Raw genomic sequence first — 56,750 nt, 5'->3', positions numbered from 1 at the left:
CCGAGACGAACGAGGGCGAGGGCGACATCCTCACCGTCGGTGACTACGTCCTCGCCGGCACGGGCTTCCGCACCTCCACCGCCTCGCACGCCGAGCTGCAGGAGGTCATCGGCAAGCCCGTCATCACCCTGCGCCTGGTGGACCCGCGGTTCTACCACCTGGACACCGCGCTCATGGTCCTGTCGGACACGGAGATCGCGTACTACCCCGAGGCCTTCAGCGAGGGCAGCCGCCGGGTGCTGGAGCGCCTCTTCCCCGACGCCGTCATCGCCACCGAGGCCGACGCCGTCGTCCTCGGGCTCAACGGGGTGAGCGACGGCCGCCACGTCATCCACAACCCGCGGGCGACGGACCTCGCCGCGGCACTGGCCGAGCGGGGCTTCGAGCCCATCGGCATCGACACCTCCGAGCTGCTCAAGGGCGGCGGCGGCGCCAAGTGCTGCACGCTGGAGATCCGCGCCTGAGCCGCCGTGCCCGTCAGCCCGGCCAGCCGGCCTGACGAGCGCGCTCGAGCCACCCGAGGTCGACGGCGGACGAGGGCGCGTCCGCGACGATGTCGAGCACGCGGCGGGCATCGTCCGTCACCGCGTCGACGACGCCGTCCCACAGGTCGCCGAGGACCGAGCGGGCTTCCTCGGCGGCGGACAGGAGGAAGCCGCGCGCGGCCTCGATCGCGGCGAGGGTCTGCCCCGCGCCGTCGGCGTGCTCCCGGAGTGCCTGGGCGACGTCGTCGACGCGGTCCGCGCCGCGCGTCGTCGCCTCCGCGTGGTCGAGGAGTGCCGCCTGGTACTCCTCGGCGGCGACGGAGCGCCAACCGATCGTCTCGCGCAGGGCCACGAGGTCTGCGCCCAGCTCACGTGCCTGCTCGGCGACGTCGTCCATCTGCCCGGCGAGCGCGCGCAGGTCCTCCGGTGCCTCAGCCAGTCCCACGGTGCTCCTTCCGGTCGGTCACGGTCGCCACGCGGGGTTGGCGGCGGGCGGTCCGAAGCGCTCGTAGAGCCCGGTGGGTCCGGCGCCCTGGTGGGGGAAGCCGAGGTCCCGGGCGTCGAGGACGACGCCGCCGGGAGCGGTGAGGACGGTGCTCACGTCGGTGGGGACAAAGGCCACGGTGTCCCACCCAGCGTGGACGAGCCGGTCGAGGACGGCCAGCTGCTCCCCCGGGTCCGCGCTGGACGTCGCGGCGTCGATGACGACCTGCTGCCCCCACGTGGCGCCCGAGCGCACCTGGACCTCCGCGGAGGTCACGGTGTCCAGGGCGGTGAGCTCGGCGGTGAGCCGCTCGCTCTCGTCGGTGAGGTCAGGGGAGGTGGGCGCGGGCGTGCCGGCGCCGTCGGAGCAGGCGGGCAGGAGGAGCAGGAGCCCGAGGGCGCCGCTCGCGAGCAGCCGCCTCACCGGTGCTCCTGGGTGACGGCGTACTGGAAGACCTGCGCCTCACCGTCGCGCACCTGGGCGAACTGCGCCTCCAGGCCCTGCAGCGCGAGGGCGAGGGCGGGGTCCTCGGCGGCCTGCGCGCTGATGAGCGCGCCGGTGTCGGCGTAGACGCCGCCGCCGTGGGCGGAGATCGGCGAGCCGGCCGTGACGCCGTCGGCGCCGTGGACGTCCCGCGTGACGGTGGTCCAGCCCGGGGCGCCGGGGTTGGGGCTGCCGTCGAGGCGGGGGACCGGGTCCTGGGTGTGCTCGATGGACAGGACGGCGACGTCGTCGGGGACGTCCATGCCGGCGACCGGCGAGCCGCCGGTGACGACCTGCGTGACGTGCAGGCCGTTGCCGGGGTCGGCGGCGAGCGCGGCGGCGACGATCCCGCCCTGGCTGTGCCCCGCCAGCGTGACCGGCTGGGACTGCAGCTCGGCGAGCGGGACGCCCTGCTGGGCGGCGACCTCGCTCATCGACTGGCGCACCGCCTCGAGCACCGCCGCCTCCATCGCGGTGTCGCCGCCCGCCATGAGGTGGAGGTTGGTCGCGAGGTTGGAGGGGTTGCTGCCGGACTCCGGCGCCCAGTCCTGGGTGCCCGGGATCTCGACGATCCAGCTGTGGCCGCCCGCGCCGTCGGGCACGGCGGTGACCCGCACCTCCGAGGCGTCGCCGTCACCGAGCCGGCCGATGTTGCCGAAGAGCGCGGCGAGGCTGTCGGCGGCGGTGCCGTCCGGCGCCGGGTCCGGCGTCACGCTCGGCGTGCCGTCGGTGAAGAAGCCCATGAGCCCACCGGCGCCGATGACGCCCGCCACCACCTGCTCGTAGCTCAGCGGCACCGGCGCGAAGGTCCACGGGGTGAGCGCGCTGAGGACGAGCGGCACCTCGGCGCCGAGGACCCACGGCAGCGCGGCGACGATCGAGTCGGTCACCCACGGCTCGTCGTAGAGCCCGCCGAGCACCGTGTCGAGCGGGTCCTGCCCGACCTCCTCGACCCACGCGGCGAAGGCGTCCGGCGTGAGGGCGTCGGCCACGTCCGCCGGCAGGGCGTCCAGCAGGAGCGCGGACAGCGCGAGCCCACCCGCCGCGAGCAGCCCCGCGTGGAGGACGACGACGCCCGTCACGGTCCGGCCCGCCTCGGCCAGCCGCGCGAGGGCGGCGTCCGTCTCCTCGTAGACGGTGGCCGAGCCCCGCAGGAAGACCGCGGCGGCCTCGTACTCGAGGGCCACCCACGCCAGCCCCTCCGGAGGCAGCTGCGCCTGGGACACCTCGGCGAGCAGCCGACCTCCCGTCATCGGGGAGAGCACCTGGGAGGACAGGACCGCCTCGTGGGTGGCGACGGCGGCCACCCGCAGCGCGAGCTCTCGGGCGGCGTCACCCTTGGCGTCGAGGACCTCGGCGGTGGCCCGCATGTCCTCCACGCGCGCGAGGACGCCCACCGCACCACCGGTGACCGTGAGGGTCACAGCACCTCCTCGGCGTGGAGGAGGCCGGTCAGCGCGGTGAGCAGGCCGTTGCGGACGCGCAGGAGATCGGTGCGGCGCAGGGTGACGCCGTGCGTCGTCGCGTCGACGAGCTCGACGACGTCCGCCTCCGTCCACAGCCACACGCCGTGGAAGGCCAGGGCGCCGTCATCGTGCCGGCGGGCCGCGCTGACGCAGGCCCCTCCGGTGAGGTCGGTGGAGACGGCGCCGAGCACGGACAGGGCCGAGGCGGGAAGGCCCGACAGGTGGAGCGCGACGTCCTCACGGCCCAGCCGCAGCGCCTGGGCGATGGCGGCCGACTCTGGCCAGCCGACGCGTACGGGGGAGCGGTCGGCGGGCCGGCCGCCCACGTGGTGGGGCAGCGCACGCGTCACCTGCGCCAGCAGCCCTCCGGCGGCGGACAGGGAGACCTCGACGACGGGCTCCTGCTCGAGCACCGTCTCCCCTCCCGGTGAGCGCACCATGCGCCGACGGCGGGCGAGCGCGGCGGTACGCCCGGCGCTCCACGCGACGGCCTCGTTGACGACGACGTCCCCGGACCAGGAGGAGACGTCGACGCGGACGTCGGACTCGAGCAGCATGAGCATCCCGAGCACGCACGACGGCGTGAGCCCGGTGACGTCATCGCGCTCGGGGGTGTGGGTAGCCAGGCCGCGCAGCTGGAGGCTCGCCCAGGCGCGTGCGCGCTCGCCGGGGGTGAGCGGCTCGTCAGGGTCCAGGCCGAAGGACTCGGGCGCGAAGCCGGCGGGCGTCACCGCACCGGGGACGCGGGAGAGGAGGGCACGGCGCAGCACCGTCCACTCCGCGACGTCCAGGCGGAAGTGGGCCACCCTGCTGCGGCTCTGGCGCCCCTGCTGAACTGTCTGCGCGGACATCGTGCCCCCCGTTCTGGCACCGGGTGACCACCCATGCCTTCACCGCTCATCCTCACGGGCCGACAGGGCCGTGACCATGGGGAGAAGAGCCCATCGCAGGCGCCATCGGGAGGAGCCGTCGCGCGCGCGGTCCTGCGAAGGAGGGAGCCCGGGAGTCTCATCCCGGGGCCGTGAGGTCGGCCGGTCGTCCGGGTGCTGGGACGGGCGCCGGCGGCGCGGGCCCGGGCGCCCGCGGCGTGGTTAGCATCGCCGGGAACCATCCAGAGCAGCCGAGAGACCTGGCTCGTCGACGCTGCAGCAACCCGGCCCACGGGTGCTCCCGCCAGGACGCGATGGAGGAACCATGACGACCTCGACCACCCGCCCCGCCTGTCCCGGCCCCGGCGGGTACCCCGACCCCGACCCGACGTGGGGCAGCGCGACCCGGGCGGTCCACGCCGGGCACGAGCGCACCGGCTTCCACGAGACCTCCGAGGCCCTCTTCCTCACCCAGGGCTTCGTCTACGCGGCCGCGGCCGACGCCGAGGCGGCCTTTGACGGGGAGGCGGACCGCTTCACCTACAGCCGCTACGAGAACCCCACGGTGCGCACCTTCGAGGAGCGGCTGCGCGCGCTGGAGGGCGCGGAGGCCTGTGCCGCCACGGCCACGGGGATGTCCGCCGTCTTCTCCACGCTCGCGGCGCTCGTGCGCAGCGGGTCCCGGGTGGTCGTGGGCCGGGCGGTCTTCGGCTCGACGATCACGCTCCTCGAGGACATCCTCGCCGGCTGGGGCGTGGTCACCGACTACGTCGACGCGCACGACCTCGAGGACTGGCGTCGGGCGCTGGCCACCCCGGCCGACGTCGTCCTCTTCGAGACGCCGTCCAACCCGATGCAGGACATCGTCGACGTCGCCGGTGTGAGCGCACTCGCCCACGCGGCGGGCGCCGTCGTCGTCGTCGACAACGTCTTCGCCACCCCGGTGCTGCAGCGTGTGCTGCCCCAGGGGGCCGACGTCGTGGTCTACTCGGCCACCAAGCACATCGACGGCCAGGGGCGCACGATGGGCGGGGCCGTCCTCGGCAGCCGAGAGTTCGTCGAGGGGCCGCTGCGGCTCGTGCTGCGGACCACGGGGCCGTCCCTCAGCCCCTTCAACGCGTGGGTGCTCCTCAAGGGCCTGGAGACGCTGCCGCTGCGGATGCGCGCCCAGAGCGACGCCGCCCTCGAGCTGGCGCGATGGCTGGAGACGCTCCCGCGGGTGGGCCGGGTGCGCCACCCCTTCCTCGACTCCCACCCGCAGGCGGAGCTCGCCCGCGCGCAGATGAGCGGCGGGGGCAGCGTCGTCACCTTCGACGTCGCCGTCGGCGGGCGGCCGGCGAGCCGCGAGGAGACCTTCGCGTTCCTCGACGCCCTGCGCCTCGTCCTCATCTCCAACAACCTCGGCGACGCGAAGTCGATGGTCACCCACCCCGCGACGACGACGCACCGGCGCCTGGGCCCCGACGGCCGCGCCCGCGTGGGCATCAGCGACGCGACCGTGCGGCTGTCGGTGGGACTGGAGGAGCTCGCCGACCTGCGCACCGACATCGCCCAAGCGCTCGCCGCCGTCCCCGCCACCGGACGCCCGCCCGCCAGCGCCGCCGCCCGCCCGCACCCCGCCGCAGGAACTGCAGCGGAAAAGCAGGATCAGCCGCGCAGCTTCGATGGGTACCGGCGGCGGCGCTGACGGTGGACGGAGCGATCGATGCGCCACAGCGCGAGGGCGGTCATCGCCTCGAGGGAGGGGCGCAGCAGCGCGGCGGTCAGCCGGCGGGGGAGGGGGCCGCGCAGGTGGACGCCGTCCTCGGCCCAGTCGACGACGGCGCGCGCGGGCCCGTCGGGCCGCACCGTGATGACGACCTCCCCGAGCAGCAGCGGCCCCGTCTTCACCAACCGCAACTCGTGGGGGGCATCGGCGTGGGTGACGCGCATCCGGTCGACGAGCACGAGCGCGGACCTGCCCACCACCTCGTCGCCCGCGCGCAGCGCCCGGGCCGGTGCGTCCACGCGGGTGAGCGGGATCCAGCGGCCGTGGTGCCGGGCGGCGGTGACGACGGCGTAGGCCCACTCCTGCGGCAGGTCGAGCGTGCGGCTGGCCATGCCCCAGAGCCTATGTGCGTCCGGCCCGGCCCGCCGAGTACGCTGGGTCCGCCCCGCCTCCGTAGCTCAGGGGATAGAGCACCGCTCTCCTAAAGCGGGTGTCGGCAGTTCGAATCTGCCCGGAGGCACCGCTCCGCGGCCCCGTGCCGCGACCCTGAGGGGCTGTGACGTACCTCACAAGAAACTGTACGGAGGTTGGGCCTTGCGCTCCGCCCAAAGGTGGAGCAGGATACTGCTCATAGGGCGTGACGCCTGCCCCCCGTGTGCGTCACGCCCTATCTCTATCTCCCGGTGAAGTCGCCCGCTCCGGCGGGTCGCACGGACCGGCGGCGTGGCGCTGGTTAGCGTGGGGTGATGACCCCCTCACCGCTCTTCGCCCGGCCTCCCGCGGGGCCCCGCCGCAGCGGCGGACCGGGTCCTGTCGGCCTCGTCGGCGGCCGCTCCGGGAGCGGCGAGCCAGACTCCGCCACCAGTGCCCGCGGCCGCACCGTCGAGGACGCTGCCCAGCAGTGGCGTGAGCGTCTCGTCGCACTCAGCGGTGCCAGTGCCCTCTCGGACGTCGCCATGCTCGGTGAGGCCGTCATCGACCTCACGGCCGCGCACCCCTCCGGGATCGCCCAGCTCTACTCCGGCCGCGCCACCCGGCTGTCCAACCTCGTGCGCGAGGGTGGCGCGCTCGTCGCGGCCCGCCGCTCGGCCCGCACCGTCGTCGCCCGCACCGACGAGCTCGCCCAGCGCTACGGCGTGGCCCCCACCTACCTCGCGGCCGGCATCGCCACGTGGACCGAGGTGCCGCCCCCCGTGCCCGTCATCGGCGACGACAGCGCCACCCCGGCATCCGTCGCCGGGGGCGAGGGAGCCACCGCGCCCGCCGAGCCGCGCACCGTCCGTGCGCCCGTCCTGCTGCGTCCCGTGCGCCTGACGCCGCGTGGCGGTCAGGTCGCGGACCTCGACCTGGAGCTGGAGCCGGCGGTGGACCTCAACACCGTCCTCGTGCGGGCGCTGCGCTCGCACGGGGTGTCCGCCGACCTCCACGCCATCGCCGCCGGCGCCCTCACCCCCGACGGCTTCTCCCCGCGCGCCACCCTCGGGCGGATCTCCCTGCTCGGCGAGGAGCACCTGCCCGACTTCACCCTCGAGGAGCGGGTCCTCATCGGCCCCTTCGTCCACCCGGGCCAGGTGCTCGTCGAAGACCTCGAGGCCATGCACGACGACCTCGTCGGCCACGACGTCGTCGCCGCGCTCGCCGGCGACGAGGACGCGCGCGCCGCGCTCGACCGCGTCCTGCCCGAGCGGGCGGGCGCCGACCGCCAGCCCCAGGCCGAGCGCGGTGTCGGGGACCTGGACCCCGACCAGCAGCGGGTCATCGACGCCGTTGCCGCCGGCACCGACGTCTTCATCGACGCGCCCCCCGGGGCCGACGTGCCGGCGACGCTCGCCGCCGTCGTCACCGACGCCGTCGCCTCGGGCCGGCGGGTCCTCTACGTGCCCGGGACGCGGCGCGTGGGACGCGCGCTCGTCGAGGAGCTGGACCGCCTCGGGCTGCGCGAGCTCGTCCTCGACCTGTCCACCGACACCGGGTGGCGCGCCAGCGCGCCGCAGGAGCTGCGCGCCGGGCTCGCCGTCGAGGAGCCGCCGAGCGAGGTGGACACGGTCCGTGCCGTCCGCGCCGAGCTCGTTTCCGTGCGTGAGCGGCTCGCTGCCTACGTCACTGCCCTCCACACCTCCCGTCAGCCGTGGGGCTGCTCGGCGCACGCCGCGCTGCTCGCGCTCGCCGAGCTCACGGCGGCCCGGCCGGGGCCCCGGACCGAGGTGCGGCTCTCCGCCGACACCGTCCGCGAGCTCGCCGGTGACCGTCGCGAGCACGCCCGGGAACGCCTCGTTCGGGCGGCCTCCCTCGGTGCCTTCGACCTGCGCCCGCACGACACACCCTGGTACGGCGCCCGGCTCGAGAGCGCGGACGCCGCCCGCCAGGCCCTCGAGCGCACCCAGCGGCTCTCCGGCATCGAGCTGCCCGGCGTCCTGGCCGACGCCGAGCGCACCACCCGCGAGACCGGCCTCATCGCGGCCCGGACCCTGCGCGAGTGGCTCGAGCAGCTCCAGATGCTCGACGGCGTGCGCTCGGCGCTCGACGTCTTCGTCCCGCAGGTCTTCGAGCGCTCGGCCGCCGACATGGTCATCGCCACCTCCACGCGCGCCTGGCGCAAGGAGCAGGGCGTCACGATGTCGTGGGGCACCCGGCGCCGGCTGCGCAAGCAGGCCAAGGACCTCCTGCGTCCCGGCCGTCCCGTGACCGACCTCCACGCCGAGCTCGTCCACGTCCAGGAGCAGCGCGAGGTGTGGCGCCGCCACTGCCCCACCGGAGGCTGGCCCCGGCTCCCCGAGGGCCTGTCGGAGATGACCCGCCACGCGCGCGCCGTCGAGAAGGACGTCCTCGCCCTCCAGGGCGTCGTCGGCGCGGGCGCCGGCAAGCCCGACCTCCTCGACCTGCCCCTTGAGGACCTCGCCGTGCGCATGACCTCCCTCGGCGGGGACGGCGAGGCCGTCCGCCTCATGCCCGAGCGCTCCGCGGTGCTCGCCGACCTCGAGGGCCTCGGCCTCGGCGAGCTCGTCGCCGACCTCACCGAGCGCCGCGTCGTCGCCGCGCTCGCCGGCGCGGAGCTCGAGCTCGCCTGGTGGACCTCCGTGCTCGAGGAGATCCTGCGCACCGACCCGGCGCTCGCCGGCTACGACAGTCCCGGCCTCGTCGCCCTGGCCGAGCGCTTCCGTGAGCTCGACGCCGCCCACGTGCGGACGCTGCCCGGCCCGGTCCGCCGCGCCGTCGTCCGCCGGCTGCGGGCCCTGGTCCGCGACCGCCGCGACGAGGCCGCGCAGCTCGAGGCCGAGCTGGGCACCGGCGTGGACCTGCGGCGCACCTACGCCCGGCACCCCGAGCTCCTCGGCGCGATCCGGCCCGGCTGGATGGTGCCGCCGGTACTCGTGCCCCAGCTCCTGCCGCCCGCACGCTGCGTCGACCTCGTCATCCTCGACGGCGTCCACCACCTGCCGACCGAGCAGGCCGTCGGCGCGATCACGCGCGGCAGCCAGGTCGTGCTCGTCGGGGACTCGCGCCGCGGCGGCGACGGGCTCGTCTCCGAGCTGGCGCCGCTCCTGCCGGTCCTCACCCTGCCCACCGACCGCGCCGAGCGCGAGGAGTCGATCGCGGCCTTCCTCGCGTCCCACGGCTACGAGGACGTCATCCAGCCCGTGCCGGACCCGCCGTCGCCGGGCCGCATCACCCTCGAGCTCGTCGAGGGCTTCGGGATGCCGGCCCCTGGCGCCGACGCCGTCGAGAGCGTCCAGGCGGAGGTGGACCGCGTCGTCGACCTCGTCATCGAGCACGCTCTGACGGCGCCGGACCAGTCGCTCGCCGTCGTCGCCCTCAACGCCCGGCACGCCGACCGGGTGCGCGAGGCAGTCATCTCCGCCGTCTCCGGGTCCTCGGCCGTGGCCCGCTTCTTCGCCGCGGACCGTGAGGAGCCCTTCGTCGTCGTGGACGCGGACGGTGCCGGGGGCCTGCGGCGCGACACGGTCGTCCTCACCCTCGGCTACGCCAAGACTCCCCATGGCCGGGTGCTCCACAGCTTCGGCACCGTCAGCAACCCCGACGGCAAGGCCTGCCTCATCGACGCGCTCGACGCCGTCCGGGAGCGGCTCGTCGTCGTCTCCTGCATCGGACCGGGCGAGATCGACCGCAGCCGGCTCCACACACCGGGCCCGCTCCTCCTCGCCGATCTCGTCGACTGGGCCGCCGACCCGCAGCCCGCGCAGGACGTCGACGCCGTGGGGACGGCGCCCGACCCGCTCCTCGTCGACCTCGCCGAGCGCCTGTGGCGCCTGGGCCTGACGGTCGTGCCGCAGTACGGCGTCGAGGGCGGCGTGCGGATCCCGCTTGCGATCGGGCACCCCGACCTGCCGGGTGAGCTGCTCGTAGCCGTCCTCACCGACGACGCCGCGTACGTCGCCGAGCCCAACCTGCGCCGCCGGGAGCGGCACTGGGTGCAGCGGCTCGTCTCCCGCGGCTGGCGGGTGCACATGGCCTTCTCCACCGCCGTCTTCACCGACCCGCAGCGGGAGGCAGAGGCGATCGTCGCGCTCGCCCTGGACGTCGTCGACTCCCGCCGCCGGGCGGCCGACCCGGTGCGGCCGCCGGCCGCGGCGCTGCCGCTCGAGGTGACGGACACGGACGAGGACGCCGCGCCGCAGGAGCCGGCCGCCGAGGCTGCCGAGCCGAGCGCCGGCACGCCGGAGGCCGCCGAGGCGCCCGTGGCCGAGGAGCCCACTGCGGTGGACGCCCCCGCGGTGCCTGGTGAGTCCGCGGACACCGAGCCGGCAGGTGCCGAGCCGACGGCCGAGCCGACGGCCGAGCCGGCGGATGCCGAGCAGGTGCTCGAGCCCGCGCCGGTCGCCCCTGCGCCCGCCGAGCGCGGCCCGCGCCCGCCGGTGACGCCGGGCCTGCCCGTCGGTGCCTACTCCGACGACGAGCTCGACGACCTCGCCGCGTGGATCGACGCCGACGGCACCGAGCGCGACGAGGACGCCCTCGTCCAGGCCCTGCGCGAGGAGCTCGGGCTCACCCGCCGCGGGCTCGAGGTGGACGCGGTGCTGCGCACCGTCGCCGCTCGCCGCCGCTGATGGGGCGGCGCGGCGGGCACCGCCGGGTGGTGGCCCCACCCACGCGGCTGGGGGCGAGCGAGGAGGGCGCGCTCGTGCCGACCGAGCCGGCGCCCCGGCCCACGCCGCGGGAGCCGGAGGAGCAGCCGGCCGCCCCCGGGCCCCGCGCGGAGGAGCCGGTGCTCCCGAGCCGGGCCGCCGAGGACACCGACGCGGCCTGGGGCGAGCTTCCCGAGGGCTCCGACGACGCCCGCTACCTGCGTGACAAGCCGCCCCACTGGCAGTAGCGCTACGGGCGCCCGCTCTGCGTCTTGAGGAGGTCGCGGATCTCCTGGAGCAGGAGGATGTCCTCGGCCGGCGCCTCCGGCTCGGGCTCCTGCCCGCGCTTGCGTCGCTCCTGGAAGGTGTTCATCGGCAGGACGAAGATGAAGTAGACGACCGCCGCCGTGATGAGGAAGACGATGACGGCGTTGATGATCGCGGCGAGGTCGACGACCGTGTCCTCCCGGCCGGCGATGATCGCGAAACCGAAGCCGTCGACGTGCGAGCCACCGAGCGAGTTGACCACGGGCGTGATGATGCTCGTGACGACGGTGTTGACGATCGTGGTGAACGCCGAGCCGATGACGACCGCGACCGCCAGCTCGATGACGTTCCCGCGGGTGATGAAGTCACGAAATCCCTTGAGCACGGTCTTGCTCCTCCCACCCCGGGGCTCTCCCGGCGCACCGCACCCTAGCCGGTGGCCGCCGGCGGCGAGCGCTCGACGTCGGCACTGCGGCGTCCGTACCCGAAGGGGTCACGGTCGGCGCCCCGACGGTGACGCGTCGAGAGCCCGACCGGGCCCCTACCCGGGGAGGACCACGCGCAGCGGCGCCCATGCGCTCGCCCCCACGACATCCGGCGCCGCCCCGCGCGGGACGGCCACGAAGACGAGCGACGTCGGCTCCTCCCCGCCGAGGAGGCCTCCGCCTCCGTCCTCCTCGAGGGCCACGACGAGTGCCCCCGCGGCCACCACCTCCGCCCCGCCCTCGCTCGCCGCCGCGTCCGCCGTCGCCGCGAGGAGGTCGACCCGGTCCCCGGGCCGCAGCGTCCGGGCCACCGCGGCGTCCGCGAGCCGCACGGGAACGACGACCTCACCCGGGGCGGTGCCCGTCGCGAGCCCCGGACCCACCAGGACCTCCGCCGCCAGCGGGAACCCGGCCGGCAGCCCCACCGCCAGGCGCTGCCCGACCGCCTCCACCGGGGCGCGCAGCATCCGGGCCGCGGTCACCTCCCGTGGCAGCCGCACCGTGTGGACGTCGCTCTCGGCCAGCGGCGTCCCCGCCGGCACGTCCCGCGCCAGCACGACGACGGCTACCGTCGGTGGTGCGGGCGGCCGCACCTCCTGCACCACCACCCCGACGGCGGACACGAGGCCCACGGCCAGCAGGGCGTGCCGCCAGCGCCACAGCAGGCGGCGCACGCGCACCAGGCGGCGTCGCGACGGGGGAACCGGCGGGGAGGGCATGGGGCGACGGTAGGACCGGGCGGGGCCCGGCCCGGGGCGCGTGGACGCCGGCTGTGGACGAGAGACACCGCACCGGCGACAGGGGATGAGCCCCCGGCGCGGACGGCCGCCGTCGTCGGAGGTTCCGGATACCCTCGGCAGGTGCGTGGCTCCCACCTTCTGCAGCGTCTGACGATCGTCGTCGCGGCCGTCCTCGTCGTCATCCTCGTCGCCGGCGTGGCGCTCGCGGCCGTCCTGGTGCGCCGACCGCTGCCCGACTACGGGGGGGAGACCACCCTGCGGATCCTCTCCTCGCAAGTCGAGGTCCTGCGCGACGAGCGGGGAGTGCCGCAGATCTACGCGGACACCGACACCGACCTCATGCGCGGCCAGGGCTACGTCCACGCCCAGGACCGCTTCTTCGAGATGGACTACCGGCGCCACGTCACCGCGGGCCGTGTCTCCGAGCTCGTCGGTGAGAACGAGAACGCGCTGGCCGCGGACCGGGTCATCCGCACCCTGGGTTGGCGCCGCGTCGCCGAGCAGGAGTGGGACCTCCTCAGCGAGGAGAGCCGCGCGCTGTTCGAGGCCTACGCCGAGGGCGTCAACGCCTACCTCGACTCCCGCGAGGCGAGCCAGCTCGGCGTCGAGTACACCGTCCTCGGCCTCGTCACCGAGCTCGGCGAGGTCGCCCCGTGGACCCCGATCGACTCCCTCGCCTGGCTCAAGGCGATGGCCTGGGACCTGGCCGCCAACAACGACCAGGAGCTGGGCCGCGCCACCGCGGTCCGCGCTCTCGGGGGCGACGTCTCCCGCGTCGCGCAGCTCTACCCCGCCTACCCGGAGACGCGGAACCTCCCCATCATCCCGCCACCGGAGGCGACCGAACCAGAGGCGACGGTCGAGGACGCCTCCTGGCCCGCGCCCGCCGGCGCCGTCGACGCCATCGAGAGCGCCTACGCCGCCGTCCAGGCCACCCCGCGCCTCCTCGGTGACGGGGACGGCATCGGCTCGAACTCCTTCGTCGTCTCCGGCGAGCACACGGTCGGGGGCCAGCCGATCCTCGCCAACGACCCGCACCTGGGCATCAGCGCCCCGGGCGTCTGGCACCAGGTGGGCCTGCACTGCCGCGAGCTCACCACCCTGTGCACCTTCGACGTCGCCGGCTTCGACTTCGCCGGCATGCCCGGCATCATCATCGGGCACAACGCCGAGCTCGCGTGGGGACTGACGAACCTCGGCGCCGACGTCGTCGACTTCTTCCTCGAGCGCGTGTACGACGACGGCACCTACCTCCGTGGCGGGGAGCGCGTCCCGCTCACCCGGCGCACCGAGACCATTGCCGTCAACGGTGGCACCGACGACTCCCTCACCGTCGCGGCCACGGCGCACGGGCCGATCGTCTCCGGGGTGCTGCCCGAGACAGCCGCCGCGAACAGCTCCCCGGTGCCCGACGGCTCGCCGTCACCCGGCTTCGGCGGCTACGCCGTCGCGATGTCGTGGACGGCGCTGACCCCGGGCCGCACCGGCGACGCCATCTTCGCGCTCAACCGCGCCGCCACCGCCGAGGACGTCGCCGCGGCGGCCGCGCTCTTCGAGGTGCCGGCGCAGAACATCGTCTTCGCCACGACCGACGGCGACATCGGCTACCAGGCCCCCGGCCGCATCCCGGTGCGCCAGGAGGTGTCCGACGGCCCGGTGCCGTCCGACGGCAGCTGGCCCCGCCCCGGGTGGGACGGGCGCTACGACTGGGCGGGCTACGTGCCCGCCGCGGACATGCCGAGCGTCCTCAACCCCGAGGAGGGCTTCATCGTCGCGGCCAACCAGGCCGTGCTGCCCGCCGGCCAAGGCCCATTCCTCACCGGTGACTGGGACTACGGCTTCCGCTCCCAGCGGCTGCGCGAGCGCCTTACCGCGACCATCGAGCGCGGCGTGAGCGTCGACGCGTCCTTGGCGAACGAGATGATGAACGACGAGGCCAACCCGTACGCGGAGGCCCTCGTCCCTGCCCTGCTCGACGTGACGGTGACCGACGGCTTCGTCCAGGAGGCCGTCGACCTCCTGGCCGAGTGGGAGGCAGAGGGCTACCAGCAGGACGGCGACTCCGCCGCGGCCGCCTACTTCGCGGCGGTGTGGGCCAACCTCCTGGACCTCACCTTCGCCGATGACCTGCCCGCCACGCTGGCGCCGGACGGCGGCAGCCGCTGGCTCGTCGTCGTCGACCGCCTCCTCGAGGACCCGACGAGCGAGTGGTGGGACGACCGGCGCACCATCAACCTCGTCGAGAGCCGCGACGAGATCCTCCTGCAGGCGCTCGTCGCCGCACGCAACGAGCTCACCCAGACGCTCGGCAAGGACCCAGGGGACTGGCGGTGGTCCCAGCTCCACGTCGCCGCCCCCCAGCACCCCGTCCTCGGTGACGGCGTGCCGGCGGTGGTCTCGTGGTTCGCCAACCCCCGGCCCGTGGGCGTCGGGGGTGGCTCGAGCATCGTCAACGCCACCGGCTGGGACGCGAGCGCGGAGGTCGAGGGCCGGCGCGACTACGGCGTCACGAGCGTCCCGTCGATGCGGATGGCCGTGGACCTCGCCGACTTCGACCGGTCCCTGTGGGTGAACTTCACCGGCGTCTCCGGGCACCCGGCCGACGACCACTACGACGACCAGCTGGGCGCGTGGGCCGCGGGGGAGACCTTCGCCTGGCCCTTCAGCCCGGCAGCCGTCGAGGACGCGGCGACGAGCACCCGCACGCTGCGCCACCCCGGCTGACCGGCCGGGGGTCCGCCGGGGTGACGGGTGGGGCCCCGCGCCGGGTCAGGAGGTGCGGTGGGTGAAGGTGGAGCCGCCGATGAGGAACCAACGCTTCTCGGTGATGACGGCGTCCACCGGGATGTCGTGCGCGGCGCGCGGCAGCTGGGCGCCGGTGATGAGCTCGGCCTCGTGGACCATCGCGAGCACCGGGGCGTCGGGCGCGCGGTGGAGCAGCGCACGGTCGTACCAGCCCCCGCCCTGCCCGAGGCGGATCCCGGAGGCGTCGACCGCGAGCGCCGGGGCGATGACGACCTCGGCCTGGGCGAGCGCCTCCGGCGGAAAGACCTCACCGGCCGGCTCGAGGGGCCGGCCGGGTGCGCGCTGGGCAAGCTCCTCACGGCTCGTGTACTCGCCCCAGCAGCGGGCCAGCCCGGGGCCGAGGACCGGCAGGAGGAGGCGCACCCCGCGCTCGTGGAGGGCGTCGATGAGCATGCTCGTGTCCGGCTCGGTGGGCGCGGAGACGTAGGCGGCGACGCAGCGGGCGTCGCCCACCGCCTGCACGCCGTGCTCCGCGAAGGTCGCGGCGGCCTCCTCGCGCTGCCGGTGCGAGCGGGCGGCGCGGGATGAGCGGACGGCCTCTCGCAGCGCGTTCTTGGCGTCCTCCAGCTCCAGTCCGGTCGTTTCGGGGAAGCGGATCGCCGTCGACATGTGGGTAGTGTTCCACGGCCGGGCTGCCGTGTGGCGGTGCCGCGCCTCCCTCCGGCGGACCCGGCCGGTGCTGGGTAGCCTTCGGGCATGACAGAGCAGAGCGTCACCCCGGTTCGTAAGGCCGTCGTCCCGGTTGCCGGGCTCGGCACCCGATTCGTGCCCGCCACCAAGGCCGTGGCCAAGGAGATGCTGCCGGTCGTGGACCGGCCGGCGATCCAGTACGTCGTGGAGGAGGTGGCCGCCGCGGGCATCGAGGACGTCCTGCTCGTCACCGCCCGTGGCAAGTCCGCGATCGAGGACCACTTCGACCGCAACGTCGAGCTCGAGGCGGCCCTGGAGGCCAAGGGCGACGAGGACCGGCTCGCCGAGGTCCGCCGGCCCACGGCGCTCGCGGACATCCACGCCGTGCGCCAGGGCACTCCCAAGGGTCTGGGCCACGCCGTGCTGTGCGGCCGCGAGCACGTGGGCGACGAGCCCTTCGCCGTGCTCCTCGGTGACGACCTCATCGACGCCCGCGACCCGATCCTGCCGACGATGATCGACGTCCAGCAGCGCCTGGGCGGCTCCGTCATCGCGCTGCTCGAGGTCGAGCCCTCCCAGATCAACCTCTACGGCGCGGCGGCCGTCGAGCCGGTCTCCCTCGCGGGCATCCCGGACGGCGACGTCGTCACCGTCACCGAGCTCGTCGAGAAGCCCGCCGTCGAGGAAGCCCCCTCGAACCTTGCCGTCATCGGCCGCTACGTCCTGTCCCCGGCCGTCTTCGACGTCCTCGAGCGCACCGAGCCGGGCCGCGGCAACGAGATCCAGCTGACCGACGCCCTGCAGACCCTCGCCCGGATGCCCGCGAGCGAGGGCGGCGGCGTCCACGGCGTCGTCTTCCGCGGCCGCCGCTACGACACCGGGGACAAGCTCGACTACCTCAAGGCCGTCGTCCAGCTCGCGGTCGACCGCGAGGACCTCGGCCCGGACTTCTCCGCCTGGCTCGAGCAGTTCGTCGCGGGCCGGCACGTCGAGCTCAGCTCCGACCCCTCCGCGAGCCACCCCCGGTGAGGAGCGTCCAGGAGCACCTCGCGGCCTGCCTCGCGGCGGTCGGGCCGCAGCCGCCCCTCGAGGTGGTCCTCGCCGACGCCGTCGGGTGCGTGCTCGCCGAGGACGTCCTCGCGCCGCGCGACCTGCCCCTGGCGGACGTCGCGGCCCTGGACGGCTACGCCCTGCGAGCCGGGGACGTCGCCGCTGCTGCGCCGTCGTCGCCGGTGGTCCTGCGGGTGCTCGACGAGATCCGTGCGGGCAGCGTCGAGCGCACCCGCCTGCCCGCCGGTGCCTGCGTGCGTATCGCCTCGGGTGCGCCGCTGCCGGTGGAGGCCGACGCCGTCGTGCCGGTCGAGCAGACCGATCGCGGCGCCGCGAAGGTCGAGGTCCGTACGGCCGCGGCCGCGGGTGAGAACGTCAACCGGCGGGCGCAGGACGTCCGCGCCGGTGAGGTCGTCCTGCCCGCGGGGGAGCGGGTGGGCGCCCGGCAGGTCGCGCTCCTGTCCGCCGTCGGCCGCGGCCGGGTGACGGTGCACCCGCGACCGCGCGTCGTCGTCATCTCGGTCGGTGACGAGCTCGTCGAGCCGGGCCAGTCGGCCGCCGCCGGGCAGGTGTACGACGCGAACGGGCACGCGCTGGCCGCCGCGCTGCAGGACGCCGGCGCCGCCACCTACCGGGTGGCCGCCGTCCCGGACCAGCGCGGACCCCTGCGCGAGACCCTCGAGGACCAGCTCGTGCGCGCCGACCTCGTCGTCACGACGGGCGGGCTCAGCCACGGCTCCAACGACACCGTCAAGGAGGTGCTCGCCCCGCTCGGGACGGTGCGCTTCGACAACGTCGCCATGTGGCCGGGGCGCCAGCTCGGGCTGGGGCACATCGGGGAGGGCACCCCGATCTTCGCGCTGCCGGGCGACCCGGTGGCCGCGCAGGTCGCCTACGAGGTCTTCCTGCGCCCCGCCGTCCTGTCGATGGCCGGCTACACCGAGCTCTACCGCCCCACGGTGACGGCGACAGCGACCACCGGCTGGTACTCCCCGTCCGGACGGCGCGAGTTTGTCCGCGTCACGCTCGCCGGCTCGCCGCGTGAGGGCTACCGCGCCACGCCCGTCGGCTCCCCGAGCATGCTGCTCCTCAGCGCCCTGGCCCGCGCCAACGCGCTGGCCGTCGTGCCCGAGGACCTCACCGACGTCACCGAGGGCACGGCGCTGTCCTGCCTGCTGCTGGATGCCTGATGCTCGAGCACGAGGGCGTCCGGCTGCGTCTCCTGCGTTACGGGGACCGCGCCGCGTGGGAGCGCGTGCGCCGGCTGAACTACGAGTGGCTGCGCCCGTGGGAGGCGACCAGCCCGGTGCCGGCACCGCCCGTAGGCTTCCGGGACTACGTCGCCCAGAGCCGTCGTCAGGGCAGGCGCGGGGAGGCCCTCACCTTCGTCATCGAGGCTGATGGCGAGCTCGTGGGCCAGCTGTCGGTGTCCTCGATCATCCTCGGGGCGCTGCGCGGGGCCTCCATCGGCTACTGGGTGAGCCAGGACGTCGCCGGGCGCGGGATCACCCCGACCGCGGTCGCGATCGCCGTGGACTACTGCTTCACCGTGCTGCGGCTGCACCGTATCGAGATCAACATCCGGCCCGAGAACACGGCCAGCCTGCGGGTGGTGGAGAAGCTCGGCTTCCGCGACGAGGGGATGCGCGAGCGCTACCTCCACATCGACGGCGACTGGCGTGACCACCGCACCTTCGCACTCGTCGCGGAGGACGTACCCGAGGGCCTGCTGGAGCGGTGGATCCGCACCCGCGGGAGACACGCCGTTGACGATCCCGACGGTGGTGCGCCGCCCGGATAGTTTCGTGCCTGTGGATGTTCAGGGGTGGGTGGTCGTCGGACTGGCCCTCATCCTGTTCGGGTACCTGGTCCCTCACCTCGTGCAGAGCCGTCACCAGCTGGCGGAGGCACGGGTGGAGGACCGCTTCTCCGGCACGTTGCGCGTGGTGACCACCGGGGCGACGGCGAGGCGGTCGTCGCCCGGGGAGCACCACGGTGCGCTGGAGAGCAGACCGTACCTCCACGATCCACGACGACGAACGGAGGCACCCGCCGTGAACAGGCCCACCACCCCCAGCGAGCGTGCCGCCGCCGAGGCGCGGCGACTGGCTCAGCTGCGCGCGGCGCGCGCCGCCGAGATCAGCCGACGCAAGGCTGCCGCCAAGCGCCGGCTCGTGCTCACCGTCGTGCTGCTCCTCGCCACTGTCGGCGGCTGGCTCGGCTTCGGGCTGGGCAGCCTCCCGGTCGTGCTCGGCGTGGTGCCCACGGTCCTGCTCGCCGGTGTCCTCGTCCTCGGCCGCCGCGCCGCGACGATCGCCGCCCGGCGCAACGCTGCCGACCGCGCCGCCATGGCCCGCCTCGCCCCGCGCACGCGACCCGCCTCCTTCGCCCGTCCGGCCACGACGACGGCGGCACGCACCGCCGCGCCTGCCGCGGGTGGCGCCTCCGCCGCGCGTGACGAACGCACCGCCGACCCCGCGGTCACCGCCGAGCCGGCAGCCACCGCTGAGGATCCGGCCACTGCCGAGGGTGCGGCCACTGCCGAGGCGACCGGACCGGCCGGGACGGCGCCCGCGACGGATGAGACGGCGCCCCCCGCCGCCGTCAGCGAGCCGACGGATGTCGCGCAAGCGGAGCAGCCCGCGGCGCACAGCTGGACACCAGTCCAGGTCCCGGTCCCCACGTACACGCTCAAGGCCTCCGCCCCGCGCATGGACATCGCCCCGTACGAGGCGCCCGAGCCGGAGGTCGCGCAGGCCCCTGCCGAGGCCGCGGTACCGCCCGAGCCCGTCGTCGTCTCCGGCCTGGCCGGCTCGCCCTACGCGCCCGTCGCCGACCCGGAGCCCGAGGCCGCCCCCGCGCCCGAGGCGGTGCCTGCACGCGGCCTGGACCTCGACTCCGTCCTCGCCCGCCGCCGCGCCGTCGGCGCCTGACACGCCCCGCCCCACCGCACCACCCCCGCCACCCCGCTCCGCCTCCGCCTGGGACGCACCTCCCGGCGCCTGGGAGCGCCTCCGGTAACCCCCGGGAGTACCGGAGGTGCGTCCCAGAGGTGGCCGGTGGCCGGGGACGAGGTCAGATGCCGTCGCGGATCGTCGGGCAGCTCATGCACCGAGGACCGCCGCGGCCGCGGCCCAGCTCCGAGCCGGGCACCTCGATGACCTCCACTCCGTGGGAGCGCAGGTAGGCGTTGGTCGTCGTGTTGCGCTCGTAGGCGACGACGACGCCCGGCGCCAGGGCCAGCACGTTGCACGCGTCGTCCCACTGCTCGCGCTCGGCGCTGAGGGAGTCCTGCGCGGGGGTGAGGATGCGCAGGGAGTCCACGCCCAGGGCCTGGGCGATCGAGGCGTGCATGTCCTCGGGCGGGTGGTCGGTGATGACGAGCTCGCCGTCGGCGTCCCCGGGGGTGATCCGGTAGGAGGGCAGGGCACCGAGCCCGGCGTACTCGGTGAAGGTGTGGTCGTCGACCATCGTCATCACGGTGTCCAGGTGCATGAAGGCCCGCTCGTGCGGCAGGGCCAGCGCCACCACCTGGGTCGCCGACCCCGTCTCGAAGAGCCGTTGGGCGACCCGCTCCACCCCCTGCGGCGTGGTCCGCTCGCTCATCCCGACGAGCACCGCCCCGCGGCCCAGGACGAGGACGTCCCCGCCCTCCACGTTGATGGCGCTGCGCCCACCGGCCCCGCTCCACAGGTGGAAGCCCACGCCGGCGAAGTCCGGATGGAAGCGGTAGATCGCCTGGTAGTGCAGGGACTCGCGCAGCCGCGAGCGCTTGCGCATGTTGCTCACGCCCACGCCGTCGTACACCCACGCGGACGCGTCGCGCGCGTAAAGGTGGTTGGGCAGCGGGGGGACGACGAACTCGTCCTCGCCGAGGACGTGCAGCGCGACCGACCGCGGCTCCTCGATCCGCTCGAGGAGCTCGCGCTTGGTGAGGCCGCCGACGAGGAGGGCGGTGAGCTCACCGTCGTCGAGGGTGTTGACCATGTCGAGGACGGGCGCGACGCCGGCGGTGCCGAGGAGTGGGGGCCCGAAGGTCTGCTCGACGATGAGGGACCGGGCCGCCGGGACGGCGAGGGTCTCGCGGAGCAGGTCGGTGAAGTAGCGGACCGACACGCCCTGGTCGCGCAGCGCCTGGGCGAACGCGTCGTGCTCCTCCTGGGCCCGCTCCACCCAGAGGATGTCGTCGAAGAGCAGCTCCTCGCGGTTCTGCGGCGTGAGTCGGCGCATCTCGATCCCGGGCCGGTGGAGGATCACCTCGTGCAGGCGTCCGACCTCGGAGTCCACGTGGTAGGTCATGGTGTCCTCGTCGTCGACGGTCAGGGGCGCCCCTCAACGTACTGCGAGGGGCCCCACCCGGCCCGCCGATCCTGTGACCCACGTCAACGCGAGGCTGGGTTCTCTCCCTCCCGACGGCGGTGCTAAAGTTGGCAGCGCTCGACCGAGCATGGGGCTATGGCGCAGTTGGTAGCGCGTCTCGTTCGCAATGAGAAGGTCGGGGGTTCGAATCCCCCTAGCTCCACCAGTCAAAGGCCGCTGAACCGCACGAGAGTGCAGCTCAGCGGCCTTTTGCGTCTTCTCCACGTGCCCTCACCGCTCCGTAAACTCAGTGACCCGGACGGGTCGTGGCCGCGCGGGTGTCCCTCAGGCCACGACCGCGCGTGCCGCGACGGCCGCATCGGCGTCCGCCGCCGCGAGGTGAGCGTTGATGTGCGCCCCGGCCATCGCGCCCGCCGCGGCCGAGGCTCCGACCTGCGCCATCGGCTCGGTGACGTTGCCGGCCACCCACACGCCCGGCACCTCGGTCGTGCCCGCCATGCCGGACACCACCCGCCGGCCCATCCCGCCGGGCAGCTCCTCCACGGGCAGGCCGAGTGCCTCCAGCCCGTCCAGGCGAGGCAGCAGCGACGTCCCCACCGCGAGGACGCGCCGCTCCACCATGCTGCCGCCGGCGAGCAGGACGCCCGCGATTGCGCCGCCGGTGTCGGCGACGACCTCGGTGACCGGCTCCTCGACGACCCGCACGTCCAACACCGCGAGCCGCGCCCGGGCCTCGTCATCGAGCTCGGTGCCGCGGGTGAGGTAGACGAGGTCGTCGGTGAGCTGGCGGAAGAGCAGCGCCTGGTGCACCGATGCGGGGCCGACGGCGAGGACCCCGATCGGCTCGTCGCGCACCTCCCAGCCGTGGCAGTACGGGCAGTGCACGACGCCGCGTCCCCAGTGGTCCGCCAGGCCCGGGACGTCGGGGAGCACGTCCAGTGCCCCGGTCGCCACGAGCAGGCGGCGTGCGGTGAGCTCACGGCCGTCGGTGAGCATGACGGCGAAGCGCGGGTCGCCCTCGGACGACGGGTCCGCGGGGGCGGCCGCCGCAACCGTCCCGGTGACGACGGTGCCCCCGTACCCGCGGACCTCCTCACGGCCGCGGCGGTAGAGCTCGGCGGGTGGCGTCCCGTCGAGGCCGAGCAGTCCGTGGACAGCATCGGCGGGAGCGTTGCGCGGCGTCCCGCCGTCGATGACGACGACGGACCGGCGGGAGCGGGCGAGCATGAGCGCGCCGTTCAGCCCGGCGGCACCACCGCCGATGACGACGGCGTCGACGGTGCGGCTGGGCAGTGTCTCGACAGACATGGGGTTCTCCTCGGTGTCGGGCCCAGGGAGGGCTTGGTAGATGCCACGCTAGCCACGCCTTGCGCAACAGGCATAGCATCATGCGTATGACGCAAGACATCGCTGCTCTGGAAGGCCTCGTGCGCAAGCGCGTCCGCGCACTGCGCCTCGCCCACGGCTGGTCCCTCGACGAGCTCGCCCGGCGCGCCACCCTCAGCGCGTCGACGCTGTCCCGCATCGAGAACGGCCAGCGGCGTCTCGCGCTGGACCAGCTCGTCGCGCTGGCCCGTGCCCTCGACACGACCCTCGACCAGCTCGTCGCGAGCGACGTCGAGGATGTCGTCGTCAGCCCCGTCGTCGACGCCCACGGCTGGCGGCGGTGGCCGGTGCGCGCCCAGCCTGGGCTCAGCGTCGTGCGCCAACGGCTCACCACCCCGCCCGACCTGGCCCGCATGCGCGCCCACGCCGGCCAGGAGTGGCTCGTCGTGCTCTCCGGGACCGCCGTCCTCCTCCTCGGCGACCGGCGCTACCGGCTGGAGCCGGACCAGGCCGCGGAGTTCCCCACGATGCTCCCGCACGCGATCGGAGCAGAGCACCGCCCGTGCGAGGTCCTGGCGATCTTCGACCGTGACGCACATCGTGACCATCAGCGGGCCGTCACCGCACGCGCTGCCGGGTCGGACTGAGGCCCACGTCACCTGCGCGGGCGCTGTGGCGCGGACCGGTCTAGCCTCCGGGAACATGACTGACGACGGGACCAGCTCACCAGCCGGACGTGCCACGCCAGGCCGCGACCAGCACGAGCCCGACCGCGAGGGCCCCGGTGAGCGGGTGCGCCGCGCGATCCGCAATGCTGCCTCGGAGCCGGCCTTCGGCATCCACCCGGGCCTCGTGCCCGGCATCAGCGTCGAGGACACCGGCGCCCGGTTCCCCACGCGGCGCAGCGTCTTCGTCGTCGCCCTCGTCGTCACGCTCGCCGTGCTCACGTGGGCGATCGTCGCGCCCGATCACCTCAACGACGTCGGCACGAGCATGCAGAGCTGGGTCGTCGCGCGCTTCGGGTGGCTGTTCAACGCGACGGTCGTCGCCACGGTCGTGTTCATGCTCATCGTCGGTTTCGGACCTACCGGGCGGATTCGCCTTGGCGCGGACGACAGTAACCCCGAGTACTCGACGACGTCGTGGATCTCCATGCTCTTCGCTGCTGGTCTGGGCATCGGCCTCATCTTCTACGGCCCGCTCGAACCGCTGAGCCACTTCCTGTCGCCACCGCCCTCCACGGACGCGGAGGCCGGCACGCAGGACGCCGTGCTGCCCGCCATGACCGACGCCTTCCTCCACCAGGCCACCTTCGCCTGGTGCATCTACGCGCTGGTCGGCGGGGCGCTGGCCTACGTCTCCTACCGGCGCGGTCGACTGCCGCTCATCTCCTCGCTCTTCGAGCCGGTCTTCCCCGACGGCAACAACCGCGTCCTGGGCAAGGTCATCGACATCTTCGCGGTTCTCGTCACGCTCTTCGGCACCGCGACGTCCCTCGGCATCGGCGCCCTGCAGATCCGCACCGGCACCTCCATCGTCACCGGTCACGAGCTCGGCAACAGCTACGTCGTCGTCGTCGTCAGCGTCCTCACCGTGGTCTTCACCTTCTCCGCGGTGGCGGGGATCAAGAAGGGCATCCGGCTGCTGTCGAACACGAACATGGCGCTGGTCGTGACGCTCGCCGTCTTCGCGCTCCTCGCCGGGCCGACCTTCTTCCTCCTCGACCTGTTCCCCGCCTCCCTCATCGCCTTTGTGGACAACCTGCCCGAGATGCTCACCGTCTTCGCCAGTCAGGGGCAGGAGCAGCAGGAGTACCTCACCGCGTGGACCACCCTGTACTGGGCGTGGTGGATCTCCTGGTCGCCGTTCGTCGGGATGTTCATCGCGAAGATCTCCAAGGGGCGCTCGCTGCGCCAGTTCGTCACCGTCGTCGTCTTCGTCCCCTCGATGATCTCCATCGCCTGGTTCACGATCTTCGGTGGCAACGCGATATGGATGAGCCTCAACGGGCGCGACATGACCGTGGAGGGCGCCGGCGAGAACGTCATGTTCGACCTCCTCGGCAACCTGCCGCTGAGCCCGGTGATGTGGGTGGTCTGCCTCGTGGCGATCATCGTCTTCTTCGTCACCGCGGCGGACTCGGCGAGCAACGTCATGGGCTCGATGTCCCAGTCGGGGCGGCCGGTCCCGTCCACGTCGGTCACCATCGTGTGGGGCGTCGCCCTCGGCCTCATCTCGCTGTTCCTGCTGCTCGCCGGCGGACGCAACGCGCTGTCGGGACTGCAGTCGATCATGGTGACCTGTGCACTGCCGTTCACGCTCATCCTCATCGGGATCATGGTGTCCTGGGCGCTGGACCTGCGCCACGACCCGCTGATGATCCGGCGCCGCTACGCCCTGGAGGCGATCCGGCTGGGTGTACGCCGCGGCATCGACGAGCACGGTGACGACTTCGTCTTCGGCACCTCCCACGTCGCCGAGACCGAGGGCGCCGGCGCCAGCTTCGAGAGCGACAACCCCGCCTTCACGCAGTGGTACACCGACAGCGCCCTGCGCGAGGTCGAGGACGAGCTCCCGGAGGGAGCCACCGGCACGGACGGCGAGCACAGACCTGGAGACGACGACCGCGCCTAGGTGTCCTCAGCCATCGCCAGTGACTGACTGGGAGGCCGAACGCGCGGTCCCGGACCCGCCACGGGCCCGGGTACCGGCGTTCAGGAGCCGAAGGGCATCCGACGGCGGAAGTCCGTGGCGACCTCGTCGAAGGTCAGCCACTCGACGCCGTCGTGGCCGCCGATGTAGTCGAAGATCCGCTCCAGCATGAGCAGCACCTGAGGCCGGCCGGACACGTCAGGGTGGATGGTGAAGGGGAAGACGGCATAGTCCATCTCGCGGTAGATCCAGTCGAACTGGTCCTTCCACAGCTGCTCGATCACCTGCGGGGCGACGAACCCGTGGGAGTTGGCGTTGCCTTTGATGAACATCATCGGAGGCAGGTCGTCGACGTACCAGTTCGCCGCGATCTCCACGAGGTCTACCTCGTGCCCACGGACGAGCGGCTTCATCCACTCGGCGGCCGGCTTGGTGTAGTCGACATGGGTCCAGCTGTCGCCGACCCGCGCGTAGAAGGGGGTGAAGTCGTCGTAGCTCTGGGAGTTGTCGTAGGAGAAGCCGTGGTTCAGCAGCAGCTGCGCTGTCTGCTCACTCATCTCCCACCAGGGGGCGACGTAGCCGCGTGGCCCGCTGCCGGTGAGGTCCTTCACCAGCTCGACCGAACGACCGAGCACATCCGCCTCCTGCTGCGCACTCATCGCGACCGGGTTCTCGTGGCTGTAACCGTGGCATCCGAGCTCGAACCCGGCTGACACGAGGTCACCGATCTCCTTCGGGAACGTCTCGACCGAGTGCCCGGGGACGAACCAGGTGGCGGGCAGCTCCCGCTGTTGAAGCATCCGGCGCAGCCGGGGCACACCCACCTCGCCCGCGAACATCCCCCGCTGGATGTCGTTGGGGGAGTCCTGGCCCCCGTAGGAGCCGAGCCAGCCCGCGACCGCGTCGACGTGGACGCCGATACAGACCTTGATGTCCTTCGCCATGGAAAAGTTCCTCTCTCGTTGTCGGGCGGTCAGCGAGCCTGGGTGGCTACGGCGTGTCCGCCCACGTCCTCGAGCGGCCCGGACGTCCGGCCACGCATGGCGTAGTGCAGGACGACGTGAAGGACGACCGTGATGGCCAGGGCCGCGATCCCGGAGGAGAAGCCGTAGGGCAGCGGCCACACGTACTGGAACAGCAGGCCCAGAGTGGCTCCGACGGCGAAGGAGATGACGCCGGGCCAGCGCAGTGCCGGCTGGCGGCCGTAGGCCTCGGCGGTGAACTCGTTACGGCGCAGCAGGTAGTAATCGGCAAGGATCGGACCGACGAGCGGCACGAAGGCAGCGCCGAGCACGGTGATGAAGTCGACGAAGAAGAGCTGGTAGAAGGCCAGAGCGCCCAGGACTGTGCCCAGGACGCCAACGACGAGCACGATCTTCGTGCGGCGCACCCGCACTCCGAAGGCGTTGAGTGCCGGGCCGGTGTACAGCGAGTTGGAGTACAGCTCGGAGTTGTTGGTGGTCCACAGCGAGGTGGTCCACACCAGGACGCCGACGATGGCGAGCAGGATGCCGCGGTCGTACATCCAGTTGACGAAGTTCGAATCGCCGGTCGTGACCGCGCCGATGTAACCGACGATGTTGAGCAGGGGGTTGGTAAGGATGAAGCAGGCGCCGGCACCGATGAAGACCGCCCCGACGTTCTTGGCGTAGCGCATGAGGTCAGCGCCCATGATCGCGCCGGCGATCCAAGCACCGACGACGATCGTCACTCCGGACCCGAAGCCGAGTCCGGACTGGGAGGAGGCCGTCTCGATCATGCGCCCCCAGCCGCCGCCCTCGTTGAGCATGCCGATCCCGACGAGCAGCGAGACGACGAGCACGAACGGAGCGACGGGGATGGCGACCTTCTCGATCGCTGAGATCCCGCGGTAGGCGGTCCAGGTGAACAGCGCGCCGAAGGCGATGCAGCTGAGCACCACCTCCAGTGTGACCGCCGCAACCTCGGGACGGCCGAACGCGCCTGGGGCGATGACAGTGATGCCCGTCGGGTTACCCAGCAAGACGCCCCAGACGTCAGCGATCATGCCGAGAATGGAGGCGAACCAGCCCAGCGTGAGCAGGGCCATGACGACCATCGGCAGTGCGAACCCCTTGCTCCCGTAGGAGAACCGGGAAAGCAGGGCGAGGTTGAAGCCGGTGCGCATCGCCGGGATTCCAAGAAGAGCTGTGAGGGCGAAGAGAATGAGCTCACCGGTGACCACGGTGGACATCGCCAGCCCGAAGGGCATGCCCGGCGCGTCACCCTGGCCGGCCAGCTGGCCACCGACGATGAGGCCCGTGACGACGAAGCCGAAACCTACCCACACCATCGACAGCCCGAAGGTGCCCCGCCGAGCAGTTCCGGGCACTGGCTCGAGCATGTACTCCTCGTGCTCGTGTCCGAGCTCCTCGGTCGTCCGCCCTGTGCCATGTGTACTCAACGGAATCCTCCTCGACTCGTGCCAGCCGTGGCCGGCAGGTGACCACGCGGCGGTGCGCGGCGTGTGGAAGCCTACCGTCATGTGAACGCGCACAACGACACGGCGCCGCCGTGCACGTGTGGGCTCACCTGCGACGACGCCGCTCTACTCGCCGGCGTCGTGGCTCCTGGTTGACCTCTCCGCGGCGACTGAGGGGAGCATCCGCTCGGGCAGCTCCTCGACGGGGATGAGGACGAGGTCGTCGATCTTCCAGTCGAGCGCCACGATGTCCTGCCGGGCCCGGGCGAGCTCGGTCAGCGTGGGGGTGTGGCCCTCGACGGGGACGACGAAGGACTCGACGTGGAAGACGTGACCCTGGTCCCGCACCCGCGAGCGCGCCGTCGCCACCCAGGGGATCTCACTGAGACGCTCGTCGATCTGCCCCACGAGCGGGTGCGGGTCATGGCCGTCGTAGGTCTCGGCCCGCGCGTCCATGAGGGCGCTGATCGCCGCGCGCATGTTGGTCACGCCGTCGTACAGGATGCTGCCGGAGATGAAGAGAGCGGCGACGGCGTCGGCCCACCACAGCCCGAGGCCGATGCCGATGATCCCGAGGATCGCGCCGACCGCCGTCATCCAGTCGGCCTTGTTCATGTCGGCGTCGGCGTACAGCACACGGTCGTGCAGGCTCTTGGCGAGTGGCATCTTCGCCCGGCCCAGCAGGACGGGCGGGACGGCGGTGTAGGCGAGCACCGCGATCATGAGCCAGCCGGACCACACCACGTGGCCGCCGATCTCGATGAGGCCGACCGGCGGGTGCTCGGCCTTGACCAGGCCCGAGGCGGAGTCGAAGACGAGGAAGGCACCCATGGCGAGCAGCGACGTCGCCGCGACGAGGTGCCCGATGCCGACCGCTCGGTGGTACCCGTAGGGGTGCTCAGGCGTGGGGGGCTTGCGCGTACGGTGGACCGCGAGAAGGAAGGCGATCGGTGGGATGAAGGACAGCAGGTCCTCCGCCCACGCCGCCTTCATCGCCTGCGAGCTGCCCATGGCGAAGTAGACCGCGGTGACCGCGGTGAGGAGGAAGGCGACGGTCAGCCACGCCAGGCGCACCGCGCGACGAAGGTGCGCCTCCTGCTCCTCCGGCAGCTCGGTGCGTCCGAAGCTCGCCCGGCCGCTCACAGGTCCGCCTCCAGCAGGAAGCCCTCGAGCTCGACGAGGAAGGCGTTCTCGCCCATCGGTGCGGCCATGACGTGCAGCTCCTTTGCACCGTCGGGGCCGGTGGTCTCGGTGTAGCGGTAGGTGAGCGCCGCCTTGTCCGCCCACGGGGACTTCGCGGTGAGGCCGCCGATGACGAGGTCGAGCTTCCCCCGCTCGAGCTGGCCGATGAGCTCCTCCTCACCGCCTGCGGCCCACTGGACCTCAGCGTCGATCGTGCGGGCGAACTCCGCGACGAGTTCGACCTCGGTGCCGGTGGGCTCAGCCCCGGTGCCGTCCGGCAGGTCGGTCCACGGCGGGCTCGGGGACACCCCCACGCGCAGGATCCCGCCGGTCACCCGGTCCAGGGTGTCGTCCGGGTCGGTCGGGATGGTCGTGGAGCATGCGGTCAGGGCGAGCAGGAGCAGCGCTCCGCCCGCCATCGTTCTTCTCACGAGCGCCAGTCAACCCTGTCGGTGCCGCGGCGCATCTCGAGCCACCGGGTGGCGGGTCAGCTGGCGCCGCCCAGGTGCTCCTCCTGGCTCCGGTCGAGCCGCTCGTCCATCCCGATGCCCACGAGGTCGTACTCGTCCGGCTCCTGGCCGCCGCGCTCGCGGATGCGCCAGCGCATGAGGCAGAGCATCGCGACGTCGGCGCCCGAGAAGCCCGGGCCCTCCTCGTGGACGAGGATCCCGCGCGTCACCCACGCCAGGGCTCGGCGGTCGTCGCCGTGCTCGGCCCACACGTCGGCCATGTACTCGTAGGTCGTGGGATCCGCCGGCCGGCTCCGGCGCAGCTGGGTGTCCAGCACGAGCGCCTCCTCGGTGTCGCCCCGCTCGAGGAGCAGGGCCATGAGGTGGGAGCGGGGGTCCAGCTCGCTGACGCCCTCCGCCACGACCGCCCGGCGGTAGGCGGCCTCGGCGGCCTCCGGCTCGCCGGCGAGCTCGAGCTGCTCCCCGGCGGCGGTGAGCAGCTCGCGGGGGGAGAGCTCGTCCCGGGGATGAGGGTGGTCGCCCCACTCGAGGAGCTGGTCGGCCACGCGCCGGTGGTCGGGAGTGGACAGCTCGAGCTCGTCGACGTCGTCCTCGGTGATCGGTGAACGCATGGCCCCGAGTCTAGGAGCGGGTGCGCTCGAGCACCCCGCGCACGAAGGCGGCCTGTCCCGCGTGCTCGAGGCAGTCGTCGACCACGCTCACCAGCCGCACCCCCAGGGTGACAGGCGGGTCCCAGGCCTCGTCGACCACGCGGTCGAGGTCCTCGTCCCGCAGCCCGCGGAGGAACGCGAGCGTCTGCTCTTGGACCGCGTCGTAGTACGCGAGGGCCAGCTCGGCGTCGAAGCCGCGCACAGCGCCCACCTCCTCGGAGCTGTGCCCGTAACCGATGCCACTCACGGGCAGGTCGAAGCGCGTGTCCCAGCCCTCGGCCGTCCACAGCTCCTCCCGGCCGGCGACGTCGGCGACGTGGTCGTCCTGGACCCGGGTGAGGTGCCACAGCAGCCACCCGATGGAGTTCGCGTCAGGGTCCAGCCGCGCGGCGAGGGCATCCTTGTCCAGGCGTTCACCGGCCCGGTGGACGGCCTCCTTGACCCGTGAGTACGCGTCGAGGAGCAGCTCGGTGGCGGCGCTCACGATGTCCCTCCCAGCAGACCCTGCTCGGTGAGCCAGTCGGTGGCGATCGTGGCGGAGTCGAGCTGCTCGCCCACGCTGCGCGCGTTGAGCCCGATGAGCTCCTCGGTAGTGAGGGCGGCGCTCACCGGGTCGAGCAGCGGAGCGAGCTCCTCGGCGCGGTCGGCCGCGACGAGCGGGACGACGTTCTGCGCGAGGATCATGCTCTCCGGGTCCTCGAGGGTGACGAAGTCTCCCGAGGCGAGGTCCGGGTCGGCGGTGTAGATGTCGCCCATCGTGATCGTGCCGTCGCGGATGGCGTCCTTGGTGAGCGGGCCACCGCTGTCGCCGATCGCGAGGAACTCGACGTGCACGCCGTAGAACTCCTGCAGACCCTCCGGCCCGTAGGGCCGGCTCTCCAGCTCGGCGTTCCCACCGACGGTGATCTCGCCGTCGTAGCCCGCGAGGTCCGCGAGGCTCGTGATGCCGTTCTCGGCGGAGAACTCCGCGGTCACGTTGTAGGAGTCGGCGTCCTGCGCCTCGGCGTAGTCGAGGACCGCGAGGCTCTCGGGCAGCGCGTCGGGCAGTGCCGCCGCGACGTCCTCGGAGCTGCGCGCCTCGGTGTCGGGCACGTAAAACTGCAGCAGGTTGCCGGTGTACTCCGGCAGCACGTGGACGTCCCCGCCCTCGAGGGCCTGGAGGTAGACGTCGCGCTGGCCGATCTGGAACTGGCGCGTGACGTCGAGGCCGGCGCCCTCGAGCACCTGGGCGTAGATCTCGGCGACGATCTCGTTGGAGTAGTAGGCCTGCGAACCGACGACGACGGCGCTCCCGCCGTCCGCCGTCGTCGTCCCGTCCTGGCCGGGCTCTGCGAGGGGGTCGCCCGAGCCGCAGCCGGCAAGGGTGAGCGCGGCCGCGGCGAGCAGCGCGAGGCGGGTGGTCTTCATCGGTGTCCTTCCGTCGACGTGCCGAGCCTGCCCTGTCCGCCCGCGACGCGCACCGCGAGACGCGCGAGTACCGCGAAGACCGCGTCGACGACGACGGCGAGGGCGACGATGGCGATCGCGCCCCCGAGCATCTCGTCGTAGCGGCGCAGCGAGATCCCGCGCTGGACGTAGATCCCCAGGCCCCCGAGCCCGACGTAGGCGGCGAGAACCGCGGTGGCGACCACCTGGAGGGCCGCGCTGCGCAGGCCGCCCACGAGGAGCGGAAGCCCGAGCGGTGCCTCGACACGGGTGAGGACCTGCCACGGCGTCATGCCCATCGCCCGCGCGGACTCGGTCACCGCGCCGTCGACGTTCTCCACGCCGGCGTAGGTGCCGGCGAGCACGGAGGGCACGGCAAGGACGACGAAGACGACCGTCGCGGCGAGGACGGCGTCCCCCACCCCGACGAGCAGGGTGAGGACCGTGAGCAGGCCGAGGGAGGGCAGCGCACGGCCGGCGCCGGCGAGCGCGACGGTGAGCTGCCGCCCGCGCCCGGTGTGGCCGACGAGGTAGCCGAGCGGGATCGCGATCGCGGCCGAGACCGCGAGCGCGAGGAGCGTGTAGAGGAGGTGCTCCCCGGCGCGGTCGAGGACGGTCGTGCCGGTCCACTGCTCGCGGGCAGTGAGCCAGGCCCACGCGTCGGCGAAGAGACTCATCCGGCGCCTCCCGCGGTGAGCTGGAGGCGGCGCCCGGCCCGGGACGGGCGGCGGTTCCACGGGAGCAGGACGCGGCCGAGGAGGACGAGGAGCACGTCGAAGACGAGCGCGACGAGGACGGTCGCGAGGATCCCGGTGACGATCTCGGCGACGATCCCGCGCTGGAGGCCGTCCATGAAGAGGTAGCCGAGGCTGCGGGTGCCGACGAGCACCCCGACGGTCACCAGGCTCACCGTGCTCACCGCGACGACCCGGAGCCCGGCGAGGAGCACCGGCCCGGCCAGCGGCAGGTCGACCGCCCAGAACCGGCCCCAGGGGGAGTAGCCCATGGCGGTGGCCGCAGAGCGGACGGCCGGGTCGACGGCGTCGAGGGCGTCGGTGACGAAGCGCACCATGAGTGCGACGGCGTACACGGTGAGCGCGATGACGACGTTGAGCTCGGAGAGGAAGCTGATCCCCACGACTGGCGGGACGAGGACGAACAGGGCGAGGGAGGGGATCGTGTAGAGCAGCCCGACGGCGGCGAGGAGGGGACCGCGGAGCCGGCGCCGGCGCCACGCGAGCACCCCGGGCGGCAGCGCGAGGACGAGACCGAGCACGATGGGGACGACGCTGAGGCGGGCGTGCTGGACGACGAGCTCGGCGACGAGCCCGAGGTTCGCGGCGAACCAGCCCATCAGTGGTCCAAGACGCCGGCGGGCCGTCCGTCGGCGTCAACGGCGAGCCGCCGCCCGTCCTGCTCGACGACGGTGAGCCGCCGCCGGCCGCGGTCGGCGCCGATGAAGCTCGCGACGAAGTCCGAGGCGGGGGCGGCGAGAATCTCTGCGGGCGTGCCCTGCTGCGCGATCCGGCCGCCCTGCTCGAGGATGACGACCCGGTCCCCGAGCCGGAAGGCCTCGTCGACGTCGTGGGTGACGAAGACGACCGTCTTGGCGAGCACGCCCTGCAGGCGCAGCAGCTCGTCCTGCAGCTCGGTGCGCACGATCGGGTCGACGGCCCCGAAGGGCTCGTCCATGAGGAGGATGTTGGGGTCGGTGGCCAGCGCCCGGGCCACCCCGACGCGCTGCTGCTGCCCGCCCGAGAGCTCGCGCGGGTAGCGCTCGGCGAGGGAGCGGTCCAGGCCCACGGTGTCCATGAGCTCCAGCCCGCGCTCGCGGGCCTCACCCCGGGGCGCCTTGTTGAGCCGCAGCACGGTGATGACGTTGTCGAGTACCCGGCGGTGGGGGAGCAGCCCCGCGCTCTGCATGACGTAGCCGATGCCGCGGCGCAGCTCGACGGGGTTGCGCTCGCGGACGTCGGTGCCGTCGATCTCGACCGTCCCGGAGGTGGGGTCGACCATCCGGTTGATCATCCGCAGCACCGTCGTCTTGCCCGAGCCGGAGGAGCCGACGAGCACGGTGGTGCGCCGGGCGGGGATGACGAGATCGAGCGCGGAGACCGCCTCGGCGTCGCCGAAGCGCTTGGTCACCGCACGCAGCTCGATCATGGGGCTCCTCGGTCGGGTGCGGGCGACATGCCCCGAGCGTAGGGCGCCGCGAGGACGTCCGGCCGGAGCGGGCTGGGCTCAGTGTGGACTTCTCGACCGCTGACGTCCACAGGGCCGCACCGAGGGGACCGGCGGTGCCGGGCCGCCGCCGTCCCTTCACGCGCGCGGCCGCCCGGGCATAGGGTCGCAGGACGCCACGGGGGCTGCCGAGAGGGGTACCGACATGTCCGAGAGCTACGACGTCATCGTCATCGGGGCAGGACCTGTCGGGGAGAACGTCGCCGACCGTGCCGTCCAGGGCGGTCTCAGCGCCGTCGTCGTCGAGGACCGGCTGGTGGGCGGGGAGTGCTCGTACTGGGCGTGCATGCCGTCCAAGGCGCTGCTGCGCCCGGGTGAGGCGCGCCGTGCCGCGCTGCGCGTCGACGGTGCACGGCAGGGCGTCTCGGGCGGGCTCGACGTGGCGGCAGTGCTCGAGCGCCGGACGTCCTTTGCCAACGGCTGGGACGACGCCGGCCAGGTGGAGTGGCTCGAGTCCGCCGGGATCGATCTCCTCCGCGGCCACGGACGGGTGAGCGGGACACGGCAGGTGACGGTCACCGGCCCCGACGGCGTGGAGCGCGTCCTCGTGGCACGGCACGCCGTCGCGGTGTGCACCGGATCCCGCCCGGTGGTCCCCGACGTCCCCGGCCTGCGCGACGTCCGGCCGTGGACGAACCGCGAGGCCCTCGAGACCCAGGAAGTCCCCGAGAGCCTCCTCATCATCGGCGGCGGCGTCGTGGCAGCCGAGCTGGCCGGCGGCTTCGCCGACCTCGGGTCCCGCGTGACGGTTCTCGTGCGCAGCACCCTGCTGTCCGGCTACGAGCCCTTCGCCGGTGAGCACGTCGGCGCGGCGCTGGAGGAGCGCGGTGTCGACCTGCGTCCCGGTGTCTCGGCGACCTCCGTCCGGGTGGACGGGGAGGAGCGCGTGGTCGAGTGCGACGACGGCAGCACCCTGCGAGTCGCGCAGATCCTCGTCGCCACCGGCCGCGAGCCCCAGCCCGATCTCGGCCTCGAGTCCGTCGGCCTCGAGGGGGGCTGGCTGCCGGTGGACGAGACCCTCCGCGTGCTCGACGGCGAGGGGGAGCCGGTCGAGTGGCTCTACGCCGTCGGGGACGCCAACCACCGCAGCCCCGTCACCCACCAAGGCAAGTACCAGGCCCGCGCGGCCGGCGACGCGATCGCGGCGCGGGCGCAGGGCCGGCCGGTCGACGACGCTCCGTGGGGCGTGCACGCCGCCACCGCCGACCACCTCGCTCCCGCGCAGGTGGTCTTCACCGATCCCCAGGTGGCGTCGGTGGGGATGACGGCCGCGGCGGCCAAGGACGCGGGGATCGACGTGCGCGTGGTGGACGAGGACCTCGGCGCCGTGGCCGGCGCCGCGCTCCACGCCGACGGCTACGCGGGGCAGGTGCGGATGGTCGTCGATGAGGAGCGGGGCGTCATCGTCGGCATGACCTTCGTGGGCCCGGACGTCGCCGAGCTTCTCCACTCCGCGAGCATCGCCGTCGCCGGCCAGGTGCCGCTGGAGCGGCTGTGGCACGCGGTGCCGGCGTTCCCGACGATGAGCGAGGTCTGGCTGCGCCTCCTCGAGTCCTACGGCCGCCCCCGCCCTTCTCGCGCCGAGCGCTGAGTTGTTACCCCCGCCCTTGCGTCGAGCCGCTACCCGCGCCAGGAGGGAGGCTGTGAGCGCACGCACCGGCCGGCGCCGTGCGCATCGAGCCCGAGTGTGGGCAGGATCGGGGCTGACACGCGAGAGAGAGTGGTGAGCGGTGACCGAACCGGACTGGGCGGAGCACGCGGTGCTCTGGCACCTGTACCCCCTGGGTTTCCTGGGCGCCGAGCCCACCCGCGCCGAGCACCCGGGGGAGGTCGCCCACCGACTGCCAAGCCTCGTGCCGTGGCTCGACCACGCCGTCGAGCTCGGGGCCTCGGGGATCCTGCTCGGCCCGGTCTTCGACTCCCTCACCCACGGCTACGACACCACCGACCACCTGCGCGTCGACCCGCGCCTGGGGGACGAGGCCGACCTTGTCGCGCTCATCGCGGCGGCCCACGCGCGCGGCCTTCGGGTGGTGCTGGACGGCGTCTTCAACCACGTCGGCCAGGACTTCGCGATGTTCCAGCAGGCGCTCGCGGAGGGCCCGGCCTCGCCCGCCGCCCGCTGGTTCCGCCTCCACTGGCCCGACCCGGACGCCCCCGACGGCGGCGGCACCCCCGCCCATGAAGACTTCGAGGGCCACTCCGCCCTCGTCGCGCTCAACCACGCCGAGCCGGCCGTCGCCGAGTACGTCGAGCGCGTCATGACGTACTGGCTGGACCGCGGCGCCGACGGGTGGCGCCTGGACGCCGCCTACGCCGTGCCGCCGTCGTTCTGGAAGCCCGTCCTCGACCGCGTGCGGGAGCGCCACCCTCAGGCCTACGTCATCGGGGAGGTCATCCACGGCGACTACGCGGGGATCGTCGCGGACTCCGGGATGGACGCCGTCACCCAGTACGAGCTGTGGAAGGCGGTGTGGAGCTCCCTCAACGACCGCAACGCCTGGGAGCTGGAGCACGCGCTGCGCCGCCACGCCGAGTTCGCCCGGGCCTTCGTCCCGCAGACCTTCGTCGGCAACCACGACGTCACCCGCATCGCCAGCCGCCTCACCGACCCGCGCCACCTCGACCACGCCCTCGCGGTCCTGTTCACCGTCCCCGGCACGCCCTCGGTCTACGCCGGGGACGAGCACGGCTTCACCGGCGTCAAGGAGGACCGCGCGGGCGGCGACGACGCCGTGCGGCCTGCCTTCCCCGCCTCGCCCGCGGAGCTGAGCCCGCTCGGCCGGCCCGTCTTCGAGCGCCACCAGGAGCTCATCGGCCTGCGCCGCCGCCACCCGTGGCTGCACCGCGCCGCGCTCGAGGTGCTCCACGTGTCCGACCCGCTCCTCGTCTACGTCGTCCGCGGCGGGGAGGAGGCGCTCGTCGTCCTCCTCAGCACCGACGACGACGGCGTGCGCTGGGGCCTGCCCGCCGGCGTCCCGGCCGCGGGGGACGGTCCCGTCTCCGTGCTCGCGGGCACCGGCACCATGGACGACGGCGGCCGCACCGTCGTCCTGCCCCCGCACGGCTGGGCCGTGGTGGGCACCGAGTAGCGGCCCCGCCGCCCCCTCCACCCGCCACCCGCCTGGGACGCACTCCTGGTCGCCTCGACGCACGTCCGGGCGTTCTCGGAAGTACCGCAGGTGCGAACCAGACGCGTGAGGCGGCGCCTCAGCCGACCCACGTGCGGACGAAGGCGTTGCTGAATTTGCGCTGCGGGTCGTGCAGGCGGACGACGTCGAGGAAGTCCTCCCGCCGGGGGTAGAGACTGCGCACCCGCTCCGGGTCGGCGCGGAACTGCTTGCCCCAGTGCGGGCGCCCGCCCAGCACACCGAGCGCCTCATCGATGACCGGCAGCGCCGCCGCCACCCGCTCGGCGTCCCGCACCAGCGTGAAGTGGACCGCGACGCAGGGCTGGGCGTACATCGGGCTCATCCACGCGGTGTCCGCCGCGATCGAGCGCACCTCGCACACCTGCACCAGCCCGGCCAGCGGCTCCGCGAGCCCGGGCAGCGCCCGGAGCGCCAGCCGCGCGCTGTGCCGCGGGACGAGGTACTCGCACTGGATCTCCGCGCCCGCGCTGGGCAGCTGGTCGGCGCGGAAGTGCGGCAGCCGGTCGCTCGCCGGGCCGGGCACGCCCTGCTGTGCGGTCGCGTTGCCGGGGTCGATGCCGGGGATCGGGTGCGCCTCCGCGGTGAGCGCGGGCGCACCGAGCACGTCGGCGGGTGCCGGGCCCTGCGCCGTCGTCCGCTTGACCCACACGGTCTCGAACTCCTCCGTCCGCAGGGTGGTGAAGCAGCTGACCGAGTAGCCGAGGTCGCTCACGTCGTCGAAGGCGTCCGCGAGCGCCGCGAAGCCGACCGGCCCGTAGACCGTCTGGGCCACCTCAAAGGCCGGGACGGTCTCGAGCGTCACCGCGTGGACGATCCCGAGCGCACCGAGGGAGACGGTGGCCGCGTCGAAGGTGTCGCCGTCGACGTCCCGGTCCAGGGTACGCAGCGAGCCGTCGGCGGCGACGAGCTCGAGCCGCGTCACGGCGGCCGCGAGCACCGTGTTGCCGACGCCCGAGCCGTGCGTCGCCGTCGCCACCGCGCCCGCCACCCCGATGTGCGGGAGGGAGGCGAAGTTGACGAGGGTACGGCCGCGCTCCTCGAGGAAGAGCGCGAGGTCCGCGTACCGGGTTGCCGCGGCGACGCGCACCCGGCCGGTCAGTTCATCGAGCTCCGGGTCGGGGCCGTTCGCCTCGCCCTCGGTGAGCAGCCTCGGGTGGCGGTAGGCGAGCCGGTCGAGGCTGACGAGCAGGCCCGCGGAGTCGGCGAGGTCGTTGAAGGTGTGCCGGGTGCCGAGCACGCGCACGTGCTCGGCGCCGGCGACGGCGTCGGACACCTCCGCCAGGGACTCCGGCCGCACCAGCGTGCCGGCGTAGACGTGGTTGCCTGCCCAGTTGATCGTCGTGGCCACGCCTGAGCCTCCCACGACGGGCTCAGGCCGCGCGCTCGAGCTCGAGCAGCAGCTCCTTGGCGGCCAGCCCGCCGAGGTAGCCGCCCACGCCGCCGTCGCTGCGCAGCACCCGGTGGCACGGCACGACGATCGGCAGCGGGTTCGTCGCACAGGCCGAGCCGACGGCGCGCACCGCCCGGGGGTTGCCGACGTGGCCGGCGACCTCGGTGTAGCTCTCGGTCTGCCCGTAGTCGATCGTCATGAGGTACTCGAGGACGGTGCGGCGGAAGCCGCGGGAGAGCGCGAGGTCGACGTCGAGCTCGAAACGGGTCCGGGTGCGGGCGAAGTACTCCTCCAGCTGCCGGGCGGCCTCCTCGAGCTGGGCGGGGGCGTGCAGGACGCGAGGGCCCACCCGCTGCGCGAGGTCGGCCACGACGTGCTCGTGGTTCTCGAAGCCGTAGGCGACGCGGACCAGGCCGCGCGGGGTGGCGGCGAGCAGCAGCCGGCCCACGGGGGAGTCGACGGTGCGGTAGGCGACGTCGAGGACCCCCTCGCGGGCGGCGTCGTCGGCGAGGCGGGCGTGCAGGCGCTCGAGGTCGGCGGGCTCGGCGGGTGGGAACAGGGCGCTCATCGGCGGTCTCCTCGGCTGGGGGCGCCGTAACGGCGGCGCAGGGTGGTCATGCCGTCGGCGGCGGCGCGCCGGGCGGCGTCCGTGGTGCCGCCGACGATCGCGGCGACCTCGGCGTAGGGGAGGCCGGCGAGGTGGTGGTAGGCCATGGCCAGGCGCTGCTTCTCGGGCAGCGCGGCGACGGCGGCCCACACCTCCGCGGCGTCCTCCGGCTCGGCGCCGGGCGCGGGCCGCTCGGGCAGCGCCGGCACGGGCACGGGCCGGCGGGCGCGGGCGCGGAGCTGGTCGACGGCCTTGCGGTGGGCGATCCTCACGAGCCACGCCTCGAGGTTCGCCCCCGCGCCCAGGTCCGGGTAGGCGCGCAGCGCGGCGAGGAAGGTCTCCGACCAGGCGTCGTCGGCGTCGTCGGGGCCGACGACGGCGCGGCACACGCGCAGCACCGTCGCGCCGTGGCGGGCCACGACCTGCTCGAAGGGCGGGTTGGTCATCATCACCCCGTAGACGCTGCGGATGGGCGGAACGTGAGATCAGATCCAGGAGCCGAGCCACATGCGCGCGCGCCACATGTCGTAGGACAGGGTCTGGCCGGTCCACACCGGCCAGAACCACACGAGGGCGGCGACTGCCGCGAGGCAGACGACGGCGAGCAGGACGTGACCGAGCCGGGTGCTGCGGGCCGGCTCGGGAGCGTCGTCGTCGACGTCGGCGACGGCGACCGCGGTGGCGACGGGCGCGGTGGCGGGACGGGACAGCCACGAGTCGTCGGTGAGCGGCGCGGACGGCAGGGGGCCGCCGTCGTCGTCCTCGTCCGGCAGGTGCCCGGGCCGGCGGGCGGGACCGTGGAGGGGTGGCAGGAGGCCGCCCACCCACGCGACGGCGAGGACGACGGCGAGGGCGACGTACGGGGCCAGCGCGATGGCGTAGAAGGTGAAGATCGTGCGGTGGGAGTAGGCGAGCCACGGGACGTACACGGCCGCGTAGCCGGCGAGGACCACCCAGGCGCGCCAGTCGCGGCGGGCGATCGCCATCCACAGGATCGCGACGAGCGCGAGGAGCCCGAGCCACCACACGACGGGGTTGCCGACGGAGGAGATCGCCTGGACGCAGCGGTCGGCGCCGCAGTCGCCGGGGGCGGGGCTCTCCCAGTAAAAGGACGTGGGCCGTAGCTGGAGCAGCCAGCCGGCGGGGTGGGCCTCGTAGGAGTGCTCGGAGTCGAGCCCGTTGTGGAAGTCCCAGGCGCGCAGGTGGTACTCCCACAGGGAGTTGAGCGCGTCGGGCAGCCACGAGCGCACGACGGTCCCCGTCTCGGCGACCTCGTCAGCGGCCCACGTGCGCAGGTAGGCGCCGGTGTTGGCGAACCATGACGCCCACCCGGCGACGTAGGTGAGCAGCGCGACCGGGACGAGGGCGAGGAAGGCGGGCACGCCACCGCGGAAGACGCCCGCGCCGAACCACAGCCGTGCCCCGACGGCGCGGCGGGCGCACAGGTCCCACACGACGACGAGGATCCCGAAGACGGCGAGCGCGTAGATCGCCGACCACTTGACCCCACCGCCGAGCCCGAGGAGCACACCGGCGAGGACGAGCCACCAGCGCATGCCGGTGCGCGGGCCCCAGGGGTCGGACAGGCGCCCGTCCCCGCGCGCGGCGAGGTCCGCGGCCGCGGTGTGGGCAAGGCGCCGGCGGGACTGCTCCCGGTCGAGGAGCACGGCCGCGAGCGCGGCGACGACGAAGAGCCCGAGGAAGACGTCGAGCAGCCCGATGCGCGAGCCGGTGAGGTGGAGGCCGTCGACGGCGAGGAGGAGACCGGCAGCGCAGCCGAGGAGCGTGGAGCCGGTGAGCCGGCGGCCGATGCGCGCGACGACGAGGACGGTGAGCGCACCGGCGACGGCCGCCGAGAAGCGCCAGCCGGCGCCGTTGTCCGCACCGAACAGGCGCAGCCCGATCGCGATGAGCCACTTGCCGATCTGCGGGTGGACGACGTAGTCGGGGTCCGCGGTGAGGTCGGAGAAGTCGCCCTCCCGGAAGCGCGCGTTGACGTCCTCGTTCTCCCCGTCCCACTCACCCTCGTAACCGAGGGTGAGCAGAGAGTAGGCCTGCTTGACGTAGTAGGTCTCGTCGAAGACCAGCCGCGTGGGGTGGTTGAGGTTGACCAGGCGCAGCACCGCGGCGAGGGCGGTGACGACGAGCGGGCCGATCCAGCCCCAGAGCCGGTCGGTGGGTCCCGGGCGCTGCAGGCGGGAGGCGAGGTCCGTCTCGATCTCCGCCGCGCTTCGGTCGTCCGTCCGCTCGGGCGCCGCCTGCGCGGTGGCGACCGGGCCCGGGCCGTCGGTGTCGTCATGCGGCGCTGTCACGGGGGTGAGTCTAGGTCGTCGCGGGTGGGACACACTGGACGGATGACTGAGCCGGTCGAGGAGCCCGAGAACGACGACGCCGTGGCGGACGACGACGACGCGACCTCCGCCGTCGGCGGCTCGCCCTGGCGCGGGGAGGGCGGGCAGATCGTCCTTGCCGCCACTCCGATCGGGGACGCGGGGGACGCGCCGCCGCGGCTCGTGCGCGCGCTCGCGGAGGCCGACGTCGTCGCCGCCGAGGACACCCGCCGCATGCTCGCCCTGGCCAAGCGCCTGGGGGTGTGGGTGGGCGGGGAGATGCTCAGCTTCCACGAGCACAACGAGCGTGAGCGGGCGCCGCGCCTGGTGGAGGAGGCGCGTGCCGGGCGACGGGTGCTCGTCGTGTCCGACGCCGGCATGCCCTCGGTGTCCGACCCCGGCTACCGGCTCGTCGACGCCGCCGTCGCGGCGGACGTGCCGGTGAGCGTGCTGCCCGGGCCCAGTGCTGTGCTCACGGCACTCGCGGTCTCCGGGCTGGCGACCGACCGGTTCAGCTTCGAGGGCTTCGCCCCCCGCCGGCCGGGGGAGCGGGACAAGGTGTTCGGGGCGCTCGCGGACGAGCGCCGCACGATGGTGCTCTTCGACTCCCCGCACCGGGTGGGTGAGACGCTCGAGGCGATGGCGCGGGCCTTCGGCACCGAGCGCCGCGCCGCCGTGTGCCGCGAGCTGACGAAGACCTTCGAGGAGGTCCAACGCGGGACGCTCACAGAGCTGGCCGAGTGGGCCGCCGGCGGTGTGCGGGGTGAGGTGACGGTGGTTGTGGCCGGCGCGGAGCTGCGCGAGGCACGGCTGGAGGACCACGTCGCCGGTGTCGTCGCCCGGGCCGCCGCGGGCGAGCGCCTCAAGGACGCCGCCGCCGCCGTCGCCGCCGAGACCGGCCTGAGCAAGCGCGACCTCTACCAGGCCGCCCTGGACGCCCGCCAGTAACAGCTCAGCTCTCGCCGGGCGGGGCGGTACTGCCCCGCCGACAGCCGGATTCCTCCGGCTCAGCGCACGACGACGACGGGGACCTTCGCCTCGCGGATGCACGCCGCGGCGGTCGAGCCGACGAGCATGTCCGCGATCTTGGACCGTCCCTTGGAGCCGACGACGAGGACGTCCGCGCCGCCCGCCGCCGACACCAGGGCCCGGCCGGCCCTCCCGAACGCCGTGTGCGCGTGCACGGTGACGTCGGGGTGCTCCGCGGCCGCCTTCTCGGCGCGGCGGCGGGTCTCGGCGAGGGTCGCGTCCTGCATCTCGACGATCGAGGGCGTCGTCCCGAAGGGGGCGTCGGGAGGCCGCACCGCCGTCGGGATGCTCCACGCGCGCAGGACGTGCAGGTCGGCGCCGCGACGCGCGGCTTCGGCGGCCGCGTAGCGCAGGGCCTGGCCGGCGCAGGCCGAGCCGTCGTCACCCACCAGGACCCCGCCGTCGATCTCCACGGCCGTGTGGATGCCGGCCATGGTCCAGCTCTGGCGCGCGTCGTCGTCGGCCATGCCTCCACTCTACGACCGGGGAGCCCGGCGGACACGGGAATGGCGGCCGTGGAACGATGGGACCGTTCACCGCGTGTTGAGGAGGCCCCCATGTCCGAGCGTCGTGCCCTGCTCGTCGTCGACGTCCAGCCCACCTTCTGCGAGGGTGGCGCGCTGCCGGTGGCGGGAGGCACCGCCGTCGCCCAGGCCGTCGCCGCGTACGCCGCTGCCTACCGTGACCGGTACGCGCTCGTCGTGACGACGCAGGACTGGCACATCGACCCCGGCCGCCACTTCGCCACCCCGCCCGAGGAGCCGGACTACGTCGACACCTGGCCGCCGCACGGCGTCGCCGGGACGGCGGAGGCCGAGCTGCACCCGGCGCTCGCGGACCTCGCCCCGGATGCCTCGGTGAAGAAGGGCCAGTACGCCGCCGCGTACTCCGGCTTCGAGGGCACCGACGGCGAGGGGCGCACCCTCGCCCAGCTGCTCGACGGCGTGGACGCGGTCGACGTCGTCGGGCTCGCCGAGTCCCACTGCGTCAAGGAGACGGCGCTCGACGCGGTGAGGGCCGGCATGTCCGCGCGGGTGCTCAGCGACCTCACCGCGCCGGTCACCCCGGAGCAGGGGGAGCTGGCGCGGGCGCAGCTGCGCGAGGCAGGCGTGGAGATCACGCCCTCGCGCTGACGGGGCCGCAGGCTACTCCGGGGCCACCGCGCGCAGCTGCTTCAGCTGGGGCACGTCGTCGGCGTGATCCGGCTGTCGGCGAGGCGGGTCGCCCGTAACAAGTGAGCTGTCGGCGGCGAGGGGGACCCCGGCTCCGGGGGGCGGCGCGCGGGCAACTAGGCTGGTCCCATGACGAGCATCCTCTCGGCGGTGGCCTGGCCCTATGCCTCCGGCCCGCGCCACATCGGGCACGTGGCCGGCTTCGGCGTTCCCTCCGACGTCTTCTCCCGCTACATGCGCATGGCGGGCCACGACGTCCTCATGGTCTCCGGCACCGACGAGCACGGCACCCCGATCCTCGTCGCGGCCGACGCGGCCAACGTCTCCGCCCGGGAGCTCGCCGACCGCAACAACCGCCTCATCGTCGAGGACCTCGTCGCGCTCGGCCTGTCCTACGACCTGTTCACCCGCACGACGACGCGCAACCACTACGCCGTCGTCCAGGAGATGTTCCGGGCCGTCCACGAGAACGGCTACATGGTCGAGCAGACCACGCAGAGCGCGATCTCCCCGTCCACCGGCCGCACGCTGCCCGACCGCTACATCGAGGGCACCTGCCCCATCTGCGGCTACACCGGCGCGCGCGGGGACCAGTGCGACAGCTGCGGCAACCAGCTCGACCCCACCGACCTCATCGACCCGCGCTCGCGGATCAACGGCGAGACGCCGCAGTTCGTCCAGACCCAGCACTTCTTCCTCGACCTGCCCGCGCTGGCCGAGGCGCTGGGGGAGTGGCTCGACGGGCGCGAGGCCTCGGGTACGTGGCGCCCCAACGTCATCCGCTTCTCCAAGAACATCCTCGCCGAGATCCGCCCGCGCGCGATGACCCGCGACATCGACTGGGGCATCCCGGTGCCGCTGGAGGGATGGCGCGACCAGCCGACCAAGCGGCTGTACGTGTGGTTCGACGCCGTCATCGGCTACCTCTCCGCGTCGATCGAGTGGGCCCGCCGCACCGGCGACCCCGACGCGTGGCGCCGCTGGTGGAACGACCCGGAGGCGCTGTCCTACTACTTCATGGGCAAGGACAACATCGTCTTCCACTCCCAGATCTGGCCTGCCGAGCTCCTCGCCCACAACGGTGAGGGCCAGCGCGGCGGCGAGCCCGGGGAGTACGGCGTCCTCAACCTGCCCACCGAGGTCGTCTCGAGCGAGTTCCTCACCATGGAGGGCAAGAAGTTCTCCTCCTCGCGCGGCGTCGTCATCTTCGTGCGCGACGTCCTCGAGCGCTACCAGCCCGACGCGCTGCGCTACTTCATCTCCGTCGCCGGGCCGGAGAACCAGGACAGCGACTTCACCTGGACGGAGTTCGTGCGTCGCACCAACGGCGAGCTCGTCGCCGGCTGGGGCAACCTCGTCAACCGCACGGCCTCGATGATCCACAAGAACATCGGCCAGGTGCCCCCCGCCGGTGAGCTCACCGACCCCGACCGCGCCCTGCTCGCCCAGGTCGGGGCCGGCTTCGCCACGGTCGGGGACCTCATCTCCCGCCACCGCCAGCGCGCCGCGATCGCCGAGGTCATGCGCCTGGTGGGCGAGGCGAACAAGTACATCACCGACATGGAGCCCTACAAGCTCAAGGACGAGTCCGAGCAGGAGCGCCGGGCCACCATCCTCCACGTCGCCGCGCAGGCGGTGAGCGACCTCAACGTCATGCTCAGCCCCTTCCTCCCGCACAGCGCCAACACCGTCGACGCCGTCATCGGCGGCACCGGCGACGTCGCCCCGCTCCCGCGGATCGAGGAGGTCGAGGACCTCGACGGCGGACCGGGCTACCCCGTCATCACCGGTGACTACACCGGCGTCCCCACCTGGGGCCGGCGCCCTGTCCGGGTGGGGGAGCCCGTTGCCAAGCCCGTTCCGGTCTTCACCAAGCTCGACGACTCCGTCGTCGAGGAGGAGCTGGCCCGCCTCGGCGTCGACGCGTCGTGAGCCCGCGCGAGCGCGGCTGGCCGCCGCTGCCCGAGGCGCTGCCCGCCGCCGTCGTCGACAACCACACTCACTTCCCGGTGGGGGCCGAGGAAGATCCGGGCGTGCGCGAGGGCATCGTGCCGCTGACCCTGGCCGAGCAGCTCGAGCGGGCCGCGTCGGTGGGCGTCGCCCGCATGGTCCAGGTGGGCTGCGACCTCGACACCCTCGCCGGCAGCGTCGCGCTCGCCGAGGAGCACCCGCAGGTCGTCGCAGCGCTCGCCATCCACCCCAACGAGGTGCCGCTCCACGCCGGCGTCCGCGAGGTGGCCCCCGATGGCCTGGACCCCGCGGTCGCGCCCCGTCATGAGACGTCTCTGGACGACGCCGTCGCCCGGGTCGCCGATCTCGCCCGCCACGAGCGGGTGCGAGCCATCGGGGAGACCGGCCTCGACTTCTTCCGCGGCGGCGAGCGGGCGCGCGAGGTGCAGCGGGCCGCCTTTCGCACACACATCGCCCTCGCCAAGGAGCTCGGTCTGGCGCTGCAGATCCACGACCGCGAGGCGCACGAGGACGTCGTCGAGATCCTCCTCGCCGACGGCGCCCCCGAGCGGACCGTCTTCCACTGCTTCTCCGGTGACGTCGGCCTGGCCCGCGTGTGCGCCGAGCACGGCTGGTACCTGTCGGTCGCCGGGCCGGTGACCTTCAAGGCGAACGACACCCTGCGTGCCGCCGTGCGCGAGGTGCCGCTCGAGCTCCTCCTCGTCGAGACCGACGCGCCCTACCTCACCCCGGCTCCCTACCGGGGTTACCCGAACGCCCCCTACGTCCTGCCGCTCACCGTGCGGCGCCTGGCCGAGGAGACCGGCACCGGCCTCGCCGAGCTGTGCCACCGGCTGACGGCGAACACCGAGGCGGTCTACGACACCTGGTAGTTGACCCCTCCAGTCACTCCAGCCACACCTGCCACAGGGGTATCTTTCCGCACCAGCATGCGGATCCGGCCGCCTTTCCCAACAGGTCACGAATCGGTTACGGTCTACCGCAGGTCAGTCACCACCCGGTCCGTCCCGACGATCCGGGTGCCCTCCCTCCAGACAGGACCATGCTGTGTCAGATGCCGTCAGGCGTGCGCGTCACCGCGAGGTGGCGACGCCCGCGAACCACGTCCGCACCGTCGCCCGGCGCGGTCTGCACGCCGCCGTCCTCGCCGTCATCGCCGGCGGCACCGTGGCCTTCGCCGGCACCACCGCGCCCGACGCCGGCGCCACCGACCCCGTCGTCATGGCCGGCGCCACCGTCGAGCCCGTGTCGATCGACCGGGCCGTCGCCGGCCTTGCCGCCTCGCGTTTCGAGGCTCGCACCCCACTCGAGGGCGTGGCCGTGGAGCTCGTCATCGACGGCGAGGCGCAGCAGCTGACGACGCAGGCCGCGACCGTCGCCGAGCTCCTCACCAGCGCGGGCGTGCTCGTCGACCAGGACGACGTCGTCTCCGCGCCCCTGGCCACGCGCGTCTCCGCCGGCATGACGGTGGAGGTGACGACCGTCGACGTCGCCGACGAGCACGTCACCGACACCGACGAGCACGAGACCGTCGAGGAGGAGGACGACACCCTCCCGCGCGGCGAGCGTGAGGTCGTCACCGAGGGTGTCGACGGCGTCACCGCCACGACCTACCGCATCACCACGACGGGCGGTGAGGAGACGGGCCGCGAGATCGTCGCCCGCGCCGTCGTCTCCGAGCGGGTCGACGAGGTCGTCCGGGTCGGCACCGCCGAGCCCGCGCCCGCGCCTGCCGCGCCGTCCTCGAGCAGCTCCTCCGCGTCCGTCACGGTGCCGCCCGCGGCCGCGCCGACCGGCGGCAGCCCCAAGGCGATCGCCGCCGAGATGGTCGCCGCACGCGGCTGGGGCGCAGACCAGTACAGCTGCCTCGAGACGCTGTGGCAGCGCGAGTCGGGCTGGAACCACACCGCCGAGAACCCCAGCTCCGGCGCCTACGGCATCCCGCAGTCGCTGCCCGGCTCCAAGATGGCCTCGGCCGGCTCCGACTGGCGCACCAACCCCGCGACCCAGATCACCTGGGGCCTCGGTTACATCAGCGGCCGGTACGGCACCCCGTGCGGCGCCCTCGGCCACAGCAACTCCCACGGCTGGTACTGAGCCCGCGGATTAGCACGTGGTGAGTGACCTCACGTAGACCGCCACATCACGATTCGATTACAGTCACCTGCGGGCCATCACGGTCCCGTGTCGCCAGCAGGTGACGCACACAGCCGGATCAGACCCCTCCCGCGGCGCTCGCGCCGTGTCGGGCAGGCCGCCCCGGGCGACCAGCCTCGTCTGTGCCGGGACGCGCAACCCGAGGAAGTCCGTGCTCTCTCACGACACGTCCGACCAGACCCCCTCCACCCCCGCTGACGCCGCTCCCCGACGTCGTCGCCTCCGCGCCGTGCTCGCCACGGTCGGTGCTGCCGCCCTCGTGACCGGTGGCGGCGTGGCCGTCGCCGCGGCCCACAAGACGATCGAGCTCGACGTCGACGGCGTCGAGCAGACGGTCTCGACCTTCGCCGGCTCGGTCGAGGGACTTCTCGACGAGCAGGACGTCGCCGTCGGTGAGCACGATGCCGTCGGCCCGGAGCTCGACTCGACGCTCGATGACGGCATGCTCGTCGTCGTCCGCAGCGCCCGGCAGATCCGGGTGGACGTCGACGGTGAGCAGCGCGCCATGTGGACCACCGCCGAGACGACCGGCGAGGCGATCCAGTCCTTTGGTGAGGCCGGCCGGCAGATCACCGTCGCCGCCTCCCGCTCCCGTGATGGTGGCCGCGAGGCGCTCGACATGCCGCTCGTCGACGGTGCCCCTGTCGAGGTCGTCGCCGACGGCGAGACCCGGCGCGTGACACCCGAGGACGAGGCGTACCTCGACGACGTCCTCGAGCTCGCCGGCGTCACGGTCGGCAAGCTTGACGGGGTCGTCGTCGGGACCGGCGAGGGTGGTGTCGTGTCCGTCACCGTCACCCGCGGTACCCACGCGTTGGAGACCGACGCGGAAGCCATCCCCTTCGAGACGACCGAGCGCGAGGACGACTCGCTCTACGTCGGTGAGCGCCGGGTCGTGCAGGAGGGCGCCGAGGGGCGTCGCGTGCGCGCCAGCCTCGCCGTCCAGGTGAACGGCGAGGAGCGCGTCTCGGAGGCCAGCAACTACGTCACCGTGGTCGCGCCCGTCGATGAGGTCGTCGCGGTCGGCACCAAGGAGCGCCCGGTCGCCCCGCCGCCCGCCGCTCCCTCGCGCGGCTCCAGCTCCGGCAGCAGCAGCTCTGGCGGCAGCAGCTCCGGCAGCTCCGGCAGCACCGGCAGCGGCGGGGGCTCGAGCAGCTCCGACGAGTCCGGCTCCGGCGGCGCACCGTCCAGCGGCGTGTGGGCCTCGCTGGCCCAGTGCGAGTCCGGCGGCAACCCGTCCATCGTCAGCAGCAACGGGCTCTACCACGGCCTGTACCAGTTCTCGGTGGGGACCTGGCAGGCCGTCGGCGGCTCCGGGCTGCCCTCGGAGGCCTCCGCGGCCGAGCAGACCAAGCGCGCACAGATGCTCCAGGCCCGTTCCGGCTGGGGCCAGTGGCCCGCCTGCTCCGCCAAGCTCGGCCTGCGCTGACCCCAGCACCACCTCCTCGCGCCGACAGCACGTTCCTGCCGCCAGGCAGGAGCACCGCTGTCGGCGCGAGGCCGTTCTCGCGTGCGGCGGCAGCCGCGCCCGCGCCCGATAGGCTCGACGCCGTGAGCCACGACCCCGCCCCCACGCCGGCCGACCCGCTGCTCGGGCCCGCCGACGTCCGCGCCCTGTCCGGCGCCCTTGGGATCCGGCCGACCAAGACCCTGGGCCAGAACTTCGTCATCGACCCCGGGACCGTCCGCAAGATCGTCCGCACGGCGGGGATCACGGCCGACGACGTCGTCGTCGAGGTCGGCCCCGGGCTCGGCTCGCTCACCCTTGCGCTCCTCGAGACCGGGGCCCGCGTCGTCGCGATCGAGATCGACCCGGTGCTCGCCGAGGCGCTGCCCGCCACCGTTGCCGCCCGGCTGCCCGAGGCGGCCGACCGCCTCCTCGTCGTGCGGTCCGACGCCATGGACGTCACCGAGCTGCCCGCCTTCCCCGGCGAGGGCCCTGCTCAGCCCGGCGCCCTCGTGGCGAACCTGCCCTACAACGTCGCGGTCCCGGTCCTGCTCACCCTGCTCGAGCGGCTGCCCGCCCTGCGCACGGGGCTGGTCATGGTGCAGGCCGAGGTCGCCGACCGCCTCGCCGCGCCGCCCGGCTCGCGCACCTACGGCGTCCCCTCGGCCAAGGCCGCCTGGTACGCCCGGGCGCAGCGCTCGGCGACGATCGGGCGCACCGTCTTCTGGCCGGTGCCCAACGTCGACTCCGCGCTCGTGCGCATCGAGCGGCGCGACCCGCCGTCGAGCACCGCGAGCCGTGAGGAGGTCTTCGCCGTCGTCGACGCCGCCTTCAGCCAGCGCCGCAAGACGCTGCGCTCGGCCCTCGCGGCCTGGGCCGGGTCCGCCGAGCGAGCCGCAGCCGCCGTCACCGCTGCGGGGCTGGACCCGACGCTGCGTGGCGAGCGCCTCGGCATCACCGACTTCGCCCGGATCGCCGAGCGCCGGGGGCCGGACGCATGAGCTACCCACCCGGCGCCGTCTGCGTCCGCGCCCCCGGGAAGATCAACCTCGCCCTGCGTGTGGGTGCCCCGGACGACGACGGGTACCACCCCCTGGCCACCGTCTTCCAGGCGGTCAGCCTCCACGAGGACGTCATCGCCTCGCCCGCCGAGGGCCTGAGCCTCACCGTCGAGGGCCGCGACGCCGGCCGCGTCCCCACCGACGAGGCCAACCTCGCCCTGCGGGCCGCCCGGCTGCTCCAGGAGCACACGGGCATCACCGCCGGAGCCCACCTGCACATCGTCAAGCAGGTGCCCGTGGCCGGCGGCATGGGCGGCGGGTCCGCCGACGCCGCCGCTGCGCTCCTCGCCTGCGACCAGCTGTGGGACGCCGGGCTGGACCGGGAGCAGCTCGTCCAGCTCGCCCGCCGGCTCGGCGCCGACGTGCCCTTCGCGCTCACCGGCCTCACCGCGATCGGCTCCGGCCGCGGCGACGTCCTCACCTCCGCCATGGTCGGCGGCAGCTACCACTGGGTCCTCGCCCTCCAGGACGAGGGGCTGTCCACCCCCGAGGTCTTTGCCGCCTTCGACGACGACGGCGGCACCCACGCGCCACCGCCGCACCTGGACGACGCGCTGCTCGCCGCCCTGCGCGGCGGGGACCCGCTCGAGCTCGCCCGCCACCTCACCAACGACCTCGAGGAGGTCGCCCTCGACCTGCGCCCCGAGCTCGGCGACGTCATCGCCGCGGCCGACCGCGCCGGTGCGCTGGCCGCGGTGCTCTCCGGGTCGGGCCCCACGGTCGCCGCGCTGGCCATCGACGAGCGGCACGCCCGCTCCGTGGCCGCCGTCGTCCAGGAGGCCGAGGTGGCCCGCGAGGTCCTCGTCGTCACCGGCCCCGTCCCCGGCGCCCGCGTCCTCGAGCGGGTGTCCGGCTCCTAGACCGCGCGCGACGGGCGGACCGGTCCCGGGTAGGGTGGTCCGCGGCGTGCCGGGAAGTCTGGTCGGCGGGCGGTCCAGCGACCGCTCCTCCTCTGCCCCGACCCCACGACAGGACCTCATGCCCTCCGTCACCGCTGCCCTCCGGTCGCCCCGCGCCGGCGCGCTCCTCCTGCTGATCGCGGCCGTCCTCGGGCTGCTCGCCGCGAACTCCCCGCTCGGTCCCTCGCTCAGCGAGCTGCAGGACACCTCCCTGTCCGTGCCCGGCACCGCCATCAGCCTGAGCGTCGGCCACTGGATCAGCGACGGCCTGCTCGCCGTCTTCTTCTTCGTCGTCGCCATCGAGCTGCGCCACGAGCTCACCGCCGGTGAGCTCAACAGCCCGTCCAAGGCCATGCGGCCGGCCATCGCCGCCTTCGGCGGTGTGCTCGTCCCGATCGCGGTCTTCCTGCTCGTGGCCGCCGGCTCGGGCCTCGAGGACGGCTGGCCCATCCCCACGGCCACCGACATCGCCTTTGCGCTCGGCATCCTCGCCATGTTCGGCCGCGGGCTGCCCACCCGGCTGCGCGTGTTCCTCCTCGCGCTCGCGATCCTCGACGACATCATCGCGATCCTCATCATCGCCGTCTTCTTCACCACCGACCCGAGCCTCGGTCTCATCGCCGCAGCGGCGGCCGGCACGGTCGTGTTCGCCCTCCTCAGCCGGCGCCTCGGCGGCCGAGGGCACGTCGTCGTCGTCCTGCTCATGATCGTCGTCGCCCTCGTCACCTGGGGGCTCGTCGTCCTGTCCGGGGTGCACGCGACCATCGCCGGCGTGGCCCTGGGCCTCGTCATGGCGGCCCGCCCCGCCGACCGGACCAGGCACGCCCTCGAGCCCTTCTCCAACGGCGTCGTCCTGCCGGTCTTCGCCTTCTCCGCCGCGCTCGTCGTCATCCCCTCCGTCCCGCTCAGCGAGCTGTCCCCGGCGTTCTGGGGCATCGCGCTCGCGCTGCCGGTCGGCAAGGTCGTCGGCATCATGCTCGGCGGCTGGCTGGGCGCCCGGCTCGTCCGGGCGGGCGGGACCACCCTCGGCGGGCAGGAGCTGCTCGCGGCGGGAGCGCTCGGCGGCATCGGCTTCACCGTCTCGCTCCTCATGAACGAGCTCGCCTACGCCGACGTGCCGGCCGTCGCGGACGAGGGCACCCTCGCGGTGCTCGTCGGCTCGGGCATCTCGATGGTCATCGCCGCCGTCGTCGTCAGCCGCCTCGCCCGTGGCTACCGGAAGCGCGAGGCGCTCACCGGGGCCTGAGACGGACGGGCGCGAGGGGCACCTACCCTTGACGGGTGGCACATCTTCTCGGGGCCGAGGCCCTGCACCTGGAGTACCCGACGCGCGTCGTCTTCGACTCGGTCAGCCTCGGCGTGGACGAGGGGGACCGCATCGGCATCGTCGGTCGCAACGGTGACGGCAAGTCGAGCCTCCTCGGCATGCTCGCGGGACGCATCGAGCCCGACGGCGGTCGGGTCACCCGCCGCGGCGGCGTGCAGATGGGCGTCCTCGACCAGAGCGACACCCTGGACCCGGCGCTCACCGTGGGCCACACGATCGTCGGGGACCGTCCCGAGCACGAGTGGGCCGGGGACGCCCGGGTGCGCGACGTCATCGACGGTCTCGTCTCCGACCTGCCCTGGGACGCCACCGTCGGCACGCTGAGCGGCGGGCAGCGGCGCCGCGTCGCGCTCGCCACGCTCCTCGTGGGGGAGTGGGACGTCATCGCTCTTGACGAGCCCACCAACCACCTCGACGTCGAGGGCATCAGCTGGCTCGCGGCCCACCTCAAGCGCCGGTGGGCCGCCAGTGCCGGCGGCCTGCTCGTCGTCACCCACGACCGCTGGTTCCTCGACGAGGTCGCGACGATGACGTGGGAGGTTCACGACCGCGTCGTCGAGCCCTTCGAGGGCGGCTACGCGGCCTACGTGCTGCAGCGCGTGGAGCGCGACCGGCAGGCCGCCGTCATCGAGGGCAAGCGGCAGAACCTCATGCGCAAGGAGCTCGCCTGGCTGCGTCGTGGCGCTCCGGCGCGCACCTCCAAGCCGAAGTTCCGCATCGACGCCGCGAACCAGCTCATCTCGGACGTGCCGCCCCTGCGGGACCGCACCGAGCTGTCCCGCCTCGCCACCGCCCGGCTCGGCAAGGACGTCGTCGACCTTCTCGACGTGTCGGTGTCCTTCGGCGACCGGGAGGTCCTACGTGACGTCGAGTGGCGCATCGCCCCGGGCGAGCGGACCGGCATCCTCGGGGCCAACGGCGCCGGGAAGTCCACCCTCCTCGCGCTCGTCGCCGGCACGCTCGAGCCGACGTCGGGGCGGGTCAAGCGCGGCAAGACGGTGCGGTTGTCGATGCTCGACCAGCAGTTCACCGAGCTGCAGGAGATCGCCGGCGACCGGGTCCGCGAGGTGCTCGCCCGTACCCGCACGAGCTACGTCGTCGACGGCAAGGAGATGACGCCGGCGCAGCTGCTCGAGCGGCTCGGCTTCGCCCGGGAGCACCTGTCCGCCCGGGTGGGGGAGCTGTCCGGCGGCCAGAAGCGCCGCCTCCAGCTGCTCCTCATCCTGCTCTCCGAGCCCAACGTCCTCATCCTCGACGAGCCGACCAACGACGTCGACACCGACATGCTCGCCGCGATGGAGGACCTCCTCGACTCCTGGCCCGGCACGCTCATCGTCGTCTCCCACGACCGCTACCTCCTCGAGCGGGTCACCGACCAGCAGTACGCCGTCATGGACGGGCGGATGCGCCACGTGCCGGGGGGTGTGGACGAGTACCTCGAGCTGCGGCGTCGTGAGCAGGACGCGAGCGGTGCCGTGGCGGACACCGCGCCGAAGGACCAGCCGCGCAGCGCGGAGCTGCGCGCCACCCGCAAGGAGATTGCCGCCGCCGAGCGGCGGATGGAGAAGCTGGCCGCCCAGGTCGAGCGGCTGCACGCGAGGATGGCCGCCCACGACCCGAACGACTACGGCGGGCTGTCCGCCCTCGGCGAGGAGCTGCGCGCCCTCGAGGCGCAGGTGGCCGAGGAGGAGGAGCGCTGGCTCGAGCTCTCCGAGCTCGTCGAGTAGCTCAGCCGTCCAGCGGCAGCAGGAGCCGGCGCAGGAGGCTGGTGAGCTGCTCCGCCTCGGCCGGGTCGAGCTCGGACAGCAGCTCCTGCTCGGACAGGAGCAGGTCGGCCATGGCGGCGTCGACCGTCTCCTTGCCCCGCGGGGTGAGGCGGACGAGGACGACGCGGCGGTCCGTGGTCCCGACGGCCCGGACGACGTAGCCGTGGGCCACCATCCGGTCGATGCGGTTCGTCATCGTCCCCGAGGACACGAGCGTCTCGTTGAGCAGCCGGCCTGCCGTCAGCTCGTAGGGCTCGCCGGCGCGGCGCAGCGCGGACAGGACGTCGAACTCCCAGCCCTCGAGGGCGTGGTCGATGAAGACCCGGCGGCGGGCGAGGTCGAGGCGGCGCGAGAGGCGCGAGACCCGGGAGAAGACGTGCAGCGGCCGGGGGTCGAGGTCGGGGCGCTCCCGCCCCCACGCCGCAACGATGCGGTCGACCTCGTCCTGGCCCTGAAGCATGTCTCGAGATTACTCGACATCGAGATATACGGGTGGAGGCCCAGGTCCCGCCCCGCGCGCCCCGATGGGGGAGTGGACACGGCAGAACGCGAGAGCCGGATTCCTCGTGGGGAGGAGTCCGGCTCTCGGCGAGGAGGCGGCGGTGTCAGCCGCGCAGGGCGTCGGTGAGCTTCATCCGGCCACCGGTGTGGAGGACGCCCCGGCGGTAGACCCGCCCGGCGATCCACACGAGCACCGGGATGGTCACCAGCGCGATGCCGATGGACAGGAGCATCTCCCAGGTCTCCACGCCGCCGAACACCTGACGCACCGGCATCATGAAGGGGGAGAAGAACGGGACCTGCGACAGGACGCGGACCACCGTGCTGTCCGGGTCGTTCGTCACCATGAACATCGCCAGGTAGTACGGGACGAACATGAGGAACATGAGCGGCGTGGTGACCGCCCCGATCTCCTCCTGGCGCGAGATGAGCGCGGCGAAGCCGCCGAAGAGCAGTGAGAACACGAAGAAGCCGATGAGGAACCACAGGAGGATGAGGAGGATCGTCCCGCCGAGGTCGATCTCGAAGCCCCCAAGCAGCCCCGTGGTCCAGGCGGGGAGCGCGGCGGCGGCGCTCAGCAGCACCACCTGGGCGAGGCTGACGATGCCGATGCCGAGGATCTTGCCGGCGAGCAGCTCCGATGGCCGGATCGTGGCGAGGAGGATCTCCACGACGCGCGAGGTCTTCTCCTCCACGACACCCATCGCGATGAGCGAGCCGCCACCGATGAGGGCGAAGAGCAGGAGCGAGATCGCCAGCACGGCGACGAGGTACTGCGGGCCGAACTGGTCGGCGTCCTCGTCGGTCTGCACGCTCTGGACCTGCGGGCCGGCCGTCGCGAGCGCCTCGTTGAAGGCCTGCGGGTCCCCGCCGAGCTCACTCACCTGGGCGGCGAGGACGTGCGCCTGGACGGCGCTGGTGACGACGGCGAGGAGCTGCTGGTCGGCCTCCTCCTCGACGAGCATCTCCGGGCGTGCAGGGTCCCCGCCGAGGAAGGCGTCGAGGTCCTCGGTGAGTCGGCGCTCGGCGTCCTCGCGGGGCAGCTGCTCGACGTCGACCGTCGTCCCGAGGGCCGCTCCGGCCGCGACGAGCTGAGGCTCGAGCTCGGCGACGCCGCTCTCGACGGCGACGGTGAAGTCCGCGGCTGCGTCGTCCTCACGGCCGGCGAAGTAGTCCAGGACGAAGATGCCGACGACGATGACGACGACCATGATGGCCAGCGAGATGAGGTTGGACTTCGTGAAGAAGCGCGCCTTGACCTCGCGGCGCGCCACCATCCCGACGTTGGCGAGGGTGGAGTTGCGGCTGGTGCGGTCCTGCTTGCTCATGCTGCGTCCTTCTCCTCGGTCTCGCTGACGACGCCACGGAAGAGGTCGGCGAGCGTGGGCACGACCGGCCCGAACTCGCGGAGCTGCCCGGCGCTCGTGGCGGCGGAGAGCAGCGGCTGCTCGACACCGGCGTCGTGGCCGGTGAGCTCGACGACGACCTCCCGGCCGTCGTCGGACAGCACCCGGGCCCCGGGGACCGTCTGCGCCCAGCCGGGGGTGGTGCCGTCGACGACGGCGCGCCAGCGCGCGTTCGGCGTGCGGCGCAGCTCCTCCTTCGTGCCGACGGCGACCATCTGGCCGGCGCGGACGATGCCGACGCGGTCGCACAGACGCTCGACGAGGTCGAGCTGGTGGGAGGAGAAGATGACGGGGACGCCGGCGGCCGCGCGCTCGGAGAGCACCCCGCTCATGACGTCCACGGCCACGGGGTCCAGGCCGGAGAAGGGCTCGTCGAGGACGAGGATCTCGGGTTCGTGGACGAGCGCGGCGGCGAGCTGCACCCGCTGCTGGTTGCCCAGTGAGAGCTTCTCGACGTCGTCACCGCGACGCGCCTCGACACCCAGGCGCTCGGTCCACTGCTCCATCGCCGTCATGGCCTGCTTCTCGCCCATGCCGTGGAGGCGGGCGAGGTAGACGAGCTGCTCACCGACCTTCATCTTCGGGTACAGCCCGCGCTCCTCGGGCATGTAGCCGACCCGCCGGCGCATGTCGAGGTCGAGGGGCTGCCCCTTCCACCGCACCTCGCCGGAGTCGGCGGCGAGCACGCCGAGGGCGATGCGCATCGCCGTCGTCTTGCCGGCACCGTTGGATCCGACGAAGCCGAAGATCTCTCCACCCTCGACGGCGAAGGTGAGGTCGGTGAGGGCGCGCAACGTGCCGTACGCCTTGGTGAGATGGTCGAACTCGAGCTGTGGCATGGCCTCTTCCGTCGTCGCCGGGCGGGTTCGGGCCAGAGTCTAGGGGACGGGTGTGACGCCCGGAACGCTGCTTCAGTCCGACGCGGAGTCGGGCAGACCGGTCAGCCGCGGACTCTTCTCGAGGGCGGCCAGACCGTTCCACGAGAGGTTGACGAGGTGTGCGGCGACGGTCTGCCGGTCGGGGCGGCGCGCCTCGAGCCACCACTGCCCGGTGAGCGCGATCATCCCGACGAGCATCTGCGCGTAGATGGGCGCCGTGCTCGTCGGCAGCCCGCGACGGCGGAACTGCTCGGCGAGCAGGTGCTCGACCTGCGTGGCGACGTCCCCAATGAGGGAGGAGAAGGTGCCGGTGGCCTGCGCGACGGGGGAGTCGCGCACGAGGATGCGGAAGCCGTCGGTGTTGAGCTCGATGTACTCGAGCAGGGCCAGCGCGG

The 56,750-nt window shown here is 73.5% G+C and carries 51 protein-coding genes, 2 tRNA genes and 1 pseudogene (1 of these 54 running past the window's edge); 25 read left to right on the top strand and 29 right to left on the bottom strand.

All coding sequences use genetic code 11. The features are described from left to right. Positions 1-464: the 3' portion of a dimethylargininase gene (gene ddaH, locus M3148_RS14800; protein ID WP_368859563.1), read on the top strand. It extends 349 nt beyond the left edge of the window; 464 of the gene's 813 nt are visible here — the last part of the coding sequence; the start codon falls outside the window, past its left edge; it ends in the stop codon at positions 462-464. A 13-nt stretch (positions 465-477) separates the two neighbouring features. Here ddaH and M3148_RS14795 read toward each other — a convergent pair whose 3' ends face one another. Genes M3148_RS14795 through M3148_RS14780 form a run of 4 tightly spaced genes read right to left on the bottom strand, consistent with a single transcriptional unit; the run spans position 478 to position 3,769 of the window. Then, on the bottom strand, positions 478-930 hold the full coding sequence (locus tag M3148_RS14795; protein WP_251305482.1) for a hypothetical protein: 453 nt from the start codon (positions 928-930) through the stop codon (positions 478-480). A gap of 18 nt (positions 931-948) precedes the next feature. Continuing rightward, entirely contained in the window at positions 949-1,392 is a 444-nt protein-coding gene (locus M3148_RS14790) for a hypothetical protein (RefSeq protein ID WP_251305481.1), read from the bottom strand. Then, positions 1,389-2,876 (bottom strand): hypothetical protein, encoded by a 1,488-nt coding sequence (locus M3148_RS14785; protein WP_251305480.1) that lies wholly within the window; start codon positions 2,874-2,876, stop codon positions 1,389-1,391. The genes M3148_RS14790 and M3148_RS14785 overlap by 4 nt, the downstream gene beginning before the upstream one ends. After that, positions 2,873-3,769, bottom strand: a complete 897-nt coding sequence (locus M3148_RS14780) for a hypothetical protein (protein ID WP_251305479.1) — start codon at positions 3,767-3,769, stop codon at positions 2,873-2,875. The genes M3148_RS14785 and M3148_RS14780 overlap by 4 nt, the downstream gene beginning before the upstream one ends. Positions 3,770-4,112: 343 nt before the next feature. Between M3148_RS14780 and M3148_RS14775 the strand changes: the two genes are divergently transcribed. After that, entirely contained in the window at positions 4,113-5,474 is a 1,362-nt protein-coding gene (locus M3148_RS14775) for an O-succinylhomoserine sulfhydrylase (RefSeq protein ID WP_251305478.1), read from the top strand. On the opposite strand, the gene M3148_RS14770 is transcribed toward M3148_RS14775, so the two are convergent. Then, positions 5,435-5,887: a hypothetical protein gene (locus M3148_RS14770; RefSeq protein WP_251305477.1), complete on the bottom strand. Its 453-nt coding sequence runs from the start codon at positions 5,885-5,887 to the stop codon at positions 5,435-5,437. The two genes, M3148_RS14775 and M3148_RS14770, sit on opposite strands and share 40 nt — an antisense overlap. 55 nt (positions 5,888-5,942) lie before the next feature. Here M3148_RS14770 and M3148_RS14765 point away from each other — a divergent pair. The 3 genes from M3148_RS14765 to M3148_RS14755 all read left to right on the top strand — a co-directional run bounded on the left by M3148_RS14765 (position 5,943) and on the right by M3148_RS14755 (position 10,827). Beyond that, a tRNA-Arg gene (locus M3148_RS14765) sits at positions 5,943-6,015 on the top strand. Positions 6,016-6,241: 226 nt separating this feature from the next. Beyond that, positions 6,242-10,561: a hypothetical protein gene (locus tag M3148_RS14760; protein ID WP_251305476.1), complete on the top strand. Its 4,320-nt coding sequence runs from the start codon at positions 6,242-6,244 to the stop codon at positions 10,559-10,561. Between the two features lie 29 nt (positions 10,562-10,590). Further along, a complete protein-coding gene (locus tag M3148_RS14755; protein WP_251305475.1) occupies positions 10,591-10,827 on the top strand; it encodes a hypothetical protein in 237 nt (78 codons plus the stop codon). 2 nt (positions 10,828-10,829) lie between these two features. Here M3148_RS14755 and mscL read toward each other — a convergent pair whose 3' ends face one another. Both mscL and M3148_RS14745 read right to left on the bottom strand, forming a co-directional pair. Continuing rightward, on the bottom strand, positions 10,830-11,231 hold the full coding sequence (mscL, locus tag M3148_RS14750) for a large conductance mechanosensitive channel protein MscL (RefSeq protein WP_251305474.1): 402 nt from the start codon (positions 11,229-11,231) through the stop codon (positions 10,830-10,832). Positions 11,232-11,387: 156 nt separating this feature from the next. After that, positions 11,388-12,050 carry an SAF domain-containing protein gene (locus tag M3148_RS14745; protein ID WP_251305471.1) on the bottom strand — a complete coding sequence of 221 codons (663 nt, stop codon included), beginning with the start codon at positions 12,048-12,050 and terminating at the stop codon, positions 11,388-11,390. 141 nt (positions 12,051-12,191) lie between these two features. On the opposite strand from M3148_RS14745, the gene M3148_RS14740 reads away from it, so the two are divergent. Further along, the gene (locus tag M3148_RS14740) at positions 12,192-14,795 is read left to right on the top strand and encodes a penicillin acylase family protein (protein ID WP_251305470.1); all 2,604 of its coding nucleotides are present in this window, start codon (positions 12,192-12,194) and stop codon (positions 14,793-14,795) included. 45 nt (positions 14,796-14,840) lie between these two features. Here M3148_RS14740 and M3148_RS14735 read toward each other — a convergent pair whose 3' ends face one another. Beyond that, positions 14,841-15,485, bottom strand: a complete 645-nt coding sequence (locus M3148_RS14735; protein ID WP_251305469.1) for a 5-formyltetrahydrofolate cyclo-ligase — start codon at positions 15,483-15,485, stop codon at positions 14,841-14,843. Between the two features lie 87 nt (positions 15,486-15,572). Between M3148_RS14735 and galU the strand changes: the two genes are divergently transcribed. From galU to M3148_RS14715, 4 genes are read left to right on the top strand one after another with little or no spacing between them, the layout of a single operon-like run. Next, a complete protein-coding gene (gene galU, locus M3148_RS14730; RefSeq protein ID WP_251305468.1) occupies positions 15,573-16,535 on the top strand; it encodes a UTP--glucose-1-phosphate uridylyltransferase GalU in 963 nt (320 codons plus the stop codon). Continuing rightward, positions 16,532-17,746: a molybdopterin molybdotransferase MoeA gene (locus tag M3148_RS14725; RefSeq protein WP_251305467.1), complete on the top strand. Its 1,215-nt coding sequence runs from the start codon at positions 16,532-16,534 to the stop codon at positions 17,744-17,746. Before galU ends, M3148_RS14725 begins: the two co-directional genes overlap by 4 nt. Then, positions 17,746-18,357, top strand: coding sequence for a GNAT family N-acetyltransferase (locus M3148_RS14720; RefSeq protein ID WP_251305466.1), 612 nt, complete (start codon positions 17,746-17,748; stop codon positions 18,355-18,357). Before M3148_RS14725 ends, M3148_RS14720 begins: the two co-directional genes overlap by 1 nt. 10 nt (positions 18,358-18,367) lie before the next feature. Continuing rightward, entirely contained in the window at positions 18,368-19,489 is a 1,122-nt protein-coding gene (locus tag M3148_RS14715; protein ID WP_251305465.1) for a hypothetical protein, read from the top strand. Between the two features lie 142 nt (positions 19,490-19,631). Here M3148_RS14715 and M3148_RS14710 read toward each other — a convergent pair whose 3' ends face one another. Continuing rightward, entirely contained in the window at positions 19,632-20,855 is a 1,224-nt protein-coding gene (locus M3148_RS14710; protein WP_251305464.1) for an arginine deiminase, read from the bottom strand. A 150-nt stretch (positions 20,856-21,005) separates the two neighbouring features. Here M3148_RS14710 and M3148_RS14705 point away from each other — a divergent pair. After that, positions 21,006-21,081, top strand: a tRNA-Ala gene (locus tag M3148_RS14705). A 119-nt stretch (positions 21,082-21,200) separates the two neighbouring features. On the opposite strand, the gene M3148_RS14700 is transcribed toward M3148_RS14705, so the two are convergent. Then, positions 21,201-22,184 carry an NAD(P)/FAD-dependent oxidoreductase gene (locus tag M3148_RS14700; RefSeq protein WP_251305463.1) on the bottom strand — a complete coding sequence of 328 codons (984 nt, stop codon included), beginning with the start codon at positions 22,182-22,184 and terminating at the stop codon, positions 21,201-21,203. Positions 22,185-22,270: 86 nt separating this feature from the next. Here M3148_RS14700 and M3148_RS14695 point away from each other — a divergent pair, with 86 nt between their 5' ends. Both M3148_RS14695 and M3148_RS14690 read left to right on the top strand, forming a co-directional pair. Further along, entirely contained in the window at positions 22,271-22,849 is a 579-nt protein-coding gene (locus tag M3148_RS14695; protein ID WP_251305462.1) for a helix-turn-helix domain-containing protein, read from the top strand. Between the two features lie 55 nt (positions 22,850-22,904). Continuing rightward, the gene (locus M3148_RS14690) at positions 22,905-24,836 is read left to right on the top strand and encodes a BCCT family transporter (protein WP_251305461.1); all 1,932 of its coding nucleotides are present in this window, start codon (positions 22,905-22,907) and stop codon (positions 24,834-24,836) included. 80 nt (positions 24,837-24,916) lie between these two features. Here M3148_RS14690 and M3148_RS14685 read toward each other — a convergent pair whose 3' ends face one another. From M3148_RS14685 to M3148_RS14640, 10 genes are all read right to left on the bottom strand, one after another. Further along, positions 24,917-25,798 carry a polysaccharide deacetylase family protein gene (locus M3148_RS14685; RefSeq protein ID WP_251305460.1) on the bottom strand — a complete coding sequence of 294 codons (882 nt, stop codon included), beginning with the start codon at positions 25,796-25,798 and terminating at the stop codon, positions 24,917-24,919. 29 nt (positions 25,799-25,827) lie between these two features. Continuing rightward, positions 25,828-27,216, bottom strand: a complete 1,389-nt coding sequence (locus M3148_RS14680; protein ID WP_251305459.1) for a purine-cytosine permease family protein — start codon at positions 27,214-27,216, stop codon at positions 25,828-25,830. 204 nt (positions 27,217-27,420) lie between these two features. Further along, positions 27,421-28,437, bottom strand: a complete 1,017-nt coding sequence (locus M3148_RS14675) for a cation diffusion facilitator family transporter (protein ID WP_251305458.1) — start codon at positions 28,435-28,437, stop codon at positions 27,421-27,423. Continuing rightward, positions 28,434-28,907 (bottom strand): transporter substrate-binding domain-containing protein, encoded by a 474-nt coding sequence (locus tag M3148_RS14670; RefSeq protein WP_251305457.1) that lies wholly within the window; start codon positions 28,905-28,907, stop codon positions 28,434-28,436. Before M3148_RS14670 ends, M3148_RS14675 begins: the two co-directional genes overlap by 4 nt. Before the next feature lie 56 nt (positions 28,908-28,963). Next, positions 28,964-29,557 (bottom strand): hypothetical protein, encoded by a 594-nt coding sequence (locus M3148_RS14665; RefSeq protein WP_251305456.1) that lies wholly within the window; start codon positions 29,555-29,557, stop codon positions 28,964-28,966. Positions 29,558-29,567: 10 nt separating this feature from the next. Beyond that, a complete protein-coding gene (locus tag M3148_RS14660) occupies positions 29,568-30,080 on the bottom strand; it encodes a mycothiol transferase (protein ID WP_251305455.1) in 513 nt (170 codons plus the stop codon). After that, positions 30,077-31,003: an ABC transporter substrate-binding protein gene (locus tag M3148_RS14655; protein WP_251305454.1), complete on the bottom strand. Its 927-nt coding sequence runs from the start codon at positions 31,001-31,003 to the stop codon at positions 30,077-30,079. The genes M3148_RS14660 and M3148_RS14655 overlap by 4 nt, the downstream gene beginning before the upstream one ends. Further along, positions 31,000-31,698, bottom strand: a complete 699-nt coding sequence (locus M3148_RS14650; RefSeq protein ID WP_251305453.1) for an ABC transporter permease — start codon at positions 31,696-31,698, stop codon at positions 31,000-31,002. Before M3148_RS14650 ends, M3148_RS14655 begins: the two co-directional genes overlap by 4 nt. Then, positions 31,695-32,375, bottom strand: coding sequence for an ABC transporter permease (locus M3148_RS14645; RefSeq protein WP_251305452.1), 681 nt, complete (start codon positions 32,373-32,375; stop codon positions 31,695-31,697). The genes M3148_RS14650 and M3148_RS14645 overlap by 4 nt, the downstream gene beginning before the upstream one ends. Continuing rightward, the gene (locus M3148_RS14640) at positions 32,375-33,184 is read right to left on the bottom strand and encodes an ABC transporter ATP-binding protein (RefSeq protein WP_251305451.1); all 810 of its coding nucleotides are present in this window, start codon (positions 33,182-33,184) and stop codon (positions 32,375-32,377) included. The genes M3148_RS14645 and M3148_RS14640 overlap by 1 nt, the downstream gene beginning before the upstream one ends. Before the next feature lie 223 nt (positions 33,185-33,407). On the opposite strand from M3148_RS14640, the gene M3148_RS14635 reads away from it, so the two are divergent. Then, the gene (locus tag M3148_RS14635) at positions 33,408-34,853 is read left to right on the top strand and encodes a dihydrolipoyl dehydrogenase family protein (RefSeq protein ID WP_251305450.1); all 1,446 of its coding nucleotides are present in this window, start codon (positions 33,408-33,410) and stop codon (positions 34,851-34,853) included. 139 nt (positions 34,854-34,992) lie between these two features. Beyond that, positions 34,993-36,354 carry an alpha-amylase family protein gene (locus M3148_RS14630; RefSeq protein WP_251305449.1) on the top strand — a complete coding sequence of 454 codons (1,362 nt, stop codon included), beginning with the start codon at positions 34,993-34,995 and terminating at the stop codon, positions 36,352-36,354. A gap of 118 nt (positions 36,355-36,472) precedes the next feature. On the opposite strand, the gene M3148_RS14625 is transcribed toward M3148_RS14630, so the two are convergent. The 4 genes from M3148_RS14625 to M3148_RS14610 are packed head-to-tail and all read right to left on the bottom strand — an operon-like array spanning position 36,473 to position 40,723. Continuing rightward, entirely contained in the window at positions 36,473-37,762 is a 1,290-nt protein-coding gene (locus M3148_RS14625) for a D-arabinono-1,4-lactone oxidase (RefSeq protein ID WP_251305448.1), read from the bottom strand. Between the two features lie 22 nt (positions 37,763-37,784). Next, positions 37,785-38,372 (bottom strand): methylated-DNA--[protein]-cysteine S-methyltransferase, encoded by a 588-nt coding sequence (locus M3148_RS14620; protein ID WP_251305447.1) that lies wholly within the window; start codon positions 38,370-38,372, stop codon positions 37,785-37,787. Next, on the bottom strand, positions 38,369-38,860 hold the full coding sequence (locus M3148_RS14615) for an RNA polymerase sigma factor (RefSeq protein WP_440136957.1): 492 nt from the start codon (positions 38,858-38,860) through the stop codon (positions 38,369-38,371). Before M3148_RS14615 ends, M3148_RS14620 begins: the two co-directional genes overlap by 4 nt. Positions 38,861-38,896: 36 nt before the next feature. Beyond that, positions 38,897-40,723, bottom strand: a complete 1,827-nt coding sequence (locus tag M3148_RS14610) for a dolichyl-phosphate-mannose--protein mannosyltransferase (protein ID WP_251305446.1) — start codon at positions 40,721-40,723, stop codon at positions 38,897-38,899. 42 nt (positions 40,724-40,765) lie between these two features. Here M3148_RS14610 and rsmI point away from each other — a divergent pair, with 42 nt between their 5' ends. After that, positions 40,766-41,689, top strand: coding sequence for a 16S rRNA (cytidine(1402)-2'-O)-methyltransferase (gene rsmI / locus M3148_RS14605; RefSeq protein WP_251305445.1), 924 nt, complete (start codon positions 40,766-40,768; stop codon positions 41,687-41,689). Between the two features lie 59 nt (positions 41,690-41,748). Here the strand turns inward: rsmI and M3148_RS14600 are convergent, their stop codons facing one another. Next, positions 41,749-42,237 (bottom strand): universal stress protein, encoded by a 489-nt coding sequence (locus M3148_RS14600; RefSeq protein WP_251305444.1) that lies wholly within the window; start codon positions 42,235-42,237, stop codon positions 41,749-41,751. A 90-nt stretch (positions 42,238-42,327) separates the two neighbouring features. Between M3148_RS14600 and M3148_RS14595 the strand changes: the two genes are divergently transcribed. The 9 genes from M3148_RS14595 (at position 42,328) to M3148_RS14555 (ending at position 53,531) form a co-directional block, all read left to right on the top strand. After that, positions 42,328-42,903 carry an isochorismatase family protein gene (locus M3148_RS14595; RefSeq protein ID WP_251305443.1) on the top strand — a complete coding sequence of 192 codons (576 nt, stop codon included), beginning with the start codon at positions 42,328-42,330 and terminating at the stop codon, positions 42,901-42,903. Between the two features lie 168 nt (positions 42,904-43,071). Further along, positions 43,072-44,874, top strand: coding sequence for a methionine--tRNA ligase (gene metG, locus M3148_RS14590; RefSeq protein WP_251305442.1), 1,803 nt, complete (start codon positions 43,072-43,074; stop codon positions 44,872-44,874). Further along, the gene (locus M3148_RS14585; protein ID WP_251305441.1) at positions 44,871-45,785 is read left to right on the top strand and encodes a TatD family hydrolase; all 915 of its coding nucleotides are present in this window, start codon (positions 44,871-44,873) and stop codon (positions 45,783-45,785) included. The genes metG and M3148_RS14585 overlap by 4 nt, the downstream gene beginning before the upstream one ends. A gap of 175 nt (positions 45,786-45,960) precedes the next feature. Further along, on the top strand, positions 45,961-47,010 hold the full coding sequence (locus M3148_RS14580; RefSeq protein WP_251305440.1) for a G5 domain-containing protein: 1,050 nt from the start codon (positions 45,961-45,963) through the stop codon (positions 47,008-47,010). A gap of 211 nt (positions 47,011-47,221) precedes the next feature. Next, a complete protein-coding gene (locus M3148_RS14575) occupies positions 47,222-48,499 on the top strand; it encodes a transglycosylase family protein (RefSeq protein WP_251305439.1) in 1,278 nt (425 codons plus the stop codon). 122 nt (positions 48,500-48,621) lie between these two features. Next, on the top strand, positions 48,622-49,518 hold the full coding sequence (gene rsmA / locus M3148_RS14570; RefSeq protein WP_251305438.1) for a 16S rRNA (adenine(1518)-N(6)/adenine(1519)-N(6))-dimethyltransferase RsmA: 897 nt from the start codon (positions 48,622-48,624) through the stop codon (positions 49,516-49,518). Beyond that, complete coding sequence (locus tag M3148_RS14565; RefSeq protein ID WP_251305437.1) at positions 49,515-50,438, top strand: 4-(cytidine 5'-diphospho)-2-C-methyl-D-erythritol kinase; 924 nt, start codon at positions 49,515-49,517, stop codon at positions 50,436-50,438. The genes rsmA and M3148_RS14565 overlap by 4 nt, the downstream gene beginning before the upstream one ends. 118 nt (positions 50,439-50,556) lie before the next feature. After that, positions 50,557-51,723 carry a Na+/H+ antiporter NhaA gene (locus M3148_RS14560; protein ID WP_251305436.1) on the top strand — a complete coding sequence of 389 codons (1,167 nt, stop codon included), beginning with the start codon at positions 50,557-50,559 and terminating at the stop codon, positions 51,721-51,723. Between the two features lie 35 nt (positions 51,724-51,758). Beyond that, positions 51,759-53,531: an ABC-F family ATP-binding cassette domain-containing protein gene (locus M3148_RS14555; protein WP_251305435.1), complete on the top strand. Its 1,773-nt coding sequence runs from the start codon at positions 51,759-51,761 to the stop codon at positions 53,529-53,531. A 1-nt stretch (position 53,532) separates the two neighbouring features. Here the strand turns inward: M3148_RS14555 and M3148_RS14550 are convergent, their stop codons facing one another. From M3148_RS14550 to M3148_RS14535, 4 genes and pseudogenes are all read right to left on the bottom strand, one after another. Further along, positions 53,533-54,030, bottom strand: a complete 498-nt coding sequence (locus M3148_RS14550) for a MarR family winged helix-turn-helix transcriptional regulator (protein WP_251305434.1) — start codon at positions 54,028-54,030, stop codon at positions 53,533-53,535. Between the two features lie 145 nt (positions 54,031-54,175). Continuing rightward, positions 54,176-55,399 (bottom strand): ABC transporter permease, encoded by a 1,224-nt coding sequence (locus M3148_RS14545; RefSeq protein WP_251305433.1) that lies wholly within the window; start codon positions 55,397-55,399, stop codon positions 54,176-54,178. Beyond that, the gene (locus tag M3148_RS14540; protein WP_251305432.1) at positions 55,396-56,316 is read right to left on the bottom strand and encodes an ABC transporter ATP-binding protein; all 921 of its coding nucleotides are present in this window, start codon (positions 56,314-56,316) and stop codon (positions 55,396-55,398) included. The genes M3148_RS14545 and M3148_RS14540 overlap by 4 nt, the downstream gene beginning before the upstream one ends. A gap of 72 nt (positions 56,317-56,388) precedes the next feature. After that, a pseudogene (locus M3148_RS14535) lies at positions 56,389-56,750 on the bottom strand (TetR/AcrR family transcriptional regulator); the annotation flags it as partial.

It is taken from the genome of Georgenia satyanarayanai, assembly GCF_023715365.1.
Classification (GTDB): domain Bacteria; phylum Actinomycetota; class Actinomycetes; order Actinomycetales; family Actinomycetaceae; genus Oceanitalea; species Oceanitalea satyanarayanai_B.
Note: the sequence above shows the minus strand (reverse complement) of the source record. Positions and strands in the feature narration are given on the sequence as shown.

Excerpts from the sequence above, each read along its gene's own strand:
- M3148_RS14780 (WP_251305479.1), bottom strand. The coding sequence starts at position 3,769 with ATGTCCGCGCAGACAGTTCAGCAGGGGCGCCAGAGCCGCAGCAGGGTG.
- M3148_RS14775 (WP_251305478.1), top strand. The coding sequence starts at position 4,113 with ATGACGACCTCGACCACCCGCCCCGCCTGTCCCGGCCCCGGCGGGTAC.
- M3148_RS14770 (WP_251305477.1), bottom strand. The coding sequence starts at position 5,887 with ATGGCCAGCCGCACGCTCGACCTGCCGCAGGAGTGGGCCTACGCCGTC.
- M3148_RS14760 (WP_251305476.1), top strand. The coding sequence starts at position 6,242 with ATGACCCCCTCACCGCTCTTCGCCCGGCCTCCCGCGGGGCCCCGCCGC.
- M3148_RS14745 (WP_251305471.1), bottom strand. The coding sequence starts at position 12,050 with ATGCCCTCCCCGCCGGTTCCCCCGTCGCGACGCCGCCTGGTGCGCGTG.
- M3148_RS14735 (WP_251305469.1), bottom strand. The coding sequence starts at position 15,485 with ATGTCGACGGCGATCCGCTTCCCCGAAACGACCGGACTGGAGCTGGAG.
- galU (WP_251305468.1), top strand. The coding sequence starts at position 15,573 with ATGACAGAGCAGAGCGTCACCCCGGTTCGTAAGGCCGTCGTCCCGGTT.
- M3148_RS14720 (WP_251305466.1), top strand. The coding sequence starts at position 17,746 with ATGCTCGAGCACGAGGGCGTCCGGCTGCGTCTCCTGCGTTACGGGGAC.
- M3148_RS14710 (WP_251305464.1), bottom strand. The coding sequence starts at position 20,855 with ATGACCTACCACGTGGACTCCGAGGTCGGACGCCTGCACGAGGTGATC.
- M3148_RS14700 (WP_251305463.1), bottom strand. The coding sequence starts at position 22,184 with ATGTCTGTCGAGACACTGCCCAGCCGCACCGTCGACGCCGTCGTCATC.
- M3148_RS14695 (WP_251305462.1), top strand. The coding sequence starts at position 22,271 with ATGACGCAAGACATCGCTGCTCTGGAAGGCCTCGTGCGCAAGCGCGTC.
- M3148_RS14690 (WP_251305461.1), top strand. The coding sequence starts at position 22,905 with ATGACTGACGACGGGACCAGCTCACCAGCCGGACGTGCCACGCCAGGC.
- M3148_RS14685 (WP_251305460.1), bottom strand. The coding sequence starts at position 25,798 with ATGGCGAAGGACATCAAGGTCTGTATCGGCGTCCACGTCGACGCGGTC.
- M3148_RS14680 (WP_251305459.1), bottom strand. The coding sequence starts at position 27,216 with ATGCTCGAGCCAGTGCCCGGAACTGCTCGGCGGGGCACCTTCGGGCTG.
- M3148_RS14665 (WP_251305456.1), bottom strand. The coding sequence starts at position 29,557 with ATGCGTTCACCGATCACCGAGGACGACGTCGACGAGCTCGAGCTGTCC.
- M3148_RS14655 (WP_251305454.1), bottom strand. The coding sequence starts at position 31,003 with ATGAAGACCACCCGCCTCGCGCTGCTCGCCGCGGCCGCGCTCACCCTT.
- M3148_RS14650 (WP_251305453.1), bottom strand. The coding sequence starts at position 31,698 with ATGAGTCTCTTCGCCGACGCGTGGGCCTGGCTCACTGCCCGCGAGCAG.
- M3148_RS14645 (WP_251305452.1), bottom strand. The coding sequence starts at position 32,375 with ATGGGCTGGTTCGCCGCGAACCTCGGGCTCGTCGCCGAGCTCGTCGTC.
- M3148_RS14640 (WP_251305451.1), bottom strand. The coding sequence starts at position 33,184 with ATGATCGAGCTGCGTGCGGTGACCAAGCGCTTCGGCGACGCCGAGGCG.
- M3148_RS14635 (WP_251305450.1), top strand. The coding sequence starts at position 33,408 with ATGTCCGAGAGCTACGACGTCATCGTCATCGGGGCAGGACCTGTCGGG.
- M3148_RS14620 (WP_251305447.1), bottom strand. The coding sequence starts at position 38,372 with ATGAGCGCCCTGTTCCCACCCGCCGAGCCCGCCGACCTCGAGCGCCTG.
- M3148_RS14615 (WP_440136957.1), bottom strand. The coding sequence starts at position 38,860 with ATGATGACCAACCCGCCCTTCGAGCAGGTCGTGGCCCGCCACGGCGCG.
- rsmI (WP_251305445.1), top strand. The coding sequence starts at position 40,766 with ATGACTGAGCCGGTCGAGGAGCCCGAGAACGACGACGCCGTGGCGGAC.
- M3148_RS14600 (WP_251305444.1), bottom strand. The coding sequence starts at position 42,237 with ATGGCCGACGACGACGCGCGCCAGAGCTGGACCATGGCCGGCATCCAC.
- M3148_RS14595 (WP_251305443.1), top strand. The coding sequence starts at position 42,328 with ATGTCCGAGCGTCGTGCCCTGCTCGTCGTCGACGTCCAGCCCACCTTC.
- metG (WP_251305442.1), top strand. The coding sequence starts at position 43,072 with ATGACGAGCATCCTCTCGGCGGTGGCCTGGCCCTATGCCTCCGGCCCG.
- M3148_RS14565 (WP_251305437.1), top strand. The coding sequence starts at position 49,515 with ATGAGCTACCCACCCGGCGCCGTCTGCGTCCGCGCCCCCGGGAAGATC.
- M3148_RS14560 (WP_251305436.1), top strand. The coding sequence starts at position 50,557 with ATGCCCTCCGTCACCGCTGCCCTCCGGTCGCCCCGCGCCGGCGCGCTC.
- M3148_RS14550 (WP_251305434.1), bottom strand. The coding sequence starts at position 54,030 with ATGCTTCAGGGCCAGGACGAGGTCGACCGCATCGTTGCGGCGTGGGGG.
- M3148_RS14545 (WP_251305433.1), bottom strand. The coding sequence starts at position 55,399 with ATGAGCAAGCAGGACCGCACCAGCCGCAACTCCACCCTCGCCAACGTC.
- M3148_RS14540 (WP_251305432.1), bottom strand. The coding sequence starts at position 56,316 with ATGCCACAGCTCGAGTTCGACCATCTCACCAAGGCGTACGGCACGTTG.